Raw genomic sequence first — 55,382 nt, 5'->3', positions numbered from 1 at the left:
AGTCCTGCTCAGCGGGCGTGCCGACATCGAGGTCGTGGCCGAAGCCGCGGACGGCCGCCAGGCCTACGAGGCGGCGGTCCGTCACCGGCCCGACGTCGTCCTGCTCGATGTCCGGATGCCGGGCGTGGACGGTATCTCCGCGCTGCCTCACCTGGTGCAGGTTGCACCTGTGATGATGCTGACGTACAGCCGTGAGAGCGACATCGTCCACGAGGCGCTCCGTCTGGGCGCGGGCGGTTACCTGGTGCACGGCGAGTTCACCGCGGACCAACTGGTGCAGGCCGTACGCGACACCGAGAGCGGCCGGGCCTACTTCACCGCCACGGCGGCCAACGCACTCCTCGCCCATATGCGCCAAGGCCCGGACCAGGCACCGAGACACCTGCCGGAAGGGCTGGGAACAGCGCTGGCCGCCGGCGCTCCGCACGGGAAGCCCGGCCACCCGCCCCAGTCGGCGGAGAGCGCCCCGCACCTCGGCCCGTCCGGCTCGCCACCCTCGGGCCTCACGGAAAGCCTTTCGCAACTGCAACCTGTTGTGGCACAGTCTTCGACTGAAGGAAGCCGCAACCTGCCGCCGACGCCCAACAGGCAGCAGCACGACCTGAGTTCGAGGGAGGCGGAAGTCATGGAGCTCATCGCATCAGGGATGAGCAACCATCAGATCGCCGCCACCTGCTTCATCAGCGAGAAGACAGTCAAGAACCACATCAACAGGATCTTCACCAAGCTGCACAGCAGCACCCGCAGCGAAGCGATCGCCCGCTGGCTCGGCACGGCGCCGGACCCGGGACCTGGGACGAGGGGGACAGGCCGCCATGGCTGAACGGGGGAGAGCGACAGGACGGGCCCAACGCGCCCTTTGGGCCCGGCTTTGGGCCCTGGGGCCCTCCGCCGGACGGGGAGTCCGGCCGTACGTTTCTCATGTCGCCGACGGCACCGGCCAGGAGGAAGCCGGTAACGCAGGAGACGCCACAGGGACTTACGAGCCGACCGCCGCACGGCCGGCCGCAACCGGAGGGGAACATCATGAGCAAGCTGATGCTGAAGGCGTCCGTCAACGCCAAGGTCTGGGCGAACACGTCCGTCGAGCGCATGAAGGCCCGGGCGGACCGAGGACAGGGCGCGGTGGAGTACCTGGGCATCATCGTGGTGGTCGTGGCGATCATCGGGGTGCTCATGACGACGAACTTCGGCAATGCCATCGCCACAGCAATCACCACGCAGATCAGCAAGATCACAGGTGGTGGCGAGGGCGGCGAGTAACCAGCCACTCGCGTGAGGCAGGGCAGGCTTTCCCCATCTACATCATGGTGGTGGCGGGCCTGCTCTTCCTCGCGTTCGCCTACTTTGCCGTCGGTCAGGCGTCGATGAAGAAGAACGAGGCTCAGACAGCTGCCGACGCCGCCGCGCTGGCGGCAGCCCAGGACGCGCGGGACGAGTGGAGCTGGCCCGGGGCCTTCGACCTCGACGCCTGGGACGACCTGCTGAGCGGCCGGGACATCGGTGAGGGGTCATGTTCCGCCGGTCGATGGCTCGCGTCGCAGAATGATGCCCACCAGATCTCCTGCGACGCCGATTTCTGGCCCGAGGCGTCCTACACGGTCACGGTCGAGACCAACCGGACGGTCGGCAGCTCGGTGATCGCCAGCACCAAGACCACGAAGGCCGAGGCAACCGCCAGGGCAGTGATCGAGCCGCGGTGTCGCGTCGAACAGGACATGCATCCCCTGCCGAGTCCCACGAAGGACGACGACACGGATGAGGCCGAGGACCAGAAGTCGTACAAGGTCGTCTGCGACGATGACGAGGACTTCCGCATCGACCCCAAGAACCTTGATCTCCTGCCCGATCTGGCAGACCTGTTCTCCGTCCACCTGGCCGACAAGTAGTGAACGTCACCGAGAGGAACACGCTGATGCGTGCAGCCATGACCCGGATTCGCTTCAAGGGGGCCGCCGTCGCTGCCGCCTCCGTAGCCATGGCTGTCATGCTGACGGCCTGTGGCGGCGATGACGGTTCGGACGAGCCCGAGAGTAAGCCCCAGGGCTCTTCGTCATCGTCATCCGAGCAGAAGACCGAAGCTCCTGCACCCGCGGAGGACGACGAGAGCCAGGTGCTTGCCTCGATCAAGGGCAAGGATGGCGTCGAGGCCATCGTTAGTTCGGTCAAGCGTGAGGCCGGTGGCTTCGTCACTGTCAAGGGCAGGGTGAAGAACGGATCCAAGCAGATCTGGACCGCTTCTGGCTGGCAGGGTATGGAGCAAGAGGTTGCGGGCAACGGCGCTTCGATGGCTGGAGCATCGCTTGTCGACCAAACAGGCAAGAAGCGCTACCTCGTGCTCCGGGACACGGACGGCCGCTGCCTGTGCACCAAGTTCGAAGGCCTGACGCAAGGGGCAGAAGCGCCGTTCTTCGCGCAGTTCCCCGCCCCGCCGCAGAGCACCACCGAGGTCGACTTCCAGATCCCCACCATGCCCACCGCGACGATCAAGATCTCGGGGTGACGACCGCCATGCAGCCACCCACCCCCACACCAGCCGCGCCGCGAGGCGCACTCCGGTGCCGTATCGGCCTCTGTGCCGCCGCGGCGATGGTCCTCGGCACTTCGACCCTCTGGGGTGCCACCTCGGCCTCGGCGGACGACAATCCCACCGCCGTGCCGAGCGCCTCGCCCCCCGTCGAGGTGGACGCCAACTCACCCGGTCTCATGCTCGGTGACGGAGCGACCCTCGGCGATGTCCGTGTGCTCGACATCAAGTCCATCGTCGAGGACATGGGAGGCGAGGAACGACGCGAGGACACCAACGCCGACATCACCTTCGCCCTTCAGGCCGAAGTCCTCTTCGGCAAGGACAGCGCCAAGCTGAGCGGCGAGGCCACGGCCCGCATCAACGCGATCGCCGCCGAGATCCAGACGCAGAACGCCCCGAAGGTGCGCGTGTTCGGCTTCACGGACAACCTCGGGTCCTCCGCCCACGGCGACGTTCTCTCCAAGCAGCGGGCGAACGCCGTGCAGGGAGTGCTCGCCACCAAGCTCCCGAGCATCACCTTCGAGATCCGCGGCTACGGCGAGCAGTATCCGATCGCCAGCAACGACACCGAAGAGGGCCGCAAGAAGAACCGCCGCGTGGAGGTCTCCTTCCCGCGCACCGGCGCCTCGTAGAGTCGGCACGCAGTCGGGCAGAACCGGGGGTTCGGTGCAGTGAACGTAGGGTCGGGGCACCGAACCCCGTAGGAACAGGGGCCCCGTGCCCGGTGGGAGGAACGGAATCGTGTCGAGGCCCCGAGGCGGTGCGGCCGCCGGGGTGGTGGCAGCACTCTGCGTACTGCTGCTGCCGAGCACCGCAGCGGCGCACCCGCAGGCGGACGCCGCCCCGGGGAGCCCTGCACCCTCGTACCGGCCGGCTGACGGTTCGGAGCCGGTCACCGGCGCGGAGTCGAGCGTGGACGGACCGGAGCTGGAGCGGGCGAAGATCTACTCCGACACCATCGCCCCAGGCCAGAAGAAGTACTACCGGGTCCGGCTGGACGACGCGTCGAACGCCTTCGTCTCCACGGTGCTGGCCCCGCCCCCCGGCAGTACGAGCGCCATTCTCGACGGCATCCAGGTCTCCCTGGCCTCGACCGACGGGACACCGTGCAGTTCGAGCCCGGCCTCCTACTTCGGGGGCGACACCACTCGCCCGATCGCGGCCTACGCGTCGCGTCGCATCAAAAACAGCAGCAGTCCCTGCCAGGAGGCCGGGGACTATCTCTACACCGTGGCCTGGGCGGGTACGAAGTCCGGCGGCGGGGCGAAGTGGCCGATCGAGCTGACCTACATGGCTGAGCCCGGGCTCAAGCCCGGTGCCGCCGAGCCCGAGGCGCCGACCGGCTGGAGCTCGAAGGCGCCGTCCCCGGGCGGTGGTACTCCGCAGAAGGTGGAGGGCGGCACGGGGTTCAACGACGCGGCGGCGGTGGACGACGGCGCCTGGAGGGACGACATCCGGCCGGGCGAGAGCCGGTTCTACAAGGTGCCGGTCGCCTGGGGCCAGCAGCTGTTCCTACGGGCCCAGCTGGCCAACGCCACGTCGAGCGCCTCGGTCTTCACCGCCAACGGCCTGCGCCTCGCGCTGTACAACACCGCGCGCGGCCCCGTCGCCGACAAGAGCGCCGGCTATACGGGCGCTCCCACCGGGGTCGAGCTCGGCACCGCCCCGGCCGCCTACGCGAACCGGTTCGCCGGAGACTCGGACGACGCGTCGGCGATGCGCTTCCAGGGCTGGTACTACGTGCAGGTGACCCTCGACGCAAAGGTGCCCAGCACTGTCCCCATGACGCTGGACGTCGGTATCGAGGGAGCCGCCCAGCAGGGCCCGGCGTACGACGGCGATGCCTCGGCGGCAGGCTTCGGCCTCGGCGACGCGGGCCCCGGCAGTGGCGAGGACCTCACCATGCGGGTGATCGGAGTCGCCGGGATCGGCCTCGGGACCGTGCTCGTCCTGGGCCTGGGCGCCTGGTACCTCCTGAGCCGCCGTGTCCGCCCCGCCGACGACCGCGCGGACACGGCAGCCGCCTACAGCAGGTGATCGGCCTTGCCGGCCTTGATGTCACGGATCATCTGCTGGAGGGCCTCCCGACTGTCGGTGAGGTAACGATCCTCCGCCCCTGCGAGGGCGACGTAACCGTTCCCCTGGCCGTCGGCCCCTATCCGGAAGCAAGAGTTCCCTTCACCGCAGAACGGCTCTTCCCACTGGATGTCCGGCATCGTTCTCCTCCTCAGAGTTCGTGTGCGATCGTGCGGATGAAGTCCCGTGACTCACGAGGCGGCAGGGCGATCCGTTCCATCCAGTCCAGGTGAGCCCGGTACTTCGCCAACTGGGTCTCCGAATGGACGAAGACCGGGCCGTGCGAGTTGTCGATCTGCACGGTGTCCAACGGGTCCGCAGGGCCTTCCGCGTACAGCACCGTCTGCCCGGCTCCAGGAAACGCTCCCGCGACGAAGGGGGTGACCAGCAGCCTCACATGGGACAGCTCGGACTTCTCCAGCAGGCGTTCCAGCTGAGCGCGCGCCACGGAACGCCCGCCGAACTGCATCCGCAGAGCTGCCTCATGAACGATGGCGGTGTAGGGAGGCGGCGCATCGCCATCGAGCACGGCCTGGCGCTCCACCCGGTGAGCCAGCCGCAGAGTGATCTCGCGCTCGGGCAGGTGCGGAATGACCACTCGGAACAGAGCAAGAGCGTGTTCGGTCGTCTGGAACAGGCCGGGCATGTGCATCGCGTACGCCGCTCGCATGCGTAGGGCGTGGGCTTCCAACTCCGCGATGTCGAGCATCCCCTGAGGAAGCGAACCCCGATACTTCTCCCACCAGCCTCGGCTGCGTTGCTGGGCCATCTCGACGAGCGCGTCAACGTACGTGGCGTCGGTGCACCCGCAGGAGCGGGCCAGGGTGCGCAGGCGATCCCCGCTGATGGGCCGGGCGCCCGACTCGATGTTGGAGATCTTGCCGCGATCGACGCCGAGGAGTCCGGCCGCAGACTCGGCCGAGACACCGGCTGACGTGCGCATTCTCCGCAGCTCAGCCCCAAGTCGCCTCTGGCGTTCGGTAGGGGACGTCCTCGCTGCCATGCAGTTCCTCTCCGCGTGCGGTCACCGGCAGTCTGCCGCCTGCGCGCGTGGCGCAGCCACGAAAGGGTTCACTTCCGTCCATGCGAGGGCAATTTTGCCCCGCATGTGGCTACATTGAGTCACGCACCGCACACACGCTGCGCGCCCGCCGAAGTGCATCGCACGGCCTTGCCCGCGCCCTCCTGCCCTGGGAGGGGCAAGCCCGTGCCAGGGAGACAGGCCACAGCTCGGCCGCAGCAGCGGTGACAGCAACCCGGCACCTGCACAAGGGAGTCAGCCATGCACCCGTACTCGCCTCCGCCCCCACGCACCGCTCTGTGCCCCGCGAGGTCACAGCCTCCCGCGCTCGGGCCCGGATCCCAACCGCACCGGGGACTCGTCCTCAGCCTCACCCTGCCCGGTGACCCGCGCAGCGCCTCGGTGGGGCGGCGTGCGGTCACCGCGGCCCTGCCCACGTGCGGGTTCCGCTCCCACGCCTGGCCGGTCGCCCACGTCGTCGGCGAACTGATCGCCGTCAACGCCGCGCTCACACCGGGCCGCGACCTCTATCTCTCACTGCGCCACCGCGACGGCGCTCTCCGCCTGGTCCTCTGGGACCAGCACGCCCGCCACGCCGACCCGGACGCCCTCGCCCTCTGCGGCGCGCGCCGCCGCCGGGCGCTCTGGCTGCTGGCCGCCGTCGTCGACGACTGGGGCGGTGAGTGGGGTCTCGCCGGCGCACAGCCGCCGGACCTGGGCGTCAAGTCCTGGGTGGTGCTCCCTCGGTAGGCGAAGAGGAAGCTGGTTCGGACGGAAGGGCGTAGAGGGTCGAAGGCGAAGTGCCGAACTCCCTATGCGGTGTCTTCGCGTGATCACCGGAGCCGCTCGACGTCCCCCAGTTTCACACCGAAAGGGTGCCCACCACCAGGCGGGATCGCCCGAGGTGACGAAGCGCTCCTCAGGGCTGCCCCGTAAGTTGTGGTCGTCAGGGGCGGCGGTCAGTTGGAGGGGGGTCGCGCTCCGCTCCGAGTGCCAGGAGGGGTACCGAGCGCCGCCGAACCGCTCGAACGACAAGCTCATCCCATGATGAACTCGATGATCTGCGGGGCGATCTTCCTCGGAGCCATGACGACGGCGCCATGGTTGAGCCCGGGCAGAGTGCGGTGGTCGGCCTGCGGCAGGATCTCGGTGACGGCGAGGGCGGAGCGCTGGAACGCGGCCGGGCTCTTGCCGCCGGTCAACACACGGGTGCGTACGGCCACCCCTTTCCACTCCTCGGCATCGAGCGGCTTGCCTTGCTGGGTATCGCCCATGACCGCGATGTCATAGGTCAGAGTGCTGGCCAGCTTGGTGAGGTTTGCCCACATCTTCGGCATGAGCTTCATGAAGAACACGGCGATGCCGGGCATGCCCTGCACTCTGGTCATGAAGTACTTGACCGCGTCACTGTGCCGGCCTTCCGCAAGCAGCACGGCGATCTGCTGCGCGAGATCCTTGGGCGGCCCGTCGTCGCCTTCGGCGACCACGAACGGCGGCTCATACAGAGCCAGGCGGTCGACGTTCACTCCGGCAGCGGCCGCGCGCAGGGCGAGGACCGCTCCGGAGGACGAGCCAAACAGCGACGCCGAACCGCCGACGTGTTCGACCAACGCGGCGATGTCTTCAATCTCGCGATCGGGGGCGTAAGCATTGGCGTCACCGCTGGCACCCCGTCCGCGCCGGTCGTAGTTGATCACAGTGAAGTGCTGGGCGAGGAGAGCGGCGAGTTTGGTCGTGTCCGAGCGGTCTGCCAGTGCCGAGGCAACCAGGACGACGGCCGGCCCGCGGCCCGACTGCTCGAATGCGATCTCGGTGCCGTCGGCGGAGGTGACACTGGCCTCGACTCCGGCCGACTGCTCTCGCGCTGTTGCCATGTTCATTTCTCCGGTTCACGTAGGGGCCGTACCGCGGTGGTGGGCGTTACTGCCAATAGGACCCCCGCAGCGCGGAAAACTCATCGGTGCGCCGGGCGCTCGACGCCGAAGCCCTCACATCTCGGAGAGGGCGAACCCCCTCACGCGGAACCGAGGGCATGGAGCGGCAGCGGCAACTGGGATGATCCAGCGCTGGTACGCCACTCTGGCGCGGCTCGGGGACATCGACGGCGGGACGTTCCACGGATGGCACGAGGCGGGGGACGGCGTCCCGGCCGACCCTCAGCTGATCCCCTCCGTCTCCGCGCTGGCGGACTACATCGTCCGGGAGAACACCGGACCGGACCTCGACGTGGTCGGCTACGGGGCGTCCCTGTGGGCGCACAACCACGAAGCGGCGAAGGTGACTTCGGCGGTCCGGGCAGGCGGATCGTCGCCGTACGTCACCAACTCCGTCTCGGTCTCCCTCCGCTCGCGCACGGTCGGCGAGGACGCGGACGTCATCCGCCGCACCCCCGAGATCCTGGCCGCCATCGGCGAGGCGTGGGACATCGACGCGGGGCAGGTGTACGACAGGCCGCTGTACCGGGCGGTGACCGACCACTTCGGCCTGGAGAACTCCGACCCCCGCTGCGGCAGGGCCGTCTTCCTCTCCGGGCGGAGGGCGTCCCTCGCCCCCGACGGGCTGCCGGGCGCGTACACGCCGGTTGCGAACGGCGGGCTGATCATCGACCTGACCAGGGGCGGTACGCGGACACCGTCCGCGGGGACCGTCATCGACGTCAACACGGAGCTCCGGACGGCGGGTGCGCTGGAGCCGCTCACCACGCCCTTCGACCGGGCCAAACTCTGACGTACGACCACGCGGACCCCGCTCAGCCCACCGTCGCCGCGAACCCCGCCAGCAGTCCCAGCGCGAACAGTCCCAGCACCCCCGCGAACACCGCGGGCATCAGTATCGGCCCCCACGCCCCCGGCCCGGCCACGGTCGCCCGCCGGTCCGGGGCCGCCGGGTCGTAGGAGACGCGCACCGGCGCCCCGACCTCGAAGCCGAACGGGCCGGGGGCGTGGTCGGTGAACTCCACGTCGCGGCCGTCCGGGGTGCGGAAGGCGAAGACGTACTCCGTGCGGTAGCGGTTCTCCGCGTCCCGGCCGCGGTCCACCACCCGCCGGTCCGAGCAGCGGCCCTCGGCCCGCTCACCGGACCGCACCAGCCGCAGCACGCGGTTCAGCCTGAGGGCCGACCGGACCGCGAAGGCGCCCAGGAACAGGCCGAACAACAGCAGGAAGGTGGCCGTGCCACCCGGCAGTACGTCCATGAACGAAGCTCCGGTGCGGGTCGGACGGAATCGGGGCGGGTCACCTGACGGTGATCGACTCGACGAAGGAGTCGAGGTCCGCCGGACTCAGCGCGCCCTTCACCGCGTTGATCCGGATGGCGAACGGTACGTCCCCGGAGTCGACCCCGGCCACCACCACACCCGTCATCCGCGTGCCCTCGGCGGGAGTCGCGTCCTCGCCGCTCGATGTGAACTCGTAGTCGATCCTGCGGGCTTCGCGGGCGCTCTCCTCGCCCGCGAGACGCACGTCCCGGGTGTCCTGGCGGGTCGCGCCCAGGCCGATCCCGGCGCCCGCAGCCGCTGCCGCCTCCCCGGCGTCACCGACCCCCGTGGCGAAGTCCAGCTGGACCGAGACCATGCCGGTGCGCAGCCCCTTCTCCTCCTTCAGGGCGACGGCGGCGTTGGCCTTGCCGCGCTCGGCCGCCGGCTGCGGCGCGTACCCCTGGTCCTTGGGGTAGCCGACGGAGACGCTCTTCGTGTCGAGCGTGCCCCAGCCGTCCGGGACGGCGGCGGTGTCGGCGCCGGCGCAGCCGCCGAGGAGGGGCAGGCCGAGGGCGGCGGCAAGTGCCGCGCCCAGCAGCGGCTTGGATCTCGTCAAGGTCATCGCCCCTTCGTCGCGCGTGTTCACTGCGCGCAGTAGCTGTATGGGAGGTACGTGCGCGTACCGCCCTGCGGAACTCCCAGGAACTGCGCGTCCGTCAGTGTCTCCTGCTTGTGCTCGTCGGAGATCGAGAACCCCAGACTCATACCCAGGGAGACCTCGAAGCCGAACTCCTGGGCGTCCGTCTCGCCGTGGTACCGCATCGAGCTGGAGAGACCGTCCAGGAACATCAGCTGCTCGAAGGGGTCGGTCCCCGTGGGCTTCTGCTCCAGCGTGTGGTCACCGAACATGTACTCGAACGGGGCGGTGTTGTCGCCGGAGCCGTCGAGCCACTGCTCGGCGACGGCACGCTTGGCCTCGGTGGCGTCGTCGGTCTCCTTGCCGAAGACGATCGAGTTGGTCCGCACCTCGATGCCCGTGTCCCCGGAGGAGTCGGTGACGCCGCCCTTCCCGCCCCGCTTGTCCTTGTCCTTCTGGCCGTTGTCGCCTCCCGCCTCGGCCTTGTCGGAGGTGGAGGTCCCTTCCAGGGTCTGCGTCATGTCGATCCGGACGATCTTGCCGGTCTTCTGGTCGCGGGTGACGGTGACGGCTCCTGTGCGGGTGTCCTTGGCTCCGGCCGTACCGCCCAGCGGGCCCGCGTTGCCGCTCACCTTGCCCTCGAGCTCCAGCTTGGCGGTGTAGGTGTACGACTCGTTGCCGTTGACGTCGTCCTTGCTGATCGTCACCTCGGGCGAGAACTTGGCCTTGCCGCCGAGCTTCGCGCTCAGCGCGGTCTCGTCGGCCGGCTTGAGGGAGAGCCCGCCGTCGGCGTAGACGTTGAGGCCGATGGTCGAGTAGGAGATCTTCTTGTCGCCGATCTTCTTCTCGATGTCCTCCTTCTTCTCGGCCCACTTCATGCCGGAGTACCAGTTGCCGCCGTAGCCGCCGCTGTGCGTCATCGAGGTCTCCCACATCTTCATTTCCTCGATGTCGTCCCGCATCTTCTGGGCGTCCTCCTCGCTCCTGAAGACCCAGGTGTCACCGTTGGTAATCTTGATGCCGCCGCCGATGTCGACGTCCGCCTTGCCCAGGCTCCCGAGCTTCACGCCCGGGGTGCTGGCGTTGACGCCCGCGGACGCGGCGTCGGTGAACGTCATGTAGACGAGCTTGTCGTTCTCGTCGACCGTGCCGTCCTCGTTGACGTCGGTGTTGGCCTGCGCGACCTTCTGCTGGAAGCCGTACTCCTCACCCCACTCGAACCAGCCGATCTTGACCTTGCCGCCCGCCGTGTCGGAGACGTTGGAGATCTGGCAGAGCCTGGGTTCGTAGTCGGCGTCGGTCTTCGGCTGCGCGGTGCCCTCGCCGCCGGTCGTGCAGCCGCCGCCGCCCCCCGTGAGCGAGCTGATGGCACAGCGGATGCCCTCCCCGATCCGGCCACCGATGCCGGCCATGGCGAGCGCCCCGATCAGCGCCACGACCAGGACGACGACCCCGAGGTACTCCGTGGCCGTGGCGCCCTGATCGCGCCAGTCGTACGAGCGCCGGTACGCCGCCGGGGACCCGGATTCCGGGCCCCGGTCCTCGAGCAACCGGTCCAGGGCCAGGCCCACGGCGGCGCCCGTGGCCATCACGACCACCGGCATGAGGACGCCCTCCGTCCCCACGACGTCCCAGGTGACGGCGTAGCCCTGGGCGAGTCCGGCGACGGGCACGGCGAGCGTGGCCGACAGACGCAGGAGGAGCGACTCCCGCTGCCGGTCGGGAAGGGCACGGGCGGCGGCCAGGACCGTCAGGACGGTCACCAGGACGCCGGGGAGGTGGAGCAACCCGAGCCGCCAGCCGAAGAGTTCGAGACGGTCGTCGGTGGCGAGCGTCTCGACGAGCGCCCGGGCCACCAGATAGCCGGAGGCGATGTAGACGAGCGCCCCCGCCGCCCAGCTGCGACACAGTGGGAAGAACCACCCGCTCCGACCGCCGGAGACACCCTGCGGCGCCTGGCCCGGGGCTCCGCCTCCCCAGTCGCTGCCACCGCTCACGGTCCGCCCTCTCGTCGACTCCGGCCCCGCTCTCCCGGAGGCGAATGTACGGTCGCGGCGCGTGTCCCACCTGGGCCCTCGGCCCTAAATCAAGACCCAACTCCCGTCCGGGGAAGGGCGGCAGCGGGCACAAGCGTCCGGCCCCGGGCCGCGGTCCTCCTCTGTGCGCGCCTCGCGGGCGTGACGTCGGCACCCGAGGGCGGACCGATGACCTGCCTCGTTGGGTCCACGGGCCCAAGACCGCTGCGCCGAAGGGTCGTTACCGTCCCTCGCATGACTGGTTGGTGGTCCACCATGAACAGGCGGGTCCGCGGGGCGAACCCGCTGGCCGGCACGTCCGAGCTCCCTCACCACACTCCGATCCGATGATCTCCGTGAACGACCTCGCCGGTGAGGGCGTACGCGTGCCCTCACGGCCCGGGGCGGCCGAGCCCGATCCGCTGCGCGAGCCGGACGCGCTCCAGGAGGCCCGGTTGTTGGACTGCCGGGTCAGCAGGGTCACGTCCACGGCCGCGCTGCTCTTCGGGCTGCGCACCGCTCTCCGTTTCGACGAGGGCAATGCCGCGCTCCTGGTGGTGCGCGGCCTGCGCACCTTCGGGTGGGACGCGGGCACGGCGTCGCAGCCGGACGGAGGTGGCGCGGGCGCGGAGCCCCGGAGGGAACTGACGGTCGTGTCCGGCGCCCCCGGACGGCTCGACGACCTCGTCCGCGCGGAGTTCTCGTTCCTTCCCGCGGCGCGGCTGGAGATCATCGCGGAGCAGGTGGACTTCTACGTCCTGGACGCCGAGGCCCCTGGCGACGAGCCGCCCCGCCCCGGAGCGGGGGAGAGGGCGGACGGGCACGGACCTCTGCCCTCGTGGGATTCCCCCTGCACCGTCCTGCAGGCGTCCGGCGCACGGCCGGCGGACGCGACACGGGGACGGTCGTTCCGGGACGGCCGGTGGCCGGCCGCGACAGGGGTGCACACGGTGCCAGGTTGGGTCCGTGGGCCCAAGACCGCTGCCGTGCCGCGCGGTTAGCTTCGCCTGTATGACTGGTCCGGGGGATGTACGTCGTCGGTTACGCCGTTGGTCGAGGGAGAGGGTGCCGCGGACAGGCGTGCGCATGGCCGGGCTGCGGCGGGGGCAGCGCGGTCAGGGGGCGATCGAGTACGTCGGCCTGGTCATGGTGGTCGCGGCGATCATCGGCGCCCTGGTGGCGACGGGGATCGGTGCCGAGCTGTCGGAGAAGCTCGGGCAGCAGGTGTGCCGGATCAGCGGCGGCGGGGACTGCGGTGGCGGCGGGAGCCCGGGGGCGCAGGGTTCACCGGGTGACGGCGAGCCGGTGGCGGACGACGGATCGCCGACGTCGCAGTCGCAGATCGACTACGACGCCGCGCTGAAGGAGCTGCAGGACGCACAGGCGGCGGAGAAGTCCAGCTCCGACAAGGCGCTCGAAGCGGCCAAGGAACTCGCCAGGATCCTCGCGGAGGAGCTGGGGATCACCGACGCCCTGGACTGCATCACCGAGGGCGACATGGGCGCCTGCACGGAGACCCTGATCAACGTGCTGCTGAGCCTGGTGGGCGGCGCGGTCGGGAAGCTCGCGGCGAAGTACGGGGCGCCGTGGAAGTGGAAGAAGGCCGCGAAGCTGATCCAGGCGCTGAAGAAGCACGGCGGCGACCTGTACGACGGGCTGAAGGGCCTGGTCAAGAACCGCAAGAAGGTCAAGGAAGCCGAGAAGAAGCTCGCCGACGCGCAGAAGAAGCTCGACGCCGAGAAGGCCGGGAAGAAGGACCCCCCGAAGAAGGACGACACGCCCACGACGTGCGCTGTCAGCCACAGCTTCCCGCCCGGCACCCCGGTGCTCGTCGCCGGCGGCCGACGTGTCGCCATCGAGTCGCTGCGGCCCGGGGACGAGGTGCTCGCCACCGACCCGGCGCGCGGTGTCACCGAGGTGCGACGCGTGACGGACACGTTCACCACGCACGACGACAAGCACTTCACCGAGCTGGTGACCCCGGCCGGCCGCGTCACCGCCACCGACACGCACCCCTTCTGGCTCACGAGCAGGCAGGACTGGGTGGACGCCGGCGACATCAGGACCGGCGAACGTCTGCGGCTGCCCGGCGGCGCCTCGCTCGTGGTGACAGGGGTCTCCCGCCGCACGGAGCGGCAAACGACGCACGACCTCTCGGTCGACGGCATCCACGCCTACTACGTCGGGGTCGGCGCAGCCGACGCCCTGGTGCACAACAACGACTGTGAGTTCGAGACCGACCCGAGTGTCACGGGGCCGGCCGCGGGCAAGAAGCTCAAGCCGCCGAACGCGCGGCACACCATCGCCGGCGCGAAGCACGGCAAGGTGGGGCCGAAGAACACCGTCGTCCTCAAGGGCAACGAGGCCGCCGTCCAGAAGGACATCCAGGGAATCGCGGAAGGCAAGGCCAAGCTCGTCGACAACGGCAACGCCTACGAGATCAACGGGCGCAAGTACGGGGTGGAGGAGAGCGGCCGCACCTTCCCCATCTCGGGCAAGGGCCTCGTGGAACTCGACCGGAACGAGTACGCCGCGCTCAAGGAGATCGCCAAGGCGGGAGGCAGGACCGATTCCCCCGCTTTGACAAGGGACCCCCGGTTTAACCAGCATCCTGAGGTGGTCGAGAAGGCCAAGAAGGTCTACGACGGGACCTATTCGTGACGGAGTTCTACACCTTCCTGACGGTGCACCGTCCCCCGCCGCACACCATGGCGTCGGCACTGGCCGGTGCGCTGGGTGTGGAGACGCGGGACGTGGACGTCGCCTGCACCGGGGACACGGACGACAGGAACTGGGACGCCCCGGTGCTCTGCACGTACGACTCCGTGACCGGGGACCTGGCCCTCGCCTGGGACGTTTCCGTGGCGGACGCGGTGGCGGCGCCGGCGGAGCCGGAAGCGGCCCTGCGGCTTGCCGGCGGCCTCGGTACGACGGTCCTGTATCCCGCCGAGGAGGAGCCGCCGTCCGCGTACTGGGCGGTGGGCCCGGACGGGACGGTCGCACGGGCGCGGGTGCTGGAGGACGACGGGGACGACGGCCCCCCGGCCCTCTCGGTCGACGCGGTCGAGGCTCCGATGAAACAGCTCCCGGCGGCCCGGGTCGAGGTGCTGGCCGAGATCCTGCGCGAGCAGCACGTAAGGACCCCGGTCACCGATGCCTTCGCCGCGGCGACCGACCCGCACCGCGCAGCGCCGGCCGCGAGTCCGGCGAACCGGGCGCGCGAGGCGCTGTTGCTCTGGGAGCGGCTGGTGCGCCGGATCGAGGCGGGATGGCTCCCGGGCGGACGCTACAGCGCCGAGCTGTACGTCGATGACCTGCGCACCCGCGACCGGCTGGCGGAGTTGACCGAGGCGGCCGGTGCGGTGCGTGAGCCGCTCGTCCGGGCCGTGGCGGAGCTCGACGAGGTGTTCCGGCGCGGCACCGAGGACGACACCGGCGCGCTGACCGGGCGCCTCACCGGATCGGGTGCGGCGGTCGCCGACCGGGGCTGGTGGTGGCGCCGCCGCCCGGCGGAACCTCCCTGGGACCGCTGACGCCGGTTCAATGCCGAGGGGGCCGGCCGCCCGTGGACGCGGACCTGGACGGCTGAGGCCCCGAGTTGGGCCCCTGGGCCCAAGACGGGGGCCCGCCGTGCCCCTAGCGTCTGCGCAGCAGGTGATCGTCGCCCGTCCCGGCGCTCCCCCCACGGCGCCGGGCCGGGCCGCAACCTGAAGGTGAGGGCGCGTGCCCACGGCCGAGCAACTGCCCCTGACCGACGAGGAGTCCCTTCTCCTCCGGCAAGGGCTGATGGAATGGTGCGGCCCCGCCCGCTGCACGGAGGAGTTCGCCGTGGCCATGGGCTTCGACAGCGCCCAGGACCTGAGCCTCCGCGGCGTGTCGATCCGCGGCGCCCTGGCGGAGCGGGAGGCGCTCGACCCCATGGACCGGGCGCGGGCCTTGTCGCGGCTCTCCGTCAGCAGCGTGGTGGGCAGCCGAGTCAGTTGCCGTTCGGAGGCTGAGATTTGCCCTGCTCTATCCACATTGCACCGCTGTTAAATTACTACGTTCGTTCGATTTTCTTGGTATCGTTCGCGGGCATCCATTTCAACCAGGGGGATCTCTTGAAGACTCGTAAGCTCGTCACCGTGTTCGGCGCCGCCGCCGCGTTCACGTTCCTCGGGGCCAATGCCGCTGTCGCTGCCGACTACAAGATGACCACCTTGGGGCACATCGTCTTCGCCGGCGGAACGATGGAGTTCACCAAGTACGGTGACATCGTCAAGGTGTGCGACACCGATGCCGACGGCCAGGCCGCCAAGGGGTGGGTCAAGGACACCAGTGGCGTGGTGCGGTACACGCTGCAGGCCGGCGGCAATGGGACGTGCGTGACCAAGCGTGCCAGTCAGGGCGGCGCATACGACCTTCCCGAGGGCCGGAAGTACACGTTCCAGGTGTGCCTGCATACTGCCGATTACGGCGACGGGTACTGCAACCGGAAGGACTGGACGAACAACGGCTGACCTCGTCGGTCGAACCGGACGGCTCTCTGCGCCCTCGGGTGCGGGGAGCCGTTTTGTGTCAGTAGCCGGCCGCTCTCGGACCTCGGCACAGAAGGTGCTTCGGTCAGCCCGCCTCCGGGCCCTCGGGCCCGCGCGCCCAGGGACCGCTGAGTGGTTGGGAGCGGGGCGGGCACCTGTGGCCACACCCGGCCGCATGCCGGCTCCCGTCCGCGCCTGATGATGCCCGCGTTCCCCCTGCTCCTGCCCCCGGCCGTCGCGCTGGCGGGGCTGCGCACGACGGCGCGCACGGGCGCGGTGCTCGCCGCGCTCGCCGTCGGCTCCGCCGCGTACGGGGCCTGGACGCTGCTGGGGTCCGGCCCGCCGTGAGTTGGGCCCACGGGCCCACGCGCCGGGAGCGGCCCGGTTGTTAGCGTGCTGGTCCGGAGCGCGTCGGTCGGGAGCGGTGAGCGATGAGGGTACGGACCACGGTCGTGGCGGCGAGCGCGCTCGTCCTCTGCCTGGCGGCCGCGGGCTGCGGCCCGGACGGCGCCGACGACGGCGCGGGTGACAAGGGCGGCAAGGGGCCCGGCAAGGCCGCCACCTCGCAGGCACCGTCCGCCGACTCCGCCGCCACGCCCGAGGCCGCCGCCTCTCCCGCCCCCACCAGCGACGGCAGGACCCTCACCGAGGCCGAACTCGCGAAGGTGGCCCTCACCACGGGCGAGGTGCCCGGCTACGAGATCGCGCCCCTGGAGGGCACCGACGAGCGCGGCACCGAGAAGGCGGAGGACGAGGCCTGCCGGCCGATCGCCGCGATCATCAACGGCTCGCCCGAACCCGCCCCGGCCGCCATCGTCTTCCGTACGGCCATGGACACGGCGGAGGAGGGCGAGGACGACCGGACCGTCGTCACCGAGATCCTCACCTCGCACCCGAAGGGCGGCGCCGAGGAGCTGCTGCGCTCGGTCCGGGAAGCCGTACGGGCCTGCGCCGACGGGTTCCGGACGACGAGCGAGGACGGCCCGTCCACCTACACCGGGGTGAAGACGCTGCCCGCGCCCGGGGCGGGCCAGGAGTCGTTCGCCTACCAGGTGACGGGCAGCCTGGAGGGCGTCAGGGTGCCGCTCGTCTTCCACCTCGTACGGACCGGGTCGACGGTCGTCACCTTCTACGCGGCCAACTTCCTGACGGAGACGGCACCGGAGGTCCCGGACGCCCTCGTCACCGCACAGGCGGCGAAACTTCCGTAGCGGGCACGGAGACCCGCACCCGCGTCCCGGGCCTCAGGCCCCAGCGCTCCATCGCCCCGGCCTCCGCCTCGACCACGTGGCGGGCGCGGAGCCTGGGCATCCCGAGGCGTCCGGGTCTCATCGTGCGGACCGCCAGCACGTGGAACCTCCGGTCCAGGTAGGCCACGTCGATGGGGAAGCGCATCCGGAAGGTGTGCACACTCCCGCAGGGGGTGATCAGCAGCGCGCCCTCGACGCCGTCCACGCCGAGCAGCCCACGGGCCCTCGCCCGGTAGGAGGCGGCTATGCGCAGCGGCACCTCCCGCACCTCGGCGTCCGCCCCGACCGTCAGTGTCCCGCCGCCGTCACGCCATGTCCCCATGGGGACCGACCGTAGACCCCCGGCCCGCCGCGTGGGTCCGGAACGGCCCACAGTGGGCCCCAGGGCCCAAGACCCCGCAGGGCGGGCCCGATTAGGGTCGCGTCCGTGGACGCCACACTCATTGCGGTCGCCGCGCTCTGGGGCGCCGCCGCCGGACTGCTGCTCCCGCGCGCCGCGTACCGCTTCTCCGTCGAGCCCGAGGAGCCGTGGCGGGACGCGTGCCCGGCCGGGCACGCGTTCACCGGGCCCGCCCGGGGCTGGCTCGGACCGGCCAGGTGCGCGGCGTGCGCCGTGGCCGTCCCCTCGCTCCAGGGAGGCGCGGCGCCGAGGGACCCGTCGCCGGCCGGGCGCAGGCGCTACGCGCCCGCCTGCGTCGCCCCCGTGGTCACCGTGCTCGCCTGCGTGGCCCTGGCCGCCACCACCGGCACCCGGCCCGAGGCCGCCGTCTGGCTGCTGCTGGCTCCCGTCGCCGTGCTCCTCGCCGTCATCGACCGCCGTGTCCACCGGCTCCCCGACACGCTGACCCTGCCGCTGGCCGTCGCCGCCGCCGTGCTCCTGGGCGGTGCGGCCCTGCTGCCCGAGCACGGCGGGTCCTGGACCTCCGCCCTGCTCGGCGGGGCGGCGCTCGGCGCCTTCTACTTCCTGCTCTTCCTGATCAACCCCGGTGGCATGGGTTTCGGTGACGTGAAGCTCGCCGTCGCGCTGGGCGTGGCGCTCGGCTGGTACGGCTGGGGGGTGCTCTGCGCGGGCGGCTTCGCCGGATTCCTGTTCGGCGCGCTCTACGGGGCGGGACTGATGCTGTTGCGGCGCGCCGGGCGCAGGACGGGCATCCCGTTCGGCCCGTTCATGATCGCGGGAGCGCTGGTCGGCCTGCTGTTCGGGGGCCTCGCCGCGTGAGCCTCACCCCACGCACGGACGTGCGGAATATCCGGTCGCGCCGGGGCGCGGCAGGCTGCGACCCTTTCCGTATGACCGGATCCTCCGCACCTTCCGTCCCCTCCGCCTCCGACGCGCGCTTCGACGCGCTCGTCGAGGAGGCCGGCGCGGTCTCCGTCGAGGGCTGGGACTTCTCCTGGCTCGACGGCAGGGCCACCGAACAGCGCCCGTCGTGGGGGTACGCGCGCGCCATGGCGGGGCGGCTGGCGGAGGCCCGGGCCGCGCTGGACATCCAGACCGGGGGAGGGGAGGTGCTCGCCTCCGCCCCCGTGCTGGCACCGCTCACCGTGGCCACCGAGTCGTGGCCGCCGAACGTCGCCCGTGCCACCGCGCTGCTGCATCCCCGCGGCGCCGCCGTCGTCGCGGACCCCGACGAACCGCCGCTGCCCTTCGCGGACGGCGCCTTCGACCTGGTCGTCAGCCGCCATCCGGTGACGACCTGGTGGGAGGAGATCGCCCGGGTGCTGGCCCCCGGAGGTACGTACTTCTCCCAGCAGGTGGGGCGGGAGAGCGTGTTCGAGCTCGTCGAGTACTTCCTCGGTCCGCGGTCCGCCGCGGAGCGCGGTGCCCGGGATCCGCGGCAGGCGGCGGACGACGCGGAGGCCGCCGGGCTGGAGGTGGCCGACCTGCGCGCCGAGCGGCTCCGCATCGAGTTCCTCGACATCGGCGCCGTCGTCTACTTCCTCCGCAAGGTCATCTGGATGGTGCCCGGATTCACTGTCGGCGCCTACCTGCCGCAACTGCGCTCGCTCCACCGGAAGATGGAGGAGGAGGGGCCGTTCGTCGCGCACAGCGCCCGCTTCCTGATCGAGGCGTGCAAGCCGGGGGAGACGTCAACGAGCCCCCGCTGAGCGCGACTTCACGGACCGTGCATGCAACGGCATCACCCGCCCCTCCGTCCTACCCACGAGTAGTGCGACCCTGGTGGTTGAGCGCACAACGAAGGAGCAGGTCATGTCGGTGGGAAGGGAATTGCCGGGCGAGGAGATGAGCCCTCCGTCCGGCCGGCCGCGCCACGGGAGGGCCGACTGGCTCACGGGTGCGCGGATCGCCGCCGTACAGGGCCTGTTCTACCGGCCCGAGGGCCGCGCGGGGGAGCCCGAAGCCGTCGAATTCGTGCTGGAGGGCGGGCAGTCGGTCCTGCTGACCTGTGCGTCCGACCGCACGCTCAGTATCAGCTCCGGCGCCTGGCCCTGCCTCCCCGACTGGTGCGTACCCGCCGGTCAGTGGCAGTTCGAACAGCTCGACCGGCTGCCGCCGCCCCCGTACGGCGGCGCCTGGACGGTCACCGGCACACAGGAGCGGCGCGACGGCCACGGCGAGGTGCGCGAGGCGGTGATCCGCTGCGAGAACGGCGACTTCGTGGTCCACGGCGGCGACACGGTGGCGATCCGCTTCGTCGCTGGCTGAGCCCGCCACGCCGCCCTCCCGCCCCTCTGAGCCCGCCGCGTCGTCGCCCGCCCGCCACGCCGTCCCCCGTCGCGCCGCCCCCCGCCACGCCGTCCCCCGTCACGCCGTCCCCCGTCACCTTCCCCACCGTCGTGCGCCGAACGCAGGACCCGTACAGGACGGAAACCGTCCTCCACGGCACCCCGCGGGCGTTCCCTCAGCGCAGCCCGCCGAATTCGGAGAGTGATTATTCGGTGGCGTGGCACGCAGCATCACTTACGAAGGGTTATGGTGGAAACCCCCCCTCGGGCCGGTCCGTAACCCCCCCCACGGACCGGCCCGTTTTTTGTGCCCGGACCGTGGGCCCCCTGTGCGGCCCGTGTGGGGACCGGTGGCGGCCCTCCGGCCGCGGAGGGGGATCCCGGCCGCCCGGCGACGGATCAGCCCCGGTTCGCCCAGATGTTGGTGCTCGCGGTGTCCACGGCGAAGGTGTCGATCTCCTTCAGCTCGGCGCCGGTCAGCGCCGGTGCCGCGAGAGCGGCCACGTTCTCCTCCAGCTGCTTCACACTCGACGCGCCGATCAGGGCCGAGGTCATCCGGCTGTCCCGCAGGACCCAGTTCAGCGCCAGCTGTGCCAGCGACTGGCCGCGCCCCTGGGCGATGTCGTTCAGCCCGCGCAGCCGGCGCACCATCTCCTCCGACAGCAGCCCCGGGTCCAGGGACTTGCCCTGGCTCGCGCGCGACCCCTCGGGGATGCCCGTCAGGTACTTGCCGGTGAGCAGCCCCTGGGCGAGCGGTGCGAAGGAGATGCAGCCCATGCCCGCCGCCTCCAGGGTGTCGAGCAGCCCGTCGGACTCCACCCAGCGGTTGACCATCGAGTAGGACGGCTGGTGGATCAGGGCGGGCACACCCATCTCCCGCAGGATCCTGGCCGCCTCCGCGGTCTGCTCCGCGTTGTAGGAGGACACCCCCGCGTACAGCGCCTTGCCCTGCCCCACGGCGGAGGCGAGCGCCCCCATCGTCTCCTCCAGCGGGGTGGACGGGTCGAAACGGTGCGAGTAGAAGATGTCGACGTGGTCGAGCCCCATCCGCTCCAGCGACGCGTCGAGCGAGGAGAGCAGGTACTTGCGGGAGCCCCACTCGCCGTACGGGCCGGGGTGCATCAGATAGCCGGCCTTGGTGGAGATGACGAGCTCGTCCCGGTACGGCGCGAAGTCCTGGCGGAAGAGCTTGCCGAAGTTCAGCTCGGCGGAGCCGGGCGGCGGGCCGTAGTTGTTGGCCAGGTCGAAGTGGGTCACGCCGAGATCGAAGGCACGGCGCAGGATCGCGCGCTGGGACCCCAGGGCGCGGTCGTCGCCGAAGTTGTGCCAGAGGCCGAGCGAGACGGCAGGGAGCTTGAGCCCGCTGCGGCCGGTGCGGCGGTACTCCATGGAGTCGTAGCGTGCGGTATCGGCGAGGTAGGAGAGTGAATCAGTCACGTTTCACTCCTTATCACGGAGTTGTGACAGGCCGGGTTGGGCCCCCGTGACCCGTCCGCAGTAATGTGGCCGCTTCGGGACATGCCGATCCGCGGCGCGAGAGCGCGGACCGCACGGCGATCCCCCGGGGGGCGGCCCCGGACCCCCGGTGAGGGGGAGGGCGGGCCTCGGGCCCGCTACGGAACCGAGAGGGTGAACTCAGTGAACTTGCGCGACCTGGTGTACGGGCTCTACGCACGCCGGGTGGAAGGCCGCCTGGATCACGACCAGGTGCCCAAGCACATCGGAGTCATCCTCGACGGGAACCGCCGGTGGGCGAAGGCGTCCGGCGGTTCGGCCGTGCAGGGGCACCAGGCCGGGGCCGACAAGATCTCCGAGCTGCTCGGCTGGTGCAGCGAGACCGATGTCGAGGTCGTCACCCTCTGGCTGCTGTCCACGGACAATTTCGACCGGCCCGAGGCGGAGCTCATCCCGCTGCTCGGCATCATCGAGAACACCGTCCGCCAGCTGGCCTCCGACGGGCGCTGGCGGGTCCACCACGTCGGCACCCTCGACCTCCTGCCCGCACGGACCCAGACGGTCCTCAAGGAGGCGCAGGAGGCCACGGCGGGCGTCGACGGGATAATCGTCAACGTCGCCGTCGGCTACGGAGGCCGCCAGGAGATCGCGGACGCGGTGCGCTCCCTCCTCCTGGAGCACTCCGCCAAGGGCACGACCTTCGAGGAGCTCGCCGAGGTCGTCTCCACCGACCTGATCTCCGAGCACCTCTACACCCGCGGACAGCCCGACCCGGACCTGGTGATCCGCACGAGCGGGGAGCAGCGGCTGTCGGGCTTCATGCTCTGGCAGAGCGCGCATTCGGAGTACTACTTCTGCGAAGTTTTCTGGCCCGCCTTCCGCAAGGTCGACTTCCTCCGCGCCCTGCGTGATTACGCGGCGCGGCACCGGCGCTACGGGGCCTGAGGGCGCACGGCGCGGGGGCGGGAGACGGGACAGCACGGAACCCGCCCCGGCGCACCTCGTCGCAGGCGGGGGCATGGCTTCGCGTGTTCGAGGGAATACAGCTCTCAGGTCGATGTCCGGTCAGCAACCAGGCGGACGTCGCAGCCAAGTGAGCGGCACCCAGCCCGCTCGCCCGGGAGGCCCTTTGCACACGAAGGACCGCACACCGTGCGGCCGACGCGGAGGGCCGGCGTTCGGCCCGCGCACAGGGTCCGAACCCGGTCCGTCCTCTCCCTTGGGGAAGTTCCGCGACCTGCGTCGCACTCCCCGACCTCGTCCGAGGGGGTACGTCCTTCCGTGGTGACCAGCACTAAGCGCCGCATGCCCGACAGGCGCACCTATGTTCTCGACACCAGCGTCCTGCTGGCCGACCCCAACGCCATGGCCCGCTTCGACGAGCACGAAGTCGTGCTGCCGGTCGTCGTGGTCACGGAGCTGGAGGCCAAAAGGCACCACCCCGAGCTCGGATACTTCGCCCGGCAGGCCCTGCGCCTGCTGGACGACTTCCGCGTCCGCTACGGCCGGCTGGACGCCCCGATCCCCCTCGGGGACCTGGGCGGGTCGCTCCGTGTCGAACTCAACCATTCCGACCCCGGCGTCCTGCCCGCCGGCTACCGGTTGGGGGACAACGACTCACGGATCCTCGCGGTCGCACGCAATCTGCAGGCCGAGGGGTACGACGTCACCGTCGTCTCCAAGGACCTGCCGCTCCGGATCAAGGCGTCCTCGGTCGGACTCCTCGCCGAGGAGTACCGCGCCGAACTGGCCATCACCGACTCCGGCTGGACCGGGATGTCGGAGCTGACCGTCGCCGCCGAACAGGTCGACCTCCTGTTCGGTGAGGAGACCCTCTACATCCCCGAGGCCGCCGAGCACCCCGTCCACACGGGACTGGTCCTCCAGTCCGAGCGCGGCAAGGCGCTCGGCAGGGTCACGGCCGAGGGCAATGTCCGTCTCGTACGCGGCGACCGGGAGGCCTTCGGGATCCACGGCCGCAGCGCCGAGCAGCGCATCGCGCTCGATCTGCTCCTCGACCCGGACGTCGGCATCGTGTCCATGGGCGGCCGGGCGGGCACCGGCAAGTCGGCCCTGGCGCTCTGCGCGGGCCTGGAGGCCGTGCTGGAGCGCCGGCAGCACAAGAAGGTGATGGTCTTCCGCCCGCTGTACGCGGTCGGCGGGCAGGAGCTCGGCTATCTCCCCGGCAGCGAGGCCGAGAAGATGAGCCCCTGGGCGCAGGCCGTCTTCGACACGCTGTCGGCGGTCGCCGGGCGCGAGGTCATCGAAGAGGTGCTGGGGCGCGGGATGCTGGAGATCCTGCCGCTCACCCACATCCGGGGCCGCTCGCTCCACGACGCCTTCGTCATCGTGGACGAGGCGCAGTCCCTCGAGCGGAACGTCCTGCTGACCGTGTTGTCCCGGATCGGGGCGAATTCGCGGGTGGTGCTCACCCACGACGTGGCGCAGCGGGACAACCTCAGGGTCGGCAGGTACGACGGAGTCGTCGCCGTGGTCGAGAAGCTGAAGGGGCATCCGCTCTTCGCGCACGTCACGCTCACCCGCTCCGAGCGCTCGCCGATCGCCGCGCTCGTGACCGAAATGCTGGAGGACGGCCACATCTGACCAGGAACACCCCATAGATGCCGCCCGGTGAGCCAAGGAGCTTAGCCGGGCGGCATTGTGCTGCGCCGTCATTTCCGAAAAAGTTGTGCGCCAAACGGGATGTGACCTTTCACACGCAACACAGAATTGCAACGCACCGTGTCCTTCCGGCAGAGTCTTGCTTCCGTCAGGCCCCGCATACGGCACTTGGGCACCTCCAGAGGCGCCACGCACCACACAACTCAACAACCGCCGTCCGTATGCCGCCCGCGAGCACCACGTGGCACTTCCGTCAGGAAGCTGCCCACCGGGCCCGAGTCTCCCGTGACCCAAGCAGTAGGGAGGCCAGTGTTCAGGGGCACGATTGCGCCCGCGAGGTCACCTAAGCGGGCGATGCTGGAAGGACACCGTGTGAGCCGGATCTCGGTCCGGGGGTTCGCCGTGGCATCTGCCACCGCGGTCACCACCGTAGGCGCCGTCGTGGGCGTTGCGTCGGGCAGCACTCCCGCTGTCGACGACAACAACTTCGAGGCGGCCGCAGCCGACACCACGCTGCTCGCAGACATCCCCGCGGGCCAGCAGGCCCAGGTGCAGACCGCTTCGCTGACGCAGCAGGCCGACGCCCAGGCGTCCGCGGCCGACGCGGCGGCGAAGAAGTCCGCCGAGGAGACGGCCCGCATCCAGGCCGCCAAGGACGCCAAGTCGAAGAAGCAGGCGGCCGAGGACAAGCTGGAGGCGGAGCGCGAGGCCAAGGAGAAGGAGGCCGAGCGCGCGAGCCGTTCCTCCGTCCGTGACGCGACCTCGTTCTCGGCGAAGGGCTCCTACAGCGTCGCCGAGGTCCAGGCGATGGCCCGTCAGATGATGCCGGCCGACCAGTTCCAGTGCTTCAGCAACATCGTGGAGCGCGAGTCGGGCTGGAACTACCGGGCGTCCAACCCGTCCTCCGGGGCCTACGGCATCATGCAGGCGCTGCCGGGCTCCAAGATGGCGTCGGCGGGCGCGGACTGGCAGACCAACCCGGCCACCCAGATCAAGTGGGGCCTCAGCTACATGAACAGCGACCGCTACGGCAGCCCGTGTGCGGCGTGGTCGTTCTGGCAGGCCAACCACTGGTACTAGACCTCGCGAGGTCCCCCGCTCAACTCCGAGATGCCCCGCACCGTCTTCACGGTGCGGGGCATCTCGCGTGTACGGTCGTCCGGACAGCTCCGGGGGCGTGTGCGGAGCGTATGGGGGAAGGGAAATTCCATGTCGAAACTTCCGGGGTGGCTCGGCCGGCTGGGCGCCGAACTCACCGAGATCGGGGCGCGCCTGGAAGAACGCCGCGCCGAGGACGAGCGTCGCGCCGAGGCCGACGCCACGAGCGTGTCCTCGTCGACGCTCTCCACCGTCGCCGCCGAGCAGGTCCCGCGCCCGCCCGACTACGCCCCCTCCGTCGCCGCCAAGCCCGAACCCGTGGCGGCGATCCCCTGGGGGATGCGCGTCGCGGCCGAGGCGGGCTGGCGGCTGCTGGTCCTGGCCGGCACGCTCTGGGTGCTGATGCGGATCATCAGCGCCGTGCAGCTGGTCGTCCTCGCGTTCGTCGCCGCGCTGCTGGTGACGGCGATGCTCCAGCCCACCGTCGTACGGCTGCGGCGGCTCGGGCTCCCGCGCGGGCTGGCCACCGCGGTCACGGCGGTGCTCGGCTTCGTGGTCATGGGCCTGGTCGGGTGGTTCGTCGTCTGGCAGGTCATGGACAATCTGGACACCCTCTCGGACCGCGTCCGTGACGGCATCGACGAGCTGAAGCGCTGGCTCCTGGACAGTCCGTTCCATGTCACCGAGTCGCAGATCAACGACATCGCGAAGAACCTCAGCGACACCATCGGCACCAACACCGAGGAGATCACCTCCGCCGGGCTCCAGGGCGTCACGGTGATGGTGGAGTTCCTCACCGGGCTGCTGCTGGCGATGTTCTCCACGCTCTTCCTGCTCCACGACGGCAAGCGCATCTGGCACTGGGTGCTGAAGCTCGTGCCCTCCCAGGCGAGGCCCGGCGTCGCGGGCGCCGGACCGCGCGCCTGGCGGACGCTGACCGCCTATGTGCGGGGCACGGTGATCGTGGCCCTGATCGACGCGATCTTCATCGGGCTCGGGATCTACTTCCTCGATGTGCCGATGGCCGTCCCGCTCGCCGTCTTCATCTTCCTCTTCGCCTTCATCCCGCTGGTCGGCGCCGTGGTCTCCGGAGCGCTCGCCGTGGTCGTCTCGCTCGTCACCCAGGGCGTGTTCACCGCCCTGATGGTGCTGATCGTGGTCCTCGCCGTGCAGCAGATCGAGGGCCACATCCTGCAGCCCTTCATCCTCGGCCGCGCCGTACGCGTCCACCCGCTGGCCGTCGTGCTCTCGGTCGCGGCGGGCGGCATGGTGGCGGGCATCGGCGGTGCGGTCGTCGCCGTACCGCTGGTCGCCGTGACCAACACCGTGGTCGGCTACCTGCGCTCGTACACACCGGACGCGGCCGCGCTGCAGGGGCCCGGACCACACGGCGCCACCGCGATCTCGTTCGCCCCGACGGAACCGCCCGTCCCCGCGGCCGCGGCCGCGGACGGCCCCGGTCACGCCGTCACGGACGAGGACGACCGCCCCGAGGGGGCCGGCCCGCCGGACGACCGGAAGCGGTAGCGGGCGGCCAGGAGAACGGCGCGCACGGAAGAAGGGCCCCGTCGACGGTCGGTCGTCGACGGGGCCCTTCCCGTACAAAGGTACTGTGCGTTGCTACTCGGCGAGCACGGCCTCGGCATCGAGGGTCACGCCGACCGCCTGGATCACCGAAGCGATCTTGACGGCTTCCTGGATGGTCTCACGGTCCACGCCGGCCTTGCGGAGCACCTGCTCGTGCGAGTCCAGGCACTGGCCGCAGCCGTTGATGGCGGAGACGGCGAGCGACCACAGCTCGAAGTCGACCTTCTCGACGCCCGGCTTGCCGATGACGTTCATCCGCAGGCCCGCACGGAGGTTGCCGTACTCGGGGTCCGACAGCAGGTGCCGGGTGCGGTAGAAGACGTTGTTCATCGCCATGATCGCCGCGGCCGACTTCGCCGCGGTGTACGCCTCGGCGGAGAGGGCGGCCCTGGCCTCCGGCTCCAGCTCGCGCAGCACCTTCGGCGAGCGCGAGGCGATCGCGCAGGCCAGGACGGTGCCCCACAGCTGCTGCTGGGGGAGCTCGCTGTTGCCGATGACCGAACCGAGGTTCAGCTTCAGGTCCTTGGCGAAGTCAGGTATGGCGGACTTCAGTTCATCGAGTGCCATGTCGTATCAGCTCACTCGCCCGAGAGGAGCGCGACCGGGTCGAGGGTGTTCTCGCCCTTGGTCCAGTTGCAGGGGCAGAGCTCGTCGGTCTGCAGGGCGTCGAGGACCCGCAGGACCTCCTTGGGGTTACGGCCCACGGAACCGGCGGTGACCATCGTGAACTGGATCTCGTTGTTCTGGTCGACGATGAAGACGGCGCGCTGGGCGAAGCCGTCCTCGCCCTCGATGCCGAGGTCACGCATGAGCTCGTGCTTCGAGTCGGCCAGCATCGGGAAGGGCAGGTCGGTCAGGTCCGGGTGGTCCTTGCGCCAGGCGTGGTGCACGAACTCGGAGTCACCGGAGAAGCCGAGGACCTGCGCGTCACGGTCGGCGAACTCCTCGTTCAGCTTGCCGAAGGCGGCGATCTCGGTGGGGCACACGAAGGTGAAGTCCTTCGGCCACGCGAAGACGATCTTCCACTGACCTTCGTAGGTCTTGTGGTTGATCTGCTCGAACTCCTTGCCGCTCTCCAGCGACACGCAAGCGGTCAGGTCGAACTCGGGGAACTTGTCACCGACAGTGAGCACGCGCACTCCTTGCTGCGTAGGAAATCCCCTTTTGAGGGCTTCCTGGGGGTTGGACGGCTCTCACCTTGGCACAGAGTGCATTGATCACGGAAATAGCTACACTCGGTTGGGATGATCGGAGGTGCCTATCAGTGGCGTATGCAAATCAGGCCAATAGGGTCAAGCAGCCCAGCCTCTCGCAGCTGCGCGCCTTCACGGCCGTGGCGGAACATCTGCACTTCCGGGACGCGGCGGCAGCGATCGGGATGAGTCAGCCGGCGCTCTCCGGAGCCGTGTCCGCGCTGGAGGTGGCACTCGGTGTCCAGCTCATCGAGCGTACGACGCGCAAGGTGCTGCTCTCGCCCGCGGGTGAGCGCCTCGCCGTGCGCAGCCGGGCCGTGCTGGCGGCGCTGGGTGAGCTGATGGAGGAGGCCGAGGCGGTGCGCGCCCCGTTCACCGGCACACTCCGGCTCGGGGTGATCCCCACGGTCGCGCCCTATCTGCTGCCGGCCGTGCTCCGGCTCGTCCACGAGCGCTACCCGGACCTCGACCTCCAGGTCCACGAGGAGCAGACCTCCTCGCTGCTGGACGGACTCGCCGCCGGCCGGCTGGATCTCCTGCTGCTCGCCGTGCCGCTCGGGGTGCCGGGCGTCACGGAGCTGCCGCTCTTCGACGAGGACTTCGTGCTCGTCATGGAGGAGGAGCACCCGCTCGCGGGGAGCACCGACCTGCCCCGCGGGACCCTGCGCGACCTGCCGCTCCTGCTGCTCGACGAGGGCCACTGCCTGCGCGACCAGGCGCTGGACATCTGCCGGGAGGCGGGCCGTACCCAGGGGGCGCCCGTGACGACGACCGCTGCCGGGCTCTCCACCCTGGTGCAGCTCGTCGCGGGCGGGCTCGGGGTGACCCTGCTGCCCCGTACGGCGGTGACGGTGGAGACCGGGCGCAACGAGGCGCTGTCCACCGGGTACTTCGCGGACCCCGCACCCTCGCGGCGGGTGGCGCTGGCCGTACGGACGGGCTCGGCGCGGCAGGAGGAGTTCGAGGAGCTCGCCGGCGCTCTGCGCGGTGCGCTGGGGACTCTGCCGGTGCGGGTGCACCCGCAGGGGTGAGCGCCGACGCGTTCACCCCTGCGTGGATCCTCACTCCGTCCGCAGGCCGTCCGGGCGCATCATGCGCCACAGCAGGGGCAGCGAGAGGAGGGTCACGGCGACGACGAGGGCTCCGCCCGCGCCCGCCAGTGGCAGGAACACCCACCACCGGGTGACCGTCTTGGCCAGCATCCAGGTCATGGTGGCGCCGAGCGCGACACCGCCCGCCACCGCGACCAGGAGGCTGATGACCACCGGGAGTGCGGTCTGCCAGAGCACCGACCAGCCGAGGGTCACGCGCCGGGTACCGAAGGCGACCAAGACGGACAGCAGCCGCCTGCGCTCCCTGAGCTGCTCCAGCTGGGACACCAGCATGGACGCGGCGATCAGCAGCAGGGTCACCAGCGCGCCGAAGCGCAGCCCGGTCTGGACACTGGCGTACTGGCGGTCGCGTGTCATCGACGTCAGGGCGGAGACCCGCATGCCCGGGTCGATCCTGGCGGCGGTGTTCCGCACGTACTCGGCGACGTCCTCGACGCCGTCGTCGACCTTGATCTGCGCGATGGTCCGGGCGTTCGGCAGCGTGCGCGGGTCGACGGCACCGACCGTCGCCATGATGCCCCAGTGCTCCTCGCCGAGCGGGTCGGGTGCGGCGGTGACCGTCCGGGCGTCCGCGGGCAGGGTCCAGAGCAGCCGCTTCCCGCCCGGCGGCAGCGGGGCGCCGGAGCCGAGTTCGACCGGCTTGCCCTTGCGTGCCGTCTCGTCGACCCAGTCGCTCATGTCCTTGTCGGCCCTGGGGTGGACGACGAAGACGTCGCCGTCCGCGCAGGAGTCGATCTCCGCCAGCTCCTTCAGGGTCGCGCAGTCGCCGACGCTGAGCGAGGTGGTCGGGGTGACCTCGTCCTCCTTGTACGTCCCGGGCTTCGTCACGTAGGTCTCGACCGTGCCGATGACGGCCTCGACGCCCTTCGTGGCCCGGAACTCCTCGATGGTCCGGGTGGCGGCGTCCCCGGTGACCTTCTCCGAGAAGGTGTGGAACTGGGCGCGTGAGGGGTCCTGTCCCGTGATGTGCGTGAACTCGTCGCCCATCGCCGCGAACAGCATCTGCAGGGCCACGGCGCCCGCCACCGCGACGGCGATCCCGCTGACCGCTCGGGAGGCCGCGCCGCTGTTCAGCTGGAGCCGGCGGACGGCGAGCTGCCAGGACAGCGGGCCCCGGCGCAGGGGGCGAACGCACGCCTCGACCAGCCACGGCATCAGCAGGGCGAGCCCGAGGAGGACCAGGACGGCACCGGCCGCGATGGGGTACGGGTCGACGAAGTCGCCCTCGCCCACCCTGCCGGTCACTCCCAGGACGGCCAGCCCCAGGGCCGGCACCAGCAGACGCCACCAGAGGCGGCGCCTTCGGCGGCCCGCGTCGCGTACGACGCCCAGCGGCTCGACGATCACCGCGCGCATGGCCACGAGCGTGACCAGGACGGCGCAGAGCGGCACCGCGACGGCGATCAGGACCGCCATCCACGGCTCGGGTGTCAGGTCGGACGGGAAGACGCTGTGGTTCCACACCTCGACGTAGCCGCTGAACCTGCGGCCCACAAGGAAGAAGGCCACCCCCGCGAGCAGCCCGAGCACCGAGCCGAACAGGGCTTCGCCCGCCGCGATCCTGCGGGTCGAGCGGATGTCCGTACCGACCAGGCGGAGGGCGGCGAGCCGGCGGTCGCGGCGGTCGCCGCCGAACCGTACGGCGGTGGCGATGAAGATGGCGACGGGTGCCAGCAGCACGACGCAGACCAGGATGACCAGGACGACGAGGGCGGGCGGGAGCGGCTCGTCCTTGACCCTGTCCCCGTAACCGGCGACCCGATGGCCGCCGGCGGCCGGGGTCAGGGTGTCGCTGCCGGCGTAGAAGTACAGCTCCCCGGGGGAGAGCAGGCCCGCCTCGCCGATCGTCGCGGTGATCCGGTACGGGAAGCGCTCCCGCAGGAGGCTGCCCTCGGGCGAGGCCAGCAGCTCTTTCAGCGCCGGGGAGGCCGTCATCTCGCCGGGGCCGGGGAGCGCCCGGACGCCGGGCGGGGTCACCGGGTGCGCGCCCTCAGGACGCATCAGGAAGCCGCCGACGACCTGGCCCCTGTACTCGGTCTCCGCGTTGATCCGCAGCACGGTGGTGTCGGACCTCGCGGCCTTGCCCTCGTAGGAAGCCGCGCTCTCCTCGCGGGCGACGTCGCGATGGGCGCGCTCCGCCAGCAGATGGGGGACGGAGGAGGCGATCAGCAGGAGCGCCACGCCGAGGCCCACCCCGACGGCGGTGAGCGCGGTCCGCGCCCAGCCCTCGCGGCCGCCCACCGCGGCGAAGCGTATGCCGAGGCCGAGATCGCGCAACCAGGTCATACGGCGTACTCCAGATCACGGCAGCGGCCGTCGCGGACGACGACCTCGCGGTCCGAGTACGCGGCCACACGCGCCTCGTGCGTCACGAGCACGACGGCCGTGCCGGCCGTCCGGGCGGACTCGGTCAGGAGTTCCATGACCCGCTCGCCGTTGAGGGAGTCGAGCGCACCGGTCGGCTCGTCGGCGAAGACGACCTTGGGGGAGGCGACCAGGGCGCGGGCGACGGCGACGCGCTGGCCCTGGCCGCCGGAGACCTCGCCGGGCCGCTGGGCGGCCACGTCCTCGACCTCCAGGCGCTCCATCCACTCCAGGGCGGTGCGTTCGGCCGCCCTGCGCCGGACCCCGTCGAGACGGAGCGGCAGGGCGACGTTCTCGACGCAGGTCAGCTCGGGGACGAGCTGGCCGAACTGGAAGACGAAGCCGAAATCGCTGCGGCGCAGCGCGCTGCGCCCGGCGTCGGACATCGCGGACAGCTCGCGGCCGGCGTAGGTGACGGTGCCGGAGTCGGGGGTGACGATCCCGGCGAGACAGTGCAGCAGGGTCGATTTTCCGGATCCGGACGGGCCCATGACGGCGACGACCTCGCCCGGGTGCACGGAGAACGAGGCGCCGTCGAGTGCGGGCGTCGAGCCGTAGGCCTTGTTCAGGTCCTGGGCCGTGAGGAGGGAGCCTGCGGGGGTCATCACGGGGCGATCACCTCGGCGAGCCGGCCGAGCCGTGCGGCGGTCAGTTCCAGCCAGCGGAGGTCCGCTTCGAGGTGGAAGAGGGCGTGGTCGCAGATCAGCTGGTCGGCGAGGTCGCCCTTGCGCTTGCGGTCCGTGAGGATGCGCATCAGACGCAGGTGCTCGGAGCGCTGGGCGTCTAGGAGGTCGGCGGCGTCGCGGCCCGTGAGCAGGGCGAGGACGACCTTCGTGTAGAGGGTCGACTGGAGGTAGGGCTCGGGCTTCTCGGGCTGGGCGAGCCAGGTGGCGACGTCGGTGATGCCGGCGTCCGTGATGGCGTACCGCTTGCGCTCGGGCCCGCCGTCCGTCTCGACCCCGTCGACCTCGACGAGGCCGTTCTTCAGGAGGCGGGACATGGTCGCGTAGACCTGGCCGTAGTGCAGGGGGCGATCGTGCCCGAACTTCTCGTCGAAGGCCCGCTTGAGGTCGTAGCCGTGGCGGGGCCCGGACTCCAGGAGCCCGAGGAGGGTGTGACCGATTGACATGCGCCGCACTCTACACGGGGTGTATACCTCGCATGTATACGCCCCCGGGGCCGGGCCCGGGCCTGTTGCCGCAGGTCCGGGCCCGGACCTGCGGCCGGCCCGTCAGGGCGCTCCGGTCAGTCCGTGGGCCCGGGAGGATCGGGCCGCCCGGCCCCCGGGGCCTTCGGGGGTCGCCCCCGGCGGGGGATCGGCCCCGCTCCGCCCGGCAGCCGGCCGGCCTCACCGAGCGCGCGCCGCAGCAGGAACTCGATCTGCGCGTTCGCGCTGCGCAGCTCGTCCGAGGCCCACCGGGCCAGCGCGTCGTGCACCGCCGGGTCCAGCCGCAGCAGCATCTGCTTGCGGGCGGGGCCGCGCCGGGCCGGCCCGCCGGGAGGGGGTGCCGCGTCGTCGGTCACTGGTAGAGCGTGCCCGTGTTCAGGACCGGCTGCGCCGACCGGTCGCCGCACAGCACCACCATCAGGTTGCTGACCATGGCGGCCTTGCGTTCGGAGTCGAGCTCGACGATGTCCTGCTCCGCGATCCGGGTCAGCGCCATCTCGACCATGCCCACGGCGCCCTCCACGATCTGCTGGCGGGCCGCGACGACCGCCCCCGCCTGCTGCCGCTGGAGCATCGCCGAGGCGATCTCGGGGGCGTACGCGAGGTGGCTGAAGCGGGACTCGATGATCAGGACGCCGGCGGCCTGCACCCGTGCCGTGAGCTCGACCGCGAGCTTCTCGGTGATCTCCTCGGCGTTGCCCCGCAGGGAGAGCCCGCCTTCGTCGTGCGAGTCGTACGGGTACTCGATGGCGATGTGCCGGACGGCCGCCTCGGTCTGGGTGGCGACGAACTCCAGGAAGTCGTCCACCTCGAAGAGGGCCTGGGCGGTGTCCTCGACCTTCCAGACGACGATCGCCGCGAGCTCGATGGGGTTGCCGTAGGCGTCGTTGACCTTCAGGACGGCCGTCTCGTGGTTGCGGACCCGGGTGGAGATCTTGCGGCTGGAGGTCAGCGGGTTGATCCAGCGCAGGCCGTCCGCGCGGATCGTCCCGACGTAGCGGCCGAAGAGCTGGATGACCCGGGCCTCGCCCGGAGCGACCATCTTCACACCGCTCATGCAGAAGAAGGAGGTGAGGGTGAGGAGCAGCCCGAGGATGAGGAGCGGGACGCCGGCGGCCTTGCTCCCGTCGGAGCTCAGAATGCCGCCGACGATGGCCAGGGCGACGCCGAGGAGCACTCCCAGGACGGTCAGCAGGAGCCCCAGCCCGCCGGGGATGGAGTGGGCGGTCGTCTCCCTGACCTGCGGAGCGGGCATCTCGGGCGCGTCCGGTGTGAGGTCGGCGCGCGGTCCGTCGGTGCCGGGAAGGTCGTGCGGTGCGGACATGGTTCCCCCGTCTCGTGCGGCTCGGTGCCGCGCTAGCAATGTGATTTCACATTAACGTGTTTCGCAACCTTGTGCATCCCTCGCGAGTCGGTTCCTTCAGGGCCGGGTGCTGATTCTCACGTCCGGAAAAGACCGGATCGCCCGCCATTTGTCCCGGCTTTCAGTGTTAGCTGGCAGGTCTGACCGGAGCGGTACGAGCAGGAGAACAGGAGCACCACAGCGATGGGTCGAGCGGATGAGCGCCGGGCCGCCAGGGGTGGCGGCATACGCCGGCTCTTCACCTGGCGCAAGATTCTGGGCACCTTCTTCGGGCTGTGCCTGCTCGTGATGGGCGCCTTCGCCGCGCTCTACGTGTACGTGGACGTGCCGGAGGCCAACGCCCAGGCCCAGAAGCAGAGCAACGTCTACAAGTACAGCGACGGCAGTGTGCTCGCCCGCACCGGCTCCGGGGTCAACCGGGAGATCGTCGACCTGGACGTCGTGCCCAAGAAGGTCCAGCACGCCTTCGTCGCGGCCGAGAACAAGTCCTTCTACCGGGACCAGGGCATCGACCTCAAGGGCACCACGCGCGGTGTGCTCAACACGCTCTCCGGCAAGGGCAAGCAGGGTGGTTCCACGATCACCCAGCAGTACGTGAAGAACTACTACCTCACCCAGGACCAGACGGTCACCCGCAAGCTCAAGGAGCTGGTGATATCGCTCAAGGTCGACCAGCGCATGGAGAAGGACGACATCCTGGCGGGGTACATCAACACCGTCTACTACGGGCGCGGCGCGAGCGGCATCCAGGCGGCGGCGCAGGCGTACTACGGCGTCGACGCCAAGGACCTCGACACCGCCCAGGGTGCCTACCTGGCCTCCCTGCTCCAGGCTCCCAGCCAGTACGACTGGGCGCAGGCCTCCCCGACCGGCAAGAAGCTCGTCAAGGAGCGCTGGGCCTACACGCTGGACAACATGGTCGACGAGGGCTGGCTGGACAAGGGCGAGCGGGACAAGCTGACCTTCCCGGTGCCGGACTCGCCGAAGGCGGCCTCCGGGCTCGACGGGCAGGCCGGCTATCTCGTCGAGGCCGCCAACCAGGAGATGAAGCGCCAGGGCATCACCGAGGAGCAGCGTGAGGCCGGCGGCTGGACGATCACGCTCAACATCGACAAGAAGAAGCAGAAGCAGCTCGAGAAGTCGGTGAACCGGCAGCTGGAGGACCACCTCGACCGGGAGAAGAACAAGGTCGACGCCACGGTCCAGGCGGGTGCCACCTCGGTGGACCCGAAGACCGGCAAGGTCGTCGCGCTGTACGGCGGTGTCGGTGCCACCGAGCACTACATCTCCAACGCCACCCGCCGCGACTACCAGCCCGCCTCCACCTTCAAGCCGCTGGTGCTGGCCTCCGCCCTCGAGAACGAGTCGACGACCCAGGACGGGGACCTGATCGGCCTGAACACGGTCTACGACGGCACCAGCAGGCGCCCGGTCGTCGGCAGCGACACCCCGTTCGCCCCGCAGAACGAGGACGACCGCAGCTACGACAACCCGACCGTCCAGACGGCGATGGACAAGTCGATCAACTCCGCATTCGCGCAGATGGTCGTCGACGTGGGGCCGGGCGCCGTGAAGAAGACGGCGCTCGACCTGGGCGTGCCGGACGAGAACTTCCCCGAGCGCCCCGCGATCACGCTCGGCACCATGAACGCCTCCACGTGGGACATGGCCGGGGTCTACGCCACCCTCGACAACCACGGCAAGAAGGTCACCCCGACCATCGTCAAGTCCGCCGAGCACCGCGACCGCACGATGGAGCCCGTCGACGGCATCGGCGGCCAGGTGATCAGCAGGGCCTCCGCCGACACCGTGACGAAGGCGATGACCGGTGTCGTCGACTCCGGCTCGGGTTACGAGGCCAACACCTCCGCCTACGACGCGGCGGGCAAGACGGGCACCTCGGAGAACAACAAGGCGGCCCTCTTCACCGGCTACACCCCGGAGCTCGCCACCGCGGTGGCCCTGTACGGCGAGTCGCCCAAGGAGGGCGGCGGCCAGGTCAGCCTCACCGGCACGGCCAGCTCCGGCCGGGCCAACGGCGGCGGGTTCCCCGCGAAGATCTGGGCGGACTACACCCTCGGCGCGCTCGGCGGCGGCTCGGACGCCACCTTCGACCTCCAGGGCGTGGAGCGCGGCGAGACGGCCGTGACCGAGACCCCCTCGGCCACCCCCTCCGAGACCGAGGAACCGTCCGAGACGCCGTCCGAGGAGCCCGAGAAGCCCTCCGAGTCGCCGAGCGAGTCGCCCGGCGAGGAGTCGCCGCCGGTGGAGACGCCGAGCGAGACGCCCTCGACGACGCCGAGCGGGACGCCCAGCACGACCAAGGACCCCGACGACGGTGACCAGCCGCCGGGCGAGCGGCCTGGCGCAGGGGACCTGTTCGGTCAGTAGCGACGCGTGAGGGGCGGGTGCCGGCCGGCACCCGCCCCTCCTGTCTGTCCGGCGTCAGCCGCCGTCGAGCTTCTTGGCGACGCGGTCGCCGAGGTCCGCGTCCACGTTCCGCCAGTACCGCAGCGCACGCTCCAGGACCGGCCCGCTCACGCCGTCCAGCAGATGGCCGGAGATGTCGGAGACGAGCCGCTCGCGCGCCTCGTCGTCCATCACCTCGCGCACCGGCGTGCCGGGGGTGAATGCCTAGGAGGTGGTCATTTCGAACCAGACCACCTTGCCCGTGGAGAGCCGGGTCGCTCCCCACCGCCTGGCCAGCCGGTTGACCAGGAACAGTCCGCGTCCGCCCTCGTCCGTCTCCCGGGCGCGCCGCTGCCTGGGCAGCTGCGGGGAGTCGTCGCCCACCTCGCAGCGCAGGATGTCCGTGCGCAGCAGCCGCAGGGTCACCGGCCGCTCCGCGTAGCGCACCGCATTGGTCACCACCTCGCTGACCAGCAGCTCCACCTCGTCCGCCAGGTCGTCCAGACCCCACCGGCTCAGCGCCCTGCGGGCCAGTCTGCGGGCCCGGCCGGGAGCCGCGTCCTCCGGTTCCAGGAACCAGTACGCGACGTCGCTCGGAGCGATTCCGTCGAAGCGGGCGGCCAGCAGGGCGATGTCGTCGTCCCGGTCGCCGGGCCCGAGCATGTCCAGCACGTCGTCGCAGAGCGCTTCCAGCGGCGGCGAATGGTCCGGCCCGGTCAGCTGCGCCGTGGCGGCCAGCCGCTCGCGGAGGATCTCGATGCCCGTCCAGACGTCCCGCATCCGGGACTCCACCAGGCCGTCCGTGTACAGCAGGAGCGTGGCCCCGGCGGGCGCGTCCAGCTCGACGGCCTCGAAGTCGACCCCGCCGACCCCGATCGGCGCGCCCGGCGGCACCCGGAGCACCTCGGCCCGGCCGCCCAGGTGGAGCAGCACGGGCGGCGGGTGACCCGCGTTGGCGATGGTGATGCGGTGGGCGACCGGGTCGTACACCGCGTACAGGCAGGTCGCCATCCGGTCGCTGCCGAGGCGCTGCGCCTGCTCGTCCAGGTGGTGCAGGACCTCCTGCGGGGGGAGGTCGAGCCCGGCCAGGGTCTGCGCGGTGGTGCGCAGCTGGCCCATGATCGCCGCGGACGTCATGGAGTGGCCCATCACGTCGCCGACGACCAGCGCGACCCTGCTGCCGGGCAGCGGGATCGCGTCGTACCAGTCGCCGCCCACCCGTGCGGTCTCCGCGGCCGGCAGGTAGCGCGAGGCCAGGCGCACGCCCGTGGGCTGGGGCAGCGAGTCGGGCAGCATCGTGCGCTGGAGCTCGTCGGCGATGTACGCCTCGCGCCCGTAGAGCACGGCCTTGTCGATGCCGAGCGCGGTGTGCGTGGCCAGCTGCGCCGCGACCAGCAGGTCGTTGGCCTCGAACGGCGGGCGGTCGGTGCCGCGCAGGAAGACGGCCGCGCCGATCACCCGGCGCCGCCCGCGCAGCGGTGCCAGGATCGCGCGGTGCCCCGTCGGCACCGTCCGGCCCGCCCCCAGCAGCTCGGGAAGGGCGACACGGGCCGCGGCGGAGTCACCGAAGACGGGACGCACCCCGCGGAGCACCTCGGCGAGTGCGCCGCCGGCCCGGATCTCGCACAGGTCGGCGGCGGGCAGAAGGCCTGCCTGCGGGTCGGTGACGGGCAGCCGCAGCCGCTCGCCCTCCGGCCCGCTCTCGTTCTCCTCGTCCGCCAGTCGCAGCCTGTCGGTACGCCGCAGCCGCAGCACGAAGGGGTTGACCGGCCGCTCGTCGCCCACCGGGAGCGGGTCGCGGAGGTAGACGAGTATGGCGTCGGAGAAGGTGGGCACGCTCGCCCGGCACAGGCCCAGCACGATCTCGTCCAGGTCTATGCCCCGGGCGATCCGGCGGGTCGCCGCGCCGACGAACCGCAGGCGGTCCCCCTCGCGGCGGCTGACCGTCTGGGTGTCGGCGACGGCCGGGGCCGCCTCCGCACCGGGCGCCGGACTCGGTACGGCGCCCGGGACCGTCCCCTTCGCCGTGCCCGGCACGGGGGAGGGGCCTGGGATCGCTGCGGTGGCAGCGGCACCTGGCGGGGCCTCCTGCTGCCGGGGCCGGGCGCGTTCCTGCGGCCGGGCAGCGAGGGGCTGCCGGCCTTCGTGGGAGGTGGGATGCTCCGTCACGCGTGGGATTCCGTCCGTCCGGGCCGGTTGTATGAGGCGGGCGCAGTCACCTCGGGGCGTTGCGTCACTCTGCCCCTGCAAGAGCGGTGAGAACAACGGCTGTCACCGGGTGCCCTCGGAAAAGGGGCCGAAACCGTGCGGCCGTCCCGGGGGCCCGGCCGGGGTCTCCCGGTGGCCGGGCAGCGGACAGCGAGCATGTCTCCACCCCCTCAAGTGGTTCATGCGACCGCACGTCCACCGGCTCCGTAAGCCGTGTGACGCATGCGACGTGTGCGGTGACTGGTGGTCAGGCTCCTGTCCGGTCACGCCGGTTGTGGCGTATCGGTCCGGCGGAGCGGTTCGTGGAAGGCGATCCTACGGTTGCCCCCCTGGGGTGCATCAAGGGTCTCACGACGGCGTGGGGGCGGGGGTGCGGTCCCAGTCATCGGGCAGCGGAGGGACCTGCCACCCGGGGTCCGGGCGCCAGTGCTCCCAGCCGTCGCTGAAGGGCGTGCCCCACCGCCGGATCACCTCGACCGCCGCCAGCCCGGCCTCGCGCACCCGCCGTGCGGTGGCCTCGTCCATCAGCCCGACCCGCTGCGCCTGGGCGAACTCGTCCTCGTCGAGCCACTCCCAGCTGTGGTCGGGGCGCACGGAGATGTCGAGGAAGTGGTCCTGCGAATCGATCCCGCCCGCCCAGCGTGAGCGGGGCTCCTCGAGGTTGACGTACCAGTTGCGGAAGAGCCAGCCCCGGTCCCAGAACAGCCAGACCGACCAGGGCTCACCCGGCCGGGCGAGCTTCAGCACACCCGATCCGAACCACCGTGAGCGCACCGTGGTGCGCGGGCGGGTGTAGCGGGTGGCGAGCGGCTCGGCGTGCACCTGGGTGCCGTCGGCGAGGACCGGTTTCACGCACTCGGTGCCGGACGCCATCCACACGGCCAGCAGCTCGTCGGTGTCCTGGACGACAGTGACCGGCCGGCAGATGTGGACCGCGCCGTCGCCGTCGCCGGGCCTCCCGTTGGCCCGGTAGCGCCAGAGGATCGGGTCCCCCGGCGCCCAGCGCACTCCGTCCTCCGCACCCGCCCCGGTGCCCGTTCCCGTACCCGCGTCCGTCGCTGTCATGAAGAGATCTTAGGGACGTGCGCGGCGGAGCGCTGGGTTACGCGTCATGGCCGGGTCATACGCAACACGTCCAGGGCCTCGTCCAACTGCTCCGCAGTCAGGTCGCCGCGTTCGACGTACCCCCCGGCCAGCACGGTCTCCCGGATCGTCGTGCCGTCGGCCAGGGACTTCTTGGCGACCTTCGCCGCCTCCTCGTAGCCGATGTACTTGTTCAGCGGGGTCACGACCGACGGGGAGGACTCCGCGTAACGCCGCGCCCGCTCCACGTCCGCCGTGATCCCGTCGACCGTGCGGTCGGCGAGCAGCCGGGAGGCGTTGGCCAGCAGCCGCACCGATTCGAGCAGGTTCTTCGCCATGACCGGGAGCATCACGTTGAGCTCGAAGTTGCCGGCCGCTCCGGCGGCGGCGACCGTGGCGTCGTTGCCCGTCACCTGGGCGGCGACCATCAGGACGGCCTCGGGGACGACCGGGTTGACCTTGCCCGGCATGATCGACGAGCCGGGCTGCAGGTCGGGCAGGCTGATCTCGGCGAGTCCGGTGCGGGGTCCGGAGGCCATCCAGCGCAGGTCGTTGGAGATCTTGGTGAGGGAGACGGCGACGGTACGGAGCTGGCCCGAGGTCTCGACGAGCGCGTCCCTGGCCCCCTGCGCCTCGAAGTGGTTCCGGGCCTCGGTGAGCGGCAGCCCGGTCGTGCGGGCGACCTCCGCGATCACCGCCGCGGAGAATCCGGGCGGGGTGTTGATCCCGGTGCCCACCGCCGTTCCGCCCAGGGGAAGTTCGGCGAGGCGGGGGAGCGAGGCGTGCAGCCGCTCGACGCCGTGGCGGATCTGCGCCGCGTAGCCACCGAACTCCTGGCCCAGGGTGACGGGCGTGGCGTCCATCAGGTGGGTGCGGCCCGACTTCACGACCTCCGAGAATTCGGCCGATTTCCGCTCCAGGGCGGCGGCCAGGTGCGCGAGCGCCGGGATCAGGTCGGCGGTGACGGCGGCGGTCGCGGCGATGTGGATCGACGACGGGAACACGTCGTTCGACGACTGGGAGGCGTTGACGTGGTCGTTGGGGTGGACCTCGCGCCCGAGGCGCTCGGCGGCCAGCGTGGCCACCACCTCGTTGGTGTTCATGTTGGACGACGTACCGGAACCCGTCTGGAACACGTCGACGGGGAAGTGCTCGTCCCAGCGCCCCGCCACCACCTCGGCGGCGGCCTCCTGGATCGCGTCCGCGATGTCCGGATCCAGCACCTTCAGCTCGGCGTTGACCCTGGCGGCCGCGGCCTTGATCCGCCCCAGGGCCTCGATGTGGGCCCGCTCCAGGCGTTGCCCGGAGATCGGGAAGTTCTCCACCGCGCGCTGGGTCTGGGCACGCCACTTGGCGTGCGCGGGTACCTTCACCTCGCCCATCGAGTCGTGCTCGACGCGGTACGCCGTTTCCTCGGCTGCTGTGTCCATGGTGTTCAGACCTCCTGATGCAGGTGAGCGCGTGGGGTGTTCCGCGTATTCCCCGGGCCACGTCTGCAGGAAGGTATCGGCGGTGAGGGCGTCGGACCGCCGGGCGCGGTGGAGCGGGCGTCACGGGGCGCGCCCGCTCCACGGGCAGATCAGTTGCAGGGGAACACGTACTCGGACGCGTAGTTGATGAAGAGACTGCTGGACGAGGTGCCCATCTTGGCCGTCACCTTGGCGCAGGCGATGCTGGACACGTAGACGGGGCCCGCGTACTGGGAGAAGTTGCCGGTGTCGCTGTCACAGCCGGTCCCGTCGACCTTGCAGACCTTCAGCGACATGTAGCGGGAGGCGCCCACGTTGTTGTCCATGATCGAGCATCCCTTGCCCCCGTTGGTGTACGAGAACAGGGTGGCCAGGCGCAGGCCGGGATCGGTCCCCTCCGGCAGGGGGATCGCCTTGTTCAGGGCGTATCCGGTGCCGCACACGGTCGCGGCGGCGACGGCCGCCTGCGGGTCCTGCCGGGCGATGGCCCGGGTCGTGGCGTCGGCCTTCTCCGAGACCGTCACCTCGGGCCGGTCCGCAGCAGCGGCCTGAGGCGCGGTCAGGACCGCTGCGGCGAGGGCGGCGACGGCCAGCGTCGTGCGCGTGATGACTGCGGTTCCGGGCATGGCTGAGTCCATTTCCTGACGGAGGTGGGAGATGCCCGGAGCCTGATCAGGTGCTTCCGGGCGCCATCCAATGTAGATCCGCTCCGCAGGAAGGGGCGCGGACGTGGTGATCTTTGGCGTGAAACCGTCCGGGCCACCCCGGCCACCCCACCGGAGGCCCCGCGCACCGGGCCTGCGGCCCTCCGGCCGGCCGCGGGGGAGGCCCCGGGTGGCCGATACGTGGCCCTGGACCAGGGCCCGCCCCGGAGGGATCCCGCCCCTGGACCGCTCCCGCCCCGGAGAGACGCCGCAGGGGCGCCCCGGCCGGCAGCCGGGGCGCCCCTGCGGCGGGGACGGGAGGATCAGCCGAGGCCGGGGCCGCGGACCGGGATGCTGGTGAAGGTCGGCGCCGGGGCGGGCTCGGTGAAGAAGTCGTTGCCCTTGTCGTCGACCACGACGAACGCGGGGAAGTCCTCGACCTCGATCCGCCAGACCGCCTCCATGCCGAGCTCCTCGTACTCGACGACCTCGACCTTCTTGATGCAGTCCTGGGCGAGACGCGCCGCCGGGCCGCCGATCGAGCCGAGGTAGAAGCCGCCGTGCGCGTCGCACGCGTCGGTGACCTGCTTGGACCGGTTGCCCTTGGCCAGCATCACCTTGGAGCCGCCCGCCGCCTGGAACTGCGCGACGTAGCTGTCCATCCGGCCGGCCGTCGTCGGGCCGAAGGAACCGGAGGCGTAGCCCTCGGGGGTCTTCGCCGGGCCCGCGTAGTAGACCGGGTGGTCCTTGAGGTACTGCGGCATCTCCTCGCCCGCGTCGAGCCGCTCCTTGATCTTGGCGTGCGCGATGTCACGCGCCACGACCAGCGGACCGGTCAGCGAGAGCCGGGTCTTGACCGGGTACTTGGTCAGCTCGGCGAGGATGTCGTCCATCGGCCGGTTGAGGTCGATCCGGACGACGTCGCCGGCCTCGTCCAGGTGTTCGTCGGTGGTGTCCGGGAGGAAGCGCGCGGGGTCCTTCTCCAGCTGCTCCAGGAAGACGCCCTCGGCGGTGATCTTCGCGGTGGCCTGGCGGTCGGCCGAGCAGGAGACGGCGATGGCGACGGGCAGGGACGCGCCGTGCCGGGGGAGGCGGACGACCCGGACGTCGTGGCAGAAGTACTTGCCGCCGAACTGGGCGCCGATCCCGATCTTCTGCGTCAGCTCGAAGACCTTCTGCTCCAGGTCCTGGTCCCGGAAGCCGTGACCGGTCGGGGAACCTTCGGCGGGCAGCTCGTCCAGGTAGTGCGCGGAGGCGTACTTCGCGGTCTTCAGCGCGAACTCGGCCGACGTGCCGCCGACGACGATCGCCAGGTGGTAGGGCGGGCAGGCCGCCGTACCCAGGAGGCGGATCTTCTCCTCCAGGAACTTCATCATGGAGTCCTCGTTGAGGACGGCCTTCGTCTCCTGGTAGAGGAAGGACTTGTTGGCCGAGCCGCCGCCCTTGGCCATGAAGAGGAACTTGTACGCGCCGCCGTCCGTGGCGTACAGCTCGATCTGGGCCGGGAGGTTCGAGCCGGTGTTCTTCTCGTCCCACATGGTCAGCGGGGCCATCTGCGAGTACCGCAGGTTGAGCTCGGTGTACGCGTCGAAGATGCCGTGCGAGAGGGCCTCCTCGTCACCGCCCTCGGTGAGCACGTTCTGGCCGCGCTTGCCCATCACGATCGCCGTACCGGTGTCCTGGCACATGGGCAGGACACCCGCGGCGGCGATGTTCGCGTTCTTCAGGAGGTCGAGCGCGACGAACTTGTCGTTGGACGAGGCCTCGGGGTCGTCCACGATGCGGCGCAGCTGCGCCAGGTGGGCGGGACGCAGGTAGTGCGAGATGTCGTGCATGGCCTCGGCGGCGAGGGTGCGCAGGGCCTCCGGAGCCACCTTGAGGAACGTACGGCCGTCGGCCTCGAAGGTCGAGACGCCCTCGGCGGTCACCAGCCGGTACGGCGTGGTGTCCTCTCCCAGGGGGAGCAGATCGGAGTACGCAAACTCTGGCATTACGGCCATTCCTCACTCGGCGACAGCGGCTGGCCACCCTTGGACAGCGCACCCACCAGGGTAGAGCGCCCCAGGCCCGCCGCCCCTGTGAGGTAAGGCTCATCCGGATCGCCCGGTCCGGGGCCGGTGATCCGGACGCACCGATTCGGGGGAAGGCCGGAGAGGCACTGGTCGCGATCTATCGCGTTTGGGTAGGCTGATTCGGTGGACCTCGAGAAGCAGCCCCAGTCGCCCGTCGCTCCGGCCGGTCCCGCGCCCGCCGGAATCCGCGCCTCCGACGCGGACCGCGACCGGATCGCGGACATCCTGCGGGAGGCCGTGGCGGAAGGCCGGCTGACCGCCGAGGAGCATGCCGAGCGGGTCGACCTGGTCTACCGGGCCAAGACCGTCGGTGAACTGGAGCCGCTGGTCCAGGATCTTCCGGCACCCGGTGGCGGCACCCGTCAGGCCGCCTCGCCCCACGGCTACGGACCGGGGGAGCCGGCCGGGCCCGCCGAGAACCTGGTGGCGGTCTTCAGCGGTTCCACCCGCAGGGGCCGTTGGCGCGTCGGCGGCCGCACGAACGCCTTCGCGCTCTTCGGCAGTGTCGAGATCGACCTGACCGAGGCGCTGTTCGGCCAGCGGCTGACGGTGATCAACGCGACGTCCATCTTCGGGAGTGTCGAGATCAAGGTCCCCGAGAACATCTCGCTCCGCGGCAGCGGGACGGGTGTTTTCGGCAATTTTGAGGTCGACACTCTGGAATCGGCCGACCCGGAGGCACCGGTGGTCGTCGTCAACGGCTACTCCGTGTTCGGCAACGTCGAGGCAAAGCCCAAGCGCGGCAAGCTCATCACCAACCTCCAGCGGCAGCTCCGCAAGCACCTCGGCCACTGAGCCGGGGCCACCGGCGAATTCAGGCCAGTCGGTGACGCGGTGCGACCGTGGGGGCTTCGGGGTGGCGCCACTCAGTGCATAGGCGTGCGTACAGCGGGTAGGGAGTGCTGCATCGTCTCTCGCTCGCGAAGCCCAAGCCGTCGTCAGGAGTGGACCGTGCTGCACATGCCGCATCAGCCCCTGCAGGTCGCCGCCGTGCCGTCCCAGCGCGCACCCGCGCGGGAGGATCAGGCGGGGCCCTGGCACGCGGAGGCGGTGTGCCGCCGCGACGAGGCAGGACTGTTCTTCGCCCCGTCGAAGGAGCCGACCGCCGCCCGGCTCTCCCGCGAGGAGGCGGCGAAGCAGGTCTGTGCGAGATGCCCGGTCATGGTGGAGTGCCAGGAGCACGCCCTCCTGCAGCCCGAGCCGTACGGGGTGTGGGGCGGCCTCACCGCCGCCGAACGCCGTGTGGTGCTCGCCCGGCGCCGCCGGCGCGACATGGAGCTCAAGGCCGCGGCCTCGGCCGGGCGCATAGCCGCGGCGGGCTGACCCCCGCGTGCAGGGATGTGGGGGCCGCCCGGCCGGGCCGAACCCCCAGATCCCTGCGACAGGGCCTACTTGGCGCGGTCGAAGTCGATCGCGCTGTAGGCGCGCAGCTTCGAGAGCCGGTGCGTCGAGTCGATCGTCCGGATCGTGCCCGACTTGGACCGCATCACCAGGGACTGGGTGGTGGCCGTCTCCGCGCGGTACCGCACACCGCGCAGGAGCTCACCGTCGGTGATCCCGGTGGCGACGAAGAAGACGTTGTCCCCGCTGACGAGGTCGTCCGTCGACAGCACCCGGTCCAGGTCGTGGCCGGCGTCCAGCGCACGCTGCCGCTCCGCCTCGTCCTTGGGCCAGAGCTTGCCCTGGATGACACCGCCGAGGCACTTTATGGCGCAGGCCGAGATGATGCCCTCGGGGGTGCCGCCGATGCCCATGAGCAGGTCGACGCCGGTTCCCTCGCGGGCGGCCATGATCGACCCGGCGACGTCGCCGTCGGAGATGAACTTGATCCGGGCGCCCGTCTCCCGGATCTCCTTGACGATGCCGTCGTGCCGGGGCCGGTCCAGGATGACGACCGTGACGTCCTCGGGGGTCGAGCTCTTGGCGCGCGCGACGCGCCGGATGTTCACGGAGACGGGGGCGTTGATGTCGACGAAGTCGGCGGCCTCGGGGCCCGTGACCAGCTTGTCCATGTAGAAGACGGCGGACGGGTCGAACATCGCGCCGCGGTCGGCGGCGGCCAGTACGGCGATCGCGTTGGGCATGCCCTTGGCGTTGAGCGTGGTGCCGTCGATCGGGTCGACGGCGATGTCGACCTCGGCTCCGGTGCCGTCGCCGACGCGCTCGCCGTTGAACAGCATGGGCGCTTCGTCCTTCTCGCCCTCACCGATGACGACGATGCCGTTCATCGAGACGGTGGAGACGAGCGTGCGCATGGCTTTCACAGCGGCGCCGTCGGCGCCGATCTTGTCGCCGCGGCCGACCCAGCGCCCGGCGGCCATGGCGGCGGCCTCGGTGACCCGGACGAGTTCCATGGCCAGGTTGCGGTCGGGGGCCTCCGGGGAGACCTCGAGCGGGGACGGCAGATGATGCTCGGACATCGGAGCGCACCTTTCTGTACGACGACGACCGGAAAAGAGGGTGCTGTGACTCTATCGGTAGGTCGATAAAATGAGCAGAGCGGGTCACGTATGAGCGGGTGCCCGATGGTGGGGTGCCCGGAGGCCCGTGCCACCATTGACCCCGTGGCAAGCAAGCGAGGCAAGCAGACCGTCCGGGACATGTTCCTGTCGATGCTCGTGATCACCGCAGTGGCGGGCGTCGTCTACATCTTCATCCCGCACGACGACAAGGCCGACCCGATCAAGGCGGTCGACTACCGGGTCGAGCTCGCGACGGCCCGCCGTGCCGCGCCGTACCCGGTGGCGGCGCCCGCCGGGCTCTCGAAGGAGTGGAAGCCGACCTCCGTCTCGTACGAGGGCCGGTCCGGTGCCGGCTGGCACCTCGGCTTCCTCGACCCGGACGGCAACTACGTCGCGGTGGAGCAGTCCACGACCCCCGCCAGGAAGTACGTCCCCGACGTCAGCCAGGACGCCAGGGACACCGGGCACACCGAAGAGGTCGCCGGCCGGGAGTGGCAGCGCTGGGAGGGCCCGAAGTACGACGCCCTCGTGCTGCACGCCGAGGACGTCACCACGGTGGTCACGGGATCGGCACCGGCGGAGCGGCTCGCGGAGATGGCCGCGGCGCTGAAGACGACGGCCTCCTGAGGTCCTCTGCTCCCTCCTGAGATCCGCGGTACGACGAGAGGGCCCGCAGCGCTCGGCGCTGCGGGCCCTCTCGTCGTACGGGGCGGGGATCAGACGGTCGTGACGACCTCGTCGTAGGACAGGCGCGGCAGGCGCGGGAACCAGGCGTCCTCGCCGGGCTTGCCGATGTTGACGGCCATGAGCAGCTTGTGGTCGTCGTCCAGGAACTCCTTCTCGATGCCCGCGGCGTCGAAGCCGGTCATCGGGCCGGCGGCCAGGCCGGCGGCGCGGACGCCGATGATGAAGTAGGCGGCCTGCAGTGCGGCGTTGAGCCCGGCGGACTGCTCGCGGACCGGGCGCTCGGAGAAGAACGCGTCCTTGGCCTGCGGGAAGTGCGGCATGAGGGCCGGGAGTTCCTCGTGGAACTCGTGGTCGGCGACGAGGAGCGCGACCAGCGGGGCTGTCGTGGTCTTCGGGCGGTTGCCCTCGGCCATGTGCTTGACCAGGCGCTCGCGTCCCTCGGCCGAGCGGACCAGGACGACGCGCAGCGGCGACTGGTTGAAGGCCGTGGGGCCGTACTTGACCAGGTCGTAGATCGCCTGGACCTGCTCGTCGGTCACCGGCTCGTCGGTGAACGTGTTGGCAGTGCGGGCCTCGCGGAAGAGGAGGTCCTGGGCGGCGGGGTCAAGAACGAGGGACATCGGGGGCGTTACCTTCCGGACGGATACATGGGTCGGGCTCTGGTGAGTACCGTAACCGGAGAATAGATTAAAGTTCAACTAAATCGGTCCGGGAGTGATCCAGCGCACAGGCCGACAGAGGCGTGCCGCCCGGCCGCCTCGGTCCGGGCGGCCGCCGACCGCTCGGACCGTGCCCGCCGAGCCCTCAGTCCGTCTCCCCGCCGGCCTCCGTGGACTCCTCCGGGCGCGCCAGCGCCGCGTCCAGCCGGGCCCGGGCGCCCTCCAGCCAGTGCCGGCACACCTTCGCCAGCTCCTCGCCGCGCTCCCACAGGGCCAGCGACTCCTCCAGTGTCGTGCCGCCCGCCTCCAGGCGGCGTACGACCTCGATCAGCTCGTCGCGCGCCTGCTCGTACCCGAGCGTGCCCGTCGCGGCAGCCGTCGTCGTCCCGTCGTCCGTCATGCCGTCCACCCTATGCGCGGGCTCCGACAGACCCGGCCCCTCACTCCGCGACCCGAACCGTGAACTCACCCTCCGAGACCCGCGCCCGCAGCTCCTCGCCCGGCGCCCCCGCATCCTCGGGGGAGCGCACCACATGGCCGTCCGGCCGCTGCAGCACCGCGTAGCCCCGCTCCAGCGTCGCCGCGGGCGACAGCGCCACGACCCGGGCCCGGGTGTGGGCCAGCTCCGAGTCGGCGCGGTCCAGCAGATGCCCGAGCACCCTGCGGCTCCGCCCCACCAGCGCCTCGATCTCCGCTTCCCGCTCGTCCACCATCCGCCGGGGATTCTCCATCGAGGACCTGCCCAGCGCGTGCGCCAGCCCCCGCTCCTCCCGGTCGATCAGCCCCCGGACCGTGCGCAGCGCCCGGTCCCGGAGCTGCTGGACGCGGTCGAGCTCCTCGCCCACGTCCGGCACCACCTTCTTCGCCGCGTCCGTGGGCGTCGACGCCCGCACATCGGCCACCAGATCGAGCAGGGGCGAGTCCGGTTCGTGCCCGATGGCGGAGACCACGGGTGTGCGGCACGCGGCCACCGCCCGGATCAGCGCCTCGTCCGAGAAGGGCAGCAGATCCTCGACGCTGCCGCCGCCACGGGCGACGACGATCACGTCGACCTCCTCCAGGCCGTCCAGCTCCTGCACGGCCTGGACCACCTGATTCACGGCGTGCACGCCCTGCACGGCCGTGTTGCGCACCTCGAAGCGCACCGCGGGCCAGCGGCGCCTGGCGTTCTCCAGCACGTCCCGCTCGGCCGCCGACGCCCGTCCCGAGACCAGGCCGACCAGCTGCGGCAGGAACGGCAGCCGCTTCTTCCGGTCCAGCGCGAAGAGCCCCTCGGCGGTCAGCGACTTCTTCAGCTGCTCCAGCCGCACCAGCAGCTCGCCGATGCCCACCGGCCGTATCTCCGTCGCCCGCAGGGAGAGCTGGCCGCGCGGGGCGTACCACTCGGGCTTGGCGAGGACGACGACCCGCGCGCCCTCGGTCACCACATCGGCGATCCGGTCGAAGACCTGCCGGAAGCAGGTCACGCTCACCGAGATGTCGTGGGAGGGGTCACGCAGCGTCAGGAAGACCACCCCGGCGCCGGGCCGGCGCGACAGCTGGGTGATCTGCCCCTCGACCCAGACGGCGCCGAGCCGGTCGATCCAGCCGCCGATCAGGCGTGACACGTCGCCGACGGGCAGCGGGGCTTCCGGGGACGTAGTGAGAGCCATACGGGCGAGCGTATCGGCCGGGGCCGACAATCAGGCGGCCCGCCGCCCCCACTGCAACGCGAGCACCACCAGCCCGATCCCGAGCCAGCACACCCCGACCAGCTGGGCGCTCGTCGTCGCCTCCAGGATCACCGCGACCAGGACGGCCGCGCCCACCACCGGAATCAGCACATGGCGCCACCAGCTCGGCGGGCCCTCCATCCGGCGTACGGCGAACCAGCCCACCACCGACGCGTGGAGCAGCACGAAGGCCGTGAGCGCGCCGACGTTCACCACCGACACCAGATGGTCCAGTCCGTCGTCGCGCCGGGCCGCCCACACCGCCGCGACCAGCGTCACCAACCCGGCCCCCGCGATCGCGACGCGCGGCACCCCGGACCCCCCGTCGACCCGTGACAGGAACGAGGGGAGCCGGCCGTCCCGCGCCATGGCGAACACGAGCCGTCCGGCCGCCGCCTGCCCGGCCAGCGCCGCGAAGGCCGCCCCGATCGCCTTGCTGACGGCCACCAGGTCGTGCAGCCACGTCCCGACCGAGGCGTCCACCGCGTCGTAGAACGCGGACCCCTGCCTGACCGGATCCGCCGCCAGCTCGGCCGAGCTCACCGGTTCCAGGAGGGCCGCCAGATAGGACTGGGCCACGAACAGCACCCCGGCGAGCACCAGGCAGAACAGCACGGCCCGGGCCACCTTCGCCGAACCGCCCGTCACCTCCTCGGCGAACGAGGCGATGGCGTCGAAGCCCAGATAGGACAGCACCGCGACGGACACCGCTCCCACGACGGCCGTCATCGAGAACCCCGTGTCGCCGGTGAGCGGCGTCAGCCAGCCGCGCTGCGCCCCGTCCCGGACCAGCACCACCACGGCCGACACCACGAACACCAGCAGCACCACGATCTCCATGGCGAGCACGGCGAAGCCCACCCGGGCCGCGGCCCGTACGCCCCACAGGTTCAGCGCGGTCGTCACCAGGACCGCGATCGCCGTCCAGACCCACCGGGACACCTCGGGGACCAGCGCGTTCATCGCGATCCCGGAGAACAGATAGGCGACCGCCGGGATCAGCAGGTAGTCGAGCATCGCCATCCAGCCGGCGATGAACCCGGGCCCTTCCCCCAGCCCCTTGCGGGCGTACGCGAAGACCGATCCGGCGAGCGGGGCGACATGCACCATCTGGGCGTAACTGAACGCGGTGAAGGCCATCACCACGGTCGCCACGAGGTACACCAGGGCCACGGCCCCGTCGGACTTGGCGTCCAGCGTGCCGAACACACCGACCGGGGCCATGGGCGCGATGAACAGCAGTCCGTAGACCACCAGGTCCCGGAAGCCGAGTGTGCGCCGCAGCCTTCCCTCTTCCGTGGTGCTGCCCGACATGAACCCTCCGTCGCTGGATTGCGTACGCATCAGTCTCCCGACCCCGCTGATCCGGCGCCTGTTCGGTACGGCCTTACGATGGGACGCATGACTGCAACGCCTGCCCGCCGTGTCCTGCTCGCCGCACCCCGTGGCTACTGCGCGGGCGTGGACCGCGCCGTGATCGCCGTCGAGAAAGCCCTGGAACAGTACGGCGCCCCGATCTACGTCCGTCACGAGATCGTGCACAACAAGTACGTCGTGCAAACGCTCGAGAAGAAGGGCGCGATCTTCGTCGACGTGACCGCGGAGGTGCCCGAGGGCTCCATCGTGATGTTCTCCGCGCACGGGGTCGCCCCGACCGTCCACGCGGAGGCCGCCGAGCGCAAGCTCGCCACCATCGACGCGACCTGTCCGCTGGTCACCAAGGTCCACAAGGAAGCCGTCCGCTACGCCAACGAGGACTACGACATCCTCCTGATCGGCCACGAGGGCCACGAGGAGGTCATCGGCACGAGCGGCGAGGCCCCCGACCACATCACGCTGGTCGACGGCCCCGAGGACGTCAGGCACGTCGAGGTCCGCGACGAGTCGAAGGTCGTCTGGCTCTCCCAGACCACGCTCTCCGTCGACGAGACGATGGAGACGGTCGGTGCGCTCAAGAACAAGTTCCCGAACCTCCTCTCCCCGCCGAGCGACGACATCTGCTACGCCACGCAGAACCGCCAGATCGCGGTGAAGAAGCTGGCCGAGGACGCCGAGCTGGTCATCGTCGTCGGCTCGAAGAACTCCTCGAACTCGATCCGCATGGTCGAGGTCGCCCTGGACGCCGGCGCCCCCGCCGCCCACCTGGTGGACTTCGCCGCGGAGATCGACGAGGCATGGCTGGAAGGCGTCAGCACCGTCGGTCTCACCTCAGGTGCCTCGGTCCCCGACGTCCTGGTCGACGGTGTACTGGAATGGCTGGGCGAGCGGGGCTACGCGGACGTGGAGACGGTGAAGACCGCGGACGAGTCGATCACCTTCTCGCTGCCCAAGGAGCTCCGGCGCGACCTGCGCGCCGAGGCGGCCGCGCTCTCCGCCGAGTAGCGGGGCGGGCGGGCGGGTACCGGCCGGGGCGCGTACGCGGAGGCCCGGGGCGTATGTGTGGAGGCCCGGGGCGCGTGAGTCACCCGGGGGCGCCCGCCGGATCGCCGTTCCGGGGAGTGATCCGTGCCACCTGCCCGTACCGTGGACCGCATGGAGATCTTCGGTGTGGACATCGGCGGTTCAGGGATCAAGGGCGCGCCCGTGGACCTGGACCGCGGAGAGCTGGCGCAGGAGCGCCACAAGGTACTGACACCCCACCCGGCGACGCCTGGGAGCGTGGCCGACGGTGTGGCCGAGGTCGTCGGCCATTTCGACTGGCAGGGGCCGGTCGGCATCACGTTCCCCGGAGTCGTCACCGGCGGCATCACCAGGACCGCGGCCAACGTGGACAAGGGCTGGATCGACACGGACGCCCGGACGCTGCTCAGCGAGCGCATCGGGCAGCCGGTCACGATCCTCAACGACGCCGACGCGGCCGGAATCGCCGAGATGACCTTCGGCGCGGGGCGTGACCGCAAGGGCACGGTGATCACGCTGACCCTCGGTACGGGCATCGGCAGCGCCCTCTTCACCGACGGGCACCTCGTCCCCAACACCGAGCTCGGCCACCTGGAGCTGCACGGCCACGACGCGGAGAAGCGCGCCTCCACGAAGGCCAAGGAGGACGAGGACCTCAGCTGGCACCACTGGGCGCACCGGGTGCAGAAGTACCTGGTCCACGTCGAGATGCTGTTCTCGCCCGAGCTCTTCATCATCGGCGGGGGCGTGAGCCGCAAGGCGGAGAAGTTCCTGCCGCTCATCGAGCACGTCCGGGCCGAGATCGTCCCGGCCGAGCTGCAGAACAATGCCGGGATCGTCGGCGCCGCCATGGCGGCCGCGGGCAAGTAGTCCTAGGCGCGGGGGCGGCGGGCGGCCCGGTCGGCCCTGAGCAGGTGCCGCTGCCGCTCCCGCATCTGCCGGATCTTCCGCACGGTGGCGATGAGACCCGCGACGAGCGTGCCCCCGTACAGCCAGCCGGCGTGGACGGCGAGCGCGGTCACGACGGCCATGGTCTGCCCGCCGAAGCCGCCCGTGCCGCCGGCGACGGGGATCACGCCGACCGCGAAGGCGATCGGCACGATGATCGGTGCGGTCACCAGGTCGGCCGGCCGCACCCAGAGGGCGGTCAGGGCGCTGACCGGCAGGAACAGCAGCCCGTAGACGATCTCCGAACTGCCGAGGAGCAGCCGGTCCGCGCAGGCCAGCAGGAACATGGTCAGGGCGGCGAAGAGCCCGGCGCCGATGCCGGTCAGCCGCGGGTTGGGGAATCGCCGCAGCGCCAGGACCACCGGCGGGACGCCGCCGGGCCGGGCGCCCGGCCCCGGCCTGCCTCCCGTCACCGGCGCGGGTGACGGGGCGACCGCCACCGACACCGGACCTGCGGCCGAGGCCGTCACCTCGCCGGGGCCGCCGGGCGGTGCGGGCTGGACCTGAGGGGTCTGCCTGCGCTGCGGGGTACGCGTCCTGTGCTGCTCCACCCCGACAACCTAGGTCGCCGGTGGCACTCTTTCGGGCGTTGGACACGCGCTTTGGCCGACCTTGGCGTTGCGTTCGATCCCGCATGGCCGAAACGCCGCCGTTCGGCCCCGGACCGGTCTCCGCCCACGCACCCGTGACGGGCCGCGCGGCCCCGCCCGTAAACTGGAGAATCGGTCCACTCCCGGCCCGCCCGGACAGCCCCTCTCCTCACTCCAGGAAGTCGCCAAAGTGTCGCTCACGATCGGAATCGTCGGTCTGCCGAATGTCGGCAAGTCGACCCTGTTCAACGCCCTGACCAAGAACGACGTGCTGGCGGCCAACTACCCGTTCGCCACCATCGAGCCGAACGTCGGCGTCGTGGGCGTCCCCGACCCCCGTCTGGACAAGCTCGCCGAGATCTTCAGCTCGCAGAAGCTGCTCCCCGCCACCGTCGACTTCGTCGACATCGCGGGCATCGTGCGCGGCGCGAGCGAGGGCGAGGGCCTGGGCAACAAGTTCCTCGCGAACATCCGCGAGTCCGACGCGATCTGCCAGGTCATCCGCGCCTTCAAGGACGAGAACGTCGTCCACGTCGACGGCAAGGTCTCGCCCAAGGACGACATCGAGACGATCAACACCGAGCTGATCCTCGCCGACCTCCAGTCCGTCGAGAAGGCCGTTCCGCGTCTGACGAAGGAGTCCCGCCTCCAGAAGGAGAAGGTCGCGGTCCTCGCCGCCGTCGAGGAGGCCCGGAAGATCCTCGAAGCGGGCGACACCCTCTTCTCCCGGGGCATCACCGCCGGCTCCGAGAAGGGCCGCCTCCTCCACGAGCTGCACCTGCTCACGACGAAGCCCTTCCTCTACGTCTTCAACGTCGACGAGGACGAGCTGGTCGACGAGGACTTCAAGAACGAGCAGCGCGCCCTGGTCGCCCCGGCGGAGGCCATCTTCCTCAACGCCAAGATCGAGTCCGAGCTGATCGAGCTCGACGACGAGGAGGCCCTCGAACTCCTCCAGTCCATGGGGCAGGAAGAGCCCGGCCTGGCCACCCTCGGCCGCGTCGGCTTCGACACCCTGGGCCTCCAGACCTACCTCACGGCAGGCCCGAAGGAAGCCCGCGCCTGGACGATCAAGAAGGGCGCCACGGCCCCCGAGGCGGCCGGTGTGATCCACACCGACTTCCAGAAGGGCTTCATCAAGGCGGAGATCGTCTCCTTCGACGACCTCGTCGAGACCGGCTCCGTCGCCGAGGCCCGCGCCAAGGGCAAGGCGCGCATGGAGGGCAAGGACTACGTGATGCAGGACGGCGACGTGGTGGAGTTCCGCTTCAATGTGTAGCGGCTGACTTATCACCACGTCGCTGATCTGGCAAACGTGCAGGTCGGATAGGGTCCGACTCTTCGGGGTCGGGCCCTTTGTGAGGCGACCCCGGTGGTGTGGACACTCTGGCAATGGATCTTGCAGATCCGAGGAAGGGTGTCCTGGTGGGACGGAAGTCTCCGTATCCGGCGGAGTTCAGGAACGATGCCGTCGCGCTGTATCGCGCGGCGGGTGGGAAGCGCACGTATGCGGCGGTGGCGGCGGATGTTGGGGTGACCGGCGAGACGCTGCGCAGTTGGGTACGCCAGGCCGATGAGCAGGCGGGCCGCGGTATCCGTGACGAGCCGGTCGCGGAGGGCGGGGATGAGGAACTGGTCCGGCTGCGGGCGGAGAACGGCCGGCTACGCAGGGCTGAGAAGGAGTGGGAAATCGAGCGGGAGATCCTGCGCCGGGCGGCCCAGTATTTCGCGGAGGAGATGAGGGCATGACCCTCCGCTGGGGCTTCATCTCCGACAACCGGGCCGACTTCGGCGTGCAGCGGATATGCCGGGTGCTTCAGGTCTCGCGCTCGGGCTTCTACCGGTGGATCGCCGGCGCGAAGGCCCGCGAGGTGCGGCAGGCCGCCGATGATGCCCTGGCCGCGGAAATCCGCGAGATCCACACCGACCACAAAGGAACGTACGGAGTGCGGCGTGTCCATGCCGAGCTGCGGGGCCTCGGACACACGGTGAACCGTAAGCGCGTCGAGCGGCTCATGCGCAGGCACGGGCTGGAGGGCCTCCATCTGCGGCGCTGTAAACGCACCACGGTCCCGGACCGCTTCGCACCCCCTGCCCCGGACCTCGTCCAACGTGACTTCTCCGCCGGGCAGCTGGACGAGAAGTGG

Annotated in this window: 55 protein-coding genes and 3 pseudogenes (1 of these 58 running past the window's edge); 31 read left to right on the top strand and 27 right to left on the bottom strand. The window is 70.8% G+C overall.

Annotated elements, in window-relative coordinates:
- The 6 genes and pseudogenes from B9S57_RS25450 to B9S57_RS25425 all read left to right on the top strand — a co-directional run.
- Positions 1 to 823, top strand: the 3' portion of a protein-coding gene (locus tag B9S57_RS25450) for a response regulator transcription factor (protein WP_103759551.1). 275 nt of this gene lie to the left of the window's left edge; 823 of the gene's 1,098 nt are visible here — the last part of the coding sequence; its start codon lies beyond the left edge, outside the window; it ends in the stop codon at positions 821 to 823.
- Positions 824 to 1,026: 203 nt separating this feature from the next.
- A complete protein-coding gene (locus B9S57_RS25445) occupies positions 1,027 to 1,263 on the top strand; it encodes a hypothetical protein (protein WP_103759550.1) in 237 nt (78 codons plus the stop codon).
- Positions 1,264 to 1,295: 32 nt separating this feature from the next.
- Positions 1,296 to 1,889: pseudogene (locus tag B9S57_RS25440) on the top strand (pilus assembly protein TadG-related protein); the annotation flags it as partial.
- A gap of 26 nt (positions 1,890 to 1,915) precedes the next feature.
- Positions 1,916 to 2,503, top strand: a complete 588-nt coding sequence (locus tag B9S57_RS25435; protein ID WP_258036570.1) for a hypothetical protein — start codon at positions 1,916 to 1,918, stop codon at positions 2,501 to 2,503.
- An 8-nt stretch (positions 2,504 to 2,511) separates the two neighbouring features.
- Entirely contained in the window at positions 2,512 to 3,162 is a 651-nt protein-coding gene (locus B9S57_RS25430) for an OmpA family protein (protein ID WP_103759585.1), read from the top strand.
- A gap of 109 nt (positions 3,163 to 3,271) precedes the next feature.
- On the top strand, positions 3,272 to 4,567 hold the full coding sequence (locus B9S57_RS25425) for a hypothetical protein (protein ID WP_258036569.1): 1,296 nt from the start codon (positions 3,272 to 3,274) through the stop codon (positions 4,565 to 4,567).
- Here the strand turns inward: B9S57_RS25425 and B9S57_RS25420 are convergent.
- Both B9S57_RS25420 and B9S57_RS25415 read right to left on the bottom strand, forming a co-directional pair.
- Positions 4,555 to 4,746 (bottom strand): hypothetical protein, encoded by a 192-nt coding sequence (locus B9S57_RS25420; protein ID WP_103759548.1) that lies wholly within the window; start codon positions 4,744 to 4,746, stop codon positions 4,555 to 4,557. The genes B9S57_RS25425 and B9S57_RS25420 overlap by 13 nt on opposite strands.
- An 11-nt stretch (positions 4,747 to 4,757) precedes the next feature.
- Entirely contained in the window at positions 4,758 to 5,609 is an 852-nt protein-coding gene (locus B9S57_RS25415; RefSeq protein WP_103759547.1) for a helix-turn-helix transcriptional regulator, read from the bottom strand.
- A gap of 279 nt (positions 5,610 to 5,888) precedes the next feature.
- Here B9S57_RS25415 and B9S57_RS25410 point away from each other — a divergent pair, with 279 nt between their 5' ends.
- Positions 5,889 to 6,377, top strand: coding sequence for an ATP-binding protein (locus tag B9S57_RS25410; protein WP_146057809.1), 489 nt, complete (start codon positions 5,889 to 5,891; stop codon positions 6,375 to 6,377).
- 287 nt (positions 6,378 to 6,664) lie between these two features.
- Here B9S57_RS25410 and B9S57_RS25405 read toward each other — a convergent pair whose 3' ends face one another.
- Positions 6,665 to 7,501 (bottom strand): alpha/beta fold hydrolase, encoded by an 837-nt coding sequence (locus B9S57_RS25405; RefSeq protein ID WP_103759583.1) that lies wholly within the window; start codon positions 7,499 to 7,501, stop codon positions 6,665 to 6,667.
- Between the two features lie 181 nt (positions 7,502 to 7,682).
- On the opposite strand from B9S57_RS25405, the gene B9S57_RS25400 reads away from it, so the two are divergent.
- Positions 7,683 to 8,354 (top strand): hypothetical protein, encoded by a 672-nt coding sequence (locus B9S57_RS25400; protein ID WP_103759545.1) that lies wholly within the window; start codon positions 7,683 to 7,685, stop codon positions 8,352 to 8,354.
- Positions 8,355 to 8,376: 22 nt separating this feature from the next.
- Here the strand turns inward: B9S57_RS25400 and B9S57_RS25395 are convergent, their stop codons facing one another.
- From B9S57_RS25395 to B9S57_RS25385, 3 genes are read right to left on the bottom strand one after another with little or no spacing between them, the layout of a single operon-like run.
- Entirely contained in the window at positions 8,377 to 8,820 is a 444-nt protein-coding gene (locus B9S57_RS25395; RefSeq protein ID WP_103759544.1) for a DUF3592 domain-containing protein, read from the bottom strand.
- Positions 8,821 to 8,860: 40 nt separating this feature from the next.
- Positions 8,861 to 9,445: a hypothetical protein gene (locus B9S57_RS25390; RefSeq protein ID WP_103759543.1), complete on the bottom strand. Its 585-nt coding sequence runs from the start codon at positions 9,443 to 9,445 to the stop codon at positions 8,861 to 8,863.
- Between the two features lie 20 nt (positions 9,446 to 9,465).
- Entirely contained in the window at positions 9,466 to 11,457 is a 1,992-nt protein-coding gene (locus B9S57_RS25385) for a hypothetical protein (protein WP_103759542.1), read from the bottom strand.
- Positions 11,458 to 11,822: 365 nt separating this feature from the next.
- Here B9S57_RS25385 and B9S57_RS25380 point away from each other — a divergent pair, with 365 nt between their 5' ends.
- The 7 genes from B9S57_RS25380 to B9S57_RS25350 all read left to right on the top strand — a co-directional run bounded on the left by B9S57_RS25380 (position 11,823) and on the right by B9S57_RS25350 (position 17,203).
- Positions 11,823 to 12,476 (top strand): hypothetical protein, encoded by a 654-nt coding sequence (locus tag B9S57_RS25380; RefSeq protein ID WP_103759541.1) that lies wholly within the window; start codon positions 11,823 to 11,825, stop codon positions 12,474 to 12,476.
- 64 nt (positions 12,477 to 12,540) lie between these two features.
- On the top strand, positions 12,541 to 14,136 hold the full coding sequence (locus tag B9S57_RS25375; RefSeq protein ID WP_181011462.1) for a Hint domain-containing protein: 1,596 nt from the start codon (positions 12,541 to 12,543) through the stop codon (positions 14,134 to 14,136).
- The gene (locus tag B9S57_RS25370; RefSeq protein WP_258036566.1) at positions 14,133 to 15,008 is read left to right on the top strand and encodes a hypothetical protein; all 876 of its coding nucleotides are present in this window, start codon (positions 14,133 to 14,135) and stop codon (positions 15,006 to 15,008) included. The genes B9S57_RS25375 and B9S57_RS25370 overlap by 4 nt, the downstream gene beginning before the upstream one ends.
- A gap of 190 nt (positions 15,009 to 15,198) precedes the next feature.
- On the top strand, positions 15,199 to 15,510 hold the full coding sequence (locus tag B9S57_RS25365; protein WP_103759539.1) for a hypothetical protein: 312 nt from the start codon (positions 15,199 to 15,201) through the stop codon (positions 15,508 to 15,510).
- 89 nt (positions 15,511 to 15,599) lie between these two features.
- On the top strand, positions 15,600 to 15,974 hold the full coding sequence (locus B9S57_RS25360; protein WP_258036563.1) for a hypothetical protein: 375 nt from the start codon (positions 15,600 to 15,602) through the stop codon (positions 15,972 to 15,974).
- A gap of 216 nt (positions 15,975 to 16,190) precedes the next feature.
- Positions 16,191 to 16,340, top strand: a complete 150-nt coding sequence (locus tag B9S57_RS25355; protein WP_219818589.1) for a hypothetical protein — start codon at positions 16,191 to 16,193, stop codon at positions 16,338 to 16,340.
- Between the two features lie 83 nt (positions 16,341 to 16,423).
- Positions 16,424 to 17,203, top strand: coding sequence for a hypothetical protein (locus tag B9S57_RS25350; RefSeq protein ID WP_103759536.1), 780 nt, complete (start codon positions 16,424 to 16,426; stop codon positions 17,201 to 17,203).
- Here the strand turns inward: B9S57_RS25350 and B9S57_RS25345 are convergent.
- Positions 17,175 to 17,564, bottom strand: coding sequence for a DUF192 domain-containing protein (locus B9S57_RS25345; RefSeq protein ID WP_103759535.1), 390 nt, complete (start codon positions 17,562 to 17,564; stop codon positions 17,175 to 17,177). The two genes, B9S57_RS25350 and B9S57_RS25345, sit on opposite strands and share 29 nt — an antisense overlap.
- 105 nt (positions 17,565 to 17,669) lie before the next feature.
- Between B9S57_RS25345 and B9S57_RS25340 the strand changes: the two genes are divergently transcribed.
- From B9S57_RS25340 to B9S57_RS25330, 3 genes are all read left to right on the top strand, one after another.
- The gene (locus tag B9S57_RS25340; RefSeq protein WP_103759534.1) at positions 17,670 to 18,461 is read left to right on the top strand and encodes an A24 family peptidase; all 792 of its coding nucleotides are present in this window, start codon (positions 17,670 to 17,672) and stop codon (positions 18,459 to 18,461) included.
- A 71-nt stretch (positions 18,462 to 18,532) separates the two neighbouring features.
- Positions 18,533 to 19,351: a class I SAM-dependent methyltransferase gene (locus tag B9S57_RS25335; RefSeq protein ID WP_103759533.1), complete on the top strand. Its 819-nt coding sequence runs from the start codon at positions 18,533 to 18,535 to the stop codon at positions 19,349 to 19,351.
- A gap of 103 nt (positions 19,352 to 19,454) precedes the next feature.
- Positions 19,455 to 19,910: a hypothetical protein gene (locus B9S57_RS25330; RefSeq protein ID WP_103759532.1), complete on the top strand. Its 456-nt coding sequence runs from the start codon at positions 19,455 to 19,457 to the stop codon at positions 19,908 to 19,910.
- A 419-nt stretch (positions 19,911 to 20,329) separates the two neighbouring features.
- Here the strand turns inward: B9S57_RS25330 and mgrA are convergent, their stop codons facing one another.
- Entirely contained in the window at positions 20,330 to 21,367 is a 1,038-nt protein-coding gene (mgrA, locus tag B9S57_RS25325; RefSeq protein WP_103759531.1) for an L-glyceraldehyde 3-phosphate reductase, read from the bottom strand.
- Positions 21,368 to 21,568: 201 nt separating this feature from the next.
- Between mgrA and B9S57_RS25320 the strand changes: the two genes are divergently transcribed.
- From B9S57_RS25320 to B9S57_RS25305, 4 genes are all read left to right on the top strand, one after another.
- Entirely contained in the window at positions 21,569 to 22,330 is a 762-nt protein-coding gene (locus B9S57_RS25320; RefSeq protein WP_103759530.1) for an isoprenyl transferase, read from the top strand.
- 336 nt (positions 22,331 to 22,666) lie between these two features.
- Positions 22,667 to 23,989 carry a PhoH family protein gene (locus tag B9S57_RS25315; RefSeq protein WP_103759529.1) on the top strand — a complete coding sequence of 441 codons (1,323 nt, stop codon included), beginning with the start codon at positions 22,667 to 22,669 and terminating at the stop codon, positions 23,987 to 23,989.
- A gap of 390 nt (positions 23,990 to 24,379) precedes the next feature.
- The gene (locus B9S57_RS25310) at positions 24,380 to 25,087 is read left to right on the top strand and encodes a lytic transglycosylase domain-containing protein (protein WP_103759528.1); all 708 of its coding nucleotides are present in this window, start codon (positions 24,380 to 24,382) and stop codon (positions 25,085 to 25,087) included.
- Positions 25,088 to 25,216: 129 nt separating this feature from the next.
- Entirely contained in the window at positions 25,217 to 26,632 is a 1,416-nt protein-coding gene (locus tag B9S57_RS25305) for an AI-2E family transporter (RefSeq protein WP_103759527.1), read from the top strand.
- Between the two features lie 93 nt (positions 26,633 to 26,725).
- Here the strand turns inward: B9S57_RS25305 and B9S57_RS25300 are convergent, their stop codons facing one another.
- Both B9S57_RS25300 and B9S57_RS25295 read right to left on the bottom strand, forming a co-directional pair.
- Positions 26,726 to 27,259: an alkyl hydroperoxide reductase gene (locus tag B9S57_RS25300; protein ID WP_103759526.1), complete on the bottom strand. Its 534-nt coding sequence runs from the start codon at positions 27,257 to 27,259 to the stop codon at positions 26,726 to 26,728.
- An 11-nt stretch (positions 27,260 to 27,270) separates the two neighbouring features.
- The gene (locus tag B9S57_RS25295) at positions 27,271 to 27,825 is read right to left on the bottom strand and encodes a peroxiredoxin (RefSeq protein ID WP_103759525.1); all 555 of its coding nucleotides are present in this window, start codon (positions 27,823 to 27,825) and stop codon (positions 27,271 to 27,273) included.
- A 131-nt stretch (positions 27,826 to 27,956) separates the two neighbouring features.
- On the opposite strand from B9S57_RS25295, the gene B9S57_RS25290 reads away from it, so the two are divergent.
- The gene (locus tag B9S57_RS25290; RefSeq protein ID WP_103759524.1) at positions 27,957 to 28,916 is read left to right on the top strand and encodes a hydrogen peroxide-inducible genes activator; all 960 of its coding nucleotides are present in this window, start codon (positions 27,957 to 27,959) and stop codon (positions 28,914 to 28,916) included.
- A 30-nt stretch (positions 28,917 to 28,946) separates the two neighbouring features.
- On the opposite strand, the gene B9S57_RS25285 is transcribed toward B9S57_RS25290, so the two are convergent.
- The 5 genes from B9S57_RS25285 to B9S57_RS25265 all read right to left on the bottom strand — a co-directional run bounded on the left by B9S57_RS25285 (position 28,947) and on the right by B9S57_RS25265 (position 33,853).
- Positions 28,947 to 31,283, bottom strand: coding sequence for an ABC transporter permease (locus B9S57_RS25285; RefSeq protein ID WP_103759523.1), 2,337 nt, complete (start codon positions 31,281 to 31,283; stop codon positions 28,947 to 28,949).
- Complete coding sequence (locus B9S57_RS25280) at positions 31,280 to 31,966, bottom strand: ABC transporter ATP-binding protein (RefSeq protein ID WP_103759522.1); 687 nt, start codon at positions 31,964 to 31,966, stop codon at positions 31,280 to 31,282. Before B9S57_RS25280 ends, B9S57_RS25285 begins: the two co-directional genes overlap by 4 nt.
- On the bottom strand, positions 31,966 to 32,490 hold the full coding sequence (locus tag B9S57_RS25275; RefSeq protein ID WP_103759521.1) for a PadR family transcriptional regulator: 525 nt from the start codon (positions 32,488 to 32,490) through the stop codon (positions 31,966 to 31,968). Before B9S57_RS25275 ends, B9S57_RS25280 begins: the two co-directional genes overlap by 1 nt.
- A gap of 116 nt (positions 32,491 to 32,606) precedes the next feature.
- Complete coding sequence (locus B9S57_RS25270) at positions 32,607 to 32,885, bottom strand: hypothetical protein (RefSeq protein WP_103759520.1); 279 nt, start codon at positions 32,883 to 32,885, stop codon at positions 32,607 to 32,609.
- Positions 32,882 to 33,853, bottom strand: coding sequence for an SPFH domain-containing protein (locus tag B9S57_RS25265; protein WP_103759519.1), 972 nt, complete (start codon positions 33,851 to 33,853; stop codon positions 32,882 to 32,884). Before B9S57_RS25265 ends, B9S57_RS25270 begins: the two co-directional genes overlap by 4 nt.
- Before the next feature lie 222 nt (positions 33,854 to 34,075).
- On the opposite strand from B9S57_RS25265, the gene B9S57_RS25260 reads away from it, so the two are divergent.
- The gene (locus B9S57_RS25260; RefSeq protein ID WP_103759518.1) at positions 34,076 to 36,283 is read left to right on the top strand and encodes a transglycosylase domain-containing protein; all 2,208 of its coding nucleotides are present in this window, start codon (positions 34,076 to 34,078) and stop codon (positions 36,281 to 36,283) included.
- A gap of 54 nt (positions 36,284 to 36,337) precedes the next feature.
- Here the strand turns inward: B9S57_RS25260 and B9S57_RS25255 are convergent.
- The 6 genes and pseudogenes from B9S57_RS25255 to B9S57_RS25230 all read right to left on the bottom strand — a co-directional run.
- Positions 36,338 to 36,514: pseudogene (locus B9S57_RS25255) on the bottom strand (catalase-related domain-containing protein); the annotation flags it as partial.
- A 12-nt stretch (positions 36,515 to 36,526) separates the two neighbouring features.
- Entirely contained in the window at positions 36,527 to 38,470 is a 1,944-nt protein-coding gene (locus B9S57_RS25250; RefSeq protein ID WP_103759517.1) for an ATP-binding SpoIIE family protein phosphatase, read from the bottom strand.
- 387 nt (positions 38,471 to 38,857) lie between these two features.
- The gene (locus tag B9S57_RS25245) at positions 38,858 to 39,574 is read right to left on the bottom strand and encodes a DUF402 domain-containing protein (RefSeq protein WP_103759516.1); all 717 of its coding nucleotides are present in this window, start codon (positions 39,572 to 39,574) and stop codon (positions 38,858 to 38,860) included.
- Positions 39,575 to 39,618: 44 nt separating this feature from the next.
- Positions 39,619 to 41,022, bottom strand: a complete 1,404-nt coding sequence (locus tag B9S57_RS25240) for an aspartate ammonia-lyase (RefSeq protein WP_103759515.1) — start codon at positions 41,020 to 41,022, stop codon at positions 39,619 to 39,621.
- 149 nt (positions 41,023 to 41,171) lie between these two features.
- Complete coding sequence (locus B9S57_RS25235) at positions 41,172 to 41,687, bottom strand: hypothetical protein (RefSeq protein WP_103759514.1); 516 nt, start codon at positions 41,685 to 41,687, stop codon at positions 41,172 to 41,174.
- A 341-nt stretch (positions 41,688 to 42,028) separates the two neighbouring features.
- Complete coding sequence (locus tag B9S57_RS25230; RefSeq protein ID WP_181011460.1) at positions 42,029 to 43,696, bottom strand: fumarate hydratase; 1,668 nt, start codon at positions 43,694 to 43,696, stop codon at positions 42,029 to 42,031.
- Positions 43,697 to 43,900: 204 nt separating this feature from the next.
- Between B9S57_RS25230 and B9S57_RS25225 the strand changes: the two genes are divergently transcribed.
- A complete protein-coding gene (locus tag B9S57_RS25225; RefSeq protein ID WP_103759512.1) occupies positions 43,901 to 44,572 on the top strand; it encodes a DUF1707 domain-containing protein in 672 nt (223 codons plus the stop codon).
- Between the two features lie 156 nt (positions 44,573 to 44,728).
- A complete protein-coding gene (locus tag B9S57_RS25220; protein WP_103759511.1) occupies positions 44,729 to 45,100 on the top strand; it encodes a WhiB family transcriptional regulator in 372 nt (123 codons plus the stop codon).
- A 65-nt stretch (positions 45,101 to 45,165) separates the two neighbouring features.
- Here the strand turns inward: B9S57_RS25220 and glpX are convergent, their stop codons facing one another.
- Complete coding sequence (gene glpX, locus B9S57_RS25215) at positions 45,166 to 46,197, bottom strand: class II fructose-bisphosphatase (RefSeq protein ID WP_103759510.1); 1,032 nt, start codon at positions 46,195 to 46,197, stop codon at positions 45,166 to 45,168.
- A 144-nt stretch (positions 46,198 to 46,341) separates the two neighbouring features.
- On the opposite strand from glpX, the gene B9S57_RS25210 reads away from it, so the two are divergent.
- Positions 46,342 to 46,866 (top strand): DUF4245 domain-containing protein, encoded by a 525-nt coding sequence (locus tag B9S57_RS25210; RefSeq protein WP_103759580.1) that lies wholly within the window; start codon positions 46,342 to 46,344, stop codon positions 46,864 to 46,866.
- 89 nt (positions 46,867 to 46,955) lie between these two features.
- On the opposite strand, the gene B9S57_RS25205 is transcribed toward B9S57_RS25210, so the two are convergent.
- The 4 genes from B9S57_RS25205 to B9S57_RS25190 all read right to left on the bottom strand — a co-directional run bounded on the left by B9S57_RS25205 (position 46,956) and on the right by B9S57_RS25190 (position 50,611).
- The gene (locus tag B9S57_RS25205) at positions 46,956 to 47,546 is read right to left on the bottom strand and encodes a malonic semialdehyde reductase (protein ID WP_103759509.1); all 591 of its coding nucleotides are present in this window, start codon (positions 47,544 to 47,546) and stop codon (positions 46,956 to 46,958) included.
- A 184-nt stretch (positions 47,547 to 47,730) separates the two neighbouring features.
- Positions 47,731 to 47,985, bottom strand: coding sequence for an exodeoxyribonuclease VII small subunit (locus tag B9S57_RS25200; RefSeq protein ID WP_103759579.1), 255 nt, complete (start codon positions 47,983 to 47,985; stop codon positions 47,731 to 47,733).
- Between the two features lie 40 nt (positions 47,986 to 48,025).
- The gene (gene xseA / locus B9S57_RS25195) at positions 48,026 to 49,237 is read right to left on the bottom strand and encodes an exodeoxyribonuclease VII large subunit (protein ID WP_103759508.1); all 1,212 of its coding nucleotides are present in this window, start codon (positions 49,235 to 49,237) and stop codon (positions 48,026 to 48,028) included.
- A 30-nt stretch (positions 49,238 to 49,267) separates the two neighbouring features.
- The gene (locus tag B9S57_RS25190; RefSeq protein WP_103759507.1) at positions 49,268 to 50,611 is read right to left on the bottom strand and encodes an APC family permease; all 1,344 of its coding nucleotides are present in this window, start codon (positions 50,609 to 50,611) and stop codon (positions 49,268 to 49,270) included.
- A 78-nt stretch (positions 50,612 to 50,689) separates the two neighbouring features.
- Here B9S57_RS25190 and B9S57_RS25185 point away from each other — a divergent pair, with 78 nt between their 5' ends.
- Positions 50,690 to 51,679, top strand: a complete 990-nt coding sequence (locus tag B9S57_RS25185; protein ID WP_181011458.1) for a 4-hydroxy-3-methylbut-2-enyl diphosphate reductase — start codon at positions 50,690 to 50,692, stop codon at positions 51,677 to 51,679.
- Between the two features lie 150 nt (positions 51,680 to 51,829).
- Positions 51,830 to 52,567: a polyphosphate--glucose phosphotransferase gene (ppgK, locus tag B9S57_RS25180; protein WP_103759577.1), complete on the top strand. Its 738-nt coding sequence runs from the start codon at positions 51,830 to 51,832 to the stop codon at positions 52,565 to 52,567.
- A gap of 2 nt (positions 52,568 to 52,569) precedes the next feature.
- Here the strand turns inward: ppgK and B9S57_RS25175 are convergent, their stop codons facing one another.
- Entirely contained in the window at positions 52,570 to 53,196 is a 627-nt protein-coding gene (locus tag B9S57_RS25175) for a DUF6542 domain-containing protein (RefSeq protein WP_103759506.1), read from the bottom strand.
- 229 nt (positions 53,197 to 53,425) lie between these two features.
- On the opposite strand from B9S57_RS25175, the gene ychF reads away from it, so the two are divergent.
- Positions 53,426 to 54,514, top strand: coding sequence for a redox-regulated ATPase YchF (gene ychF / locus B9S57_RS25170; protein WP_103759505.1), 1,089 nt, complete (start codon positions 53,426 to 53,428; stop codon positions 54,512 to 54,514).
- A 146-nt stretch (positions 54,515 to 54,660) separates the two neighbouring features.
- Positions 54,661 to 55,382 (top strand): annotated as a pseudogene (locus tag B9S57_RS35800) (IS3 family transposase); the annotation flags it as partial.

Origin of the sequence: Streptomyces sp. SM10 (assembly GCF_002910915.1) — a bacterium.
Taxonomy (GTDB): domain Bacteria; phylum Actinomycetota; class Actinomycetes; order Streptomycetales; family Streptomycetaceae; genus Streptomyces.
Note: the sequence above shows the minus strand (reverse complement) of the source record. Positions and strands in the feature narration are given on the sequence as shown.

What these genes read in the sequence shown, in the direction of transcription:
- B9S57_RS25445 (WP_103759550.1), top strand. Translation starts at nt 1,027, where the DNA reads ATGAGCAAGCTGATGCTGAAGGCGTCCGTCAACGCCAAGGTCTGGGCG.
- B9S57_RS25435 (WP_258036570.1), top strand. Translation starts at nt 1,916, where the DNA reads ATGCGTGCAGCCATGACCCGGATTCGCTTCAAGGGGGCCGCCGTCGCT.
- B9S57_RS25430 (WP_103759585.1), top strand. Translation starts at nt 2,512, where the DNA reads ATGCAGCCACCCACCCCCACACCAGCCGCGCCGCGAGGCGCACTCCGG.
- B9S57_RS25420 (WP_103759548.1), bottom strand. Translation starts at nt 4,746, where the DNA reads ATGCCGGACATCCAGTGGGAAGAGCCGTTCTGCGGTGAAGGGAACTCT.
- B9S57_RS25415 (WP_103759547.1), bottom strand. Translation starts at nt 5,609, where the DNA reads ATGGCAGCGAGGACGTCCCCTACCGAACGCCAGAGGCGACTTGGGGCT.
- B9S57_RS25410 (WP_146057809.1), top strand. Translation starts at nt 5,889, where the DNA reads ATGCACCCGTACTCGCCTCCGCCCCCACGCACCGCTCTGTGCCCCGCG.
- B9S57_RS25405 (WP_103759583.1), bottom strand. Translation starts at nt 7,501, where the DNA reads ATGGCAACAGCGCGAGAGCAGTCGGCCGGAGTCGAGGCCAGTGTCACC.
- B9S57_RS25400 (WP_103759545.1), top strand. Translation starts at nt 7,683, where the DNA reads ATGATCCAGCGCTGGTACGCCACTCTGGCGCGGCTCGGGGACATCGAC.
- B9S57_RS25395 (WP_103759544.1), bottom strand. Translation starts at nt 8,820, where the DNA reads ATGGACGTACTGCCGGGTGGCACGGCCACCTTCCTGCTGTTGTTCGGC.
- B9S57_RS25390 (WP_103759543.1), bottom strand. Translation starts at nt 9,445, where the DNA reads ATGACCTTGACGAGATCCAAGCCGCTGCTGGGCGCGGCACTTGCCGCC.
- B9S57_RS25380 (WP_103759541.1), top strand. Translation starts at nt 11,823, where the DNA reads ATGATCTCCGTGAACGACCTCGCCGGTGAGGGCGTACGCGTGCCCTCA.
- B9S57_RS25355 (WP_219818589.1), top strand. Translation starts at nt 16,191, where the DNA reads ATGATGCCCGCGTTCCCCCTGCTCCTGCCCCCGGCCGTCGCGCTGGCG.
- B9S57_RS25350 (WP_103759536.1), top strand. Translation starts at nt 16,424, where the DNA reads ATGAGGGTACGGACCACGGTCGTGGCGGCGAGCGCGCTCGTCCTCTGC.
- B9S57_RS25345 (WP_103759535.1), bottom strand. Translation starts at nt 17,564, where the DNA reads ATGGGGACATGGCGTGACGGCGGCGGGACACTGACGGTCGGGGCGGAC.
- B9S57_RS25335 (WP_103759533.1), top strand. Translation starts at nt 18,533, where the DNA reads ATGACCGGATCCTCCGCACCTTCCGTCCCCTCCGCCTCCGACGCGCGC.
- B9S57_RS25330 (WP_103759532.1), top strand. Translation starts at nt 19,455, where the DNA reads ATGTCGGTGGGAAGGGAATTGCCGGGCGAGGAGATGAGCCCTCCGTCC.
- B9S57_RS25305 (WP_103759527.1), top strand. Translation starts at nt 25,217, where the DNA reads ATGTCGAAACTTCCGGGGTGGCTCGGCCGGCTGGGCGCCGAACTCACC.
- B9S57_RS25300 (WP_103759526.1), bottom strand. Translation starts at nt 27,259, where the DNA reads ATGGCACTCGATGAACTGAAGTCCGCCATACCTGACTTCGCCAAGGAC.
- B9S57_RS25285 (WP_103759523.1), bottom strand. Translation starts at nt 31,283, where the DNA reads ATGACCTGGTTGCGCGATCTCGGCCTCGGCATACGCTTCGCCGCGGTG.
- B9S57_RS25280 (WP_103759522.1), bottom strand. Translation starts at nt 31,966, where the DNA reads ATGACCCCCGCAGGCTCCCTCCTCACGGCCCAGGACCTGAACAAGGCC.
- B9S57_RS25275 (WP_103759521.1), bottom strand. Translation starts at nt 32,490, where the DNA reads ATGTCAATCGGTCACACCCTCCTCGGGCTCCTGGAGTCCGGGCCCCGC.
- B9S57_RS25265 (WP_103759519.1), bottom strand. Translation starts at nt 33,853, where the DNA reads ATGTCCGCACCGCACGACCTTCCCGGCACCGACGGACCGCGCGCCGAC.
- B9S57_RS25260 (WP_103759518.1), top strand. Translation starts at nt 34,076, where the DNA reads ATGGGTCGAGCGGATGAGCGCCGGGCCGCCAGGGGTGGCGGCATACGC.
- B9S57_RS25245 (WP_103759516.1), bottom strand. Translation starts at nt 39,574, where the DNA reads ATGACAGCGACGGACGCGGGTACGGGAACGGGCACCGGGGCGGGTGCG.
- B9S57_RS25240 (WP_103759515.1), bottom strand. Translation starts at nt 41,022, where the DNA reads ATGGACACAGCAGCCGAGGAAACGGCGTACCGCGTCGAGCACGACTCG.
- B9S57_RS25235 (WP_103759514.1), bottom strand. Translation starts at nt 41,687, where the DNA reads ATGCCCGGAACCGCAGTCATCACGCGCACGACGCTGGCCGTCGCCGCC.
- B9S57_RS25230 (WP_181011460.1), bottom strand. Translation starts at nt 43,696, where the DNA reads ATGCCAGAGTTTGCGTACTCCGATCTGCTCCCCCTGGGAGAGGACACC.
- glpX (WP_103759510.1), bottom strand. Translation starts at nt 46,197, where the DNA reads ATGTCCGAGCATCATCTGCCGTCCCCGCTCGAGGTCTCCCCGGAGGCC.
- B9S57_RS25205 (WP_103759509.1), bottom strand. Translation starts at nt 47,546, where the DNA reads ATGTCCCTCGTTCTTGACCCCGCCGCCCAGGACCTCCTCTTCCGCGAG.
- B9S57_RS25200 (WP_103759579.1), bottom strand. Translation starts at nt 47,985, where the DNA reads ATGACGGACGACGGGACGACGACGGCTGCCGCGACGGGCACGCTCGGG.
- xseA (WP_103759508.1), bottom strand. Translation starts at nt 49,237, where the DNA reads ATGGCTCTCACTACGTCCCCGGAAGCCCCGCTGCCCGTCGGCGACGTG.
- B9S57_RS25190 (WP_103759507.1), bottom strand. Translation starts at nt 50,611, where the DNA reads ATGTCGGGCAGCACCACGGAAGAGGGAAGGCTGCGGCGCACACTCGGC.
- B9S57_RS25185 (WP_181011458.1), top strand. Translation starts at nt 50,690, where the DNA reads ATGGGACGCATGACTGCAACGCCTGCCCGCCGTGTCCTGCTCGCCGCA.
- ppgK (WP_103759577.1), top strand. Translation starts at nt 51,830, where the DNA reads ATGGAGATCTTCGGTGTGGACATCGGCGGTTCAGGGATCAAGGGCGCG.